44 protein-coding genes (2 of these 44 only partly in view) are annotated in these 57,671 nt (G+C 58.9%); 30 read left to right on the top strand and 14 right to left on the bottom strand.

What is annotated here, in order from left to right; translation table 11 throughout:
• A protein-coding gene (locus tag EC9_RS08365) for an aldose epimerase family protein (RefSeq protein ID WP_145344004.1) crosses the window boundary here: on the bottom strand, positions 1 to 602 show its 5' portion. The gene continues 436 nt to the left of window position 1, outside the view; only the first 602 of its 1,038 coding nucleotides appear in the window; its start codon is at positions 600 to 602; its stop codon lies beyond the left edge, outside the window.
• 237 nt (positions 603 to 839) lie between these two features.
• Entirely contained in the window at positions 840 to 1,349 is a 510-nt protein-coding gene (locus EC9_RS08360; protein WP_145344002.1) for a MarR family winged helix-turn-helix transcriptional regulator, read from the bottom strand.
• 1,753 nt (positions 1,350 to 3,102) lie between these two features.
• Between EC9_RS08360 and EC9_RS08355 the strand changes: the two genes are divergently transcribed.
• From EC9_RS08355 to EC9_RS08325, 7 genes are all read left to right on the top strand, one after another.
• Positions 3,103 to 3,549, top strand: coding sequence for a hypothetical protein (locus tag EC9_RS08355; RefSeq protein ID WP_145344000.1), 447 nt, complete (start codon positions 3,103 to 3,105; stop codon positions 3,547 to 3,549).
• Entirely contained in the window at positions 3,546 to 5,030 is a 1,485-nt protein-coding gene (locus tag EC9_RS08350; RefSeq protein WP_145343998.1) for a sodium:solute symporter family protein, read from the top strand. The genes EC9_RS08355 and EC9_RS08350 overlap by 4 nt, the downstream gene beginning before the upstream one ends.
• A 130-nt stretch (positions 5,031 to 5,160) precedes the next feature.
• Complete coding sequence (locus EC9_RS08345) at positions 5,161 to 6,237, top strand: aspartate/ornithine carbamoyltransferase family protein (protein WP_145343996.1); 1,077 nt, start codon at positions 5,161 to 5,163, stop codon at positions 6,235 to 6,237.
• A gap of 90 nt (positions 6,238 to 6,327) precedes the next feature.
• Positions 6,328 to 8,247 carry an asparagine synthase (glutamine-hydrolyzing) gene (gene asnB, locus EC9_RS08340; protein WP_145343994.1) on the top strand — a complete coding sequence of 640 codons (1,920 nt, stop codon included), beginning with the start codon at positions 6,328 to 6,330 and terminating at the stop codon, positions 8,245 to 8,247.
• A gap of 62 nt (positions 8,248 to 8,309) precedes the next feature.
• Complete coding sequence (locus EC9_RS08335) at positions 8,310 to 9,548, top strand: Zn-dependent hydrolase (RefSeq protein WP_145124089.1); 1,239 nt, start codon at positions 8,310 to 8,312, stop codon at positions 9,546 to 9,548.
• A gap of 50 nt (positions 9,549 to 9,598) precedes the next feature.
• On the top strand, positions 9,599 to 10,336 hold the full coding sequence (locus EC9_RS08330) for a cysteine hydrolase family protein (protein ID WP_145343991.1): 738 nt from the start codon (positions 9,599 to 9,601) through the stop codon (positions 10,334 to 10,336).
• Positions 10,337 to 12,033: 1,697 nt separating this feature from the next.
• Entirely contained in the window at positions 12,034 to 12,942 is a 909-nt protein-coding gene (locus EC9_RS08325) for a phosphatidylserine decarboxylase (protein ID WP_145343989.1), read from the top strand.
• Here the strand turns inward: EC9_RS08325 and EC9_RS08320 are convergent.
• Entirely contained in the window at positions 12,927 to 14,228 is a 1,302-nt protein-coding gene (locus tag EC9_RS08320; protein ID WP_145343987.1) for a hypothetical protein, read from the bottom strand. The two genes, EC9_RS08325 and EC9_RS08320, sit on opposite strands and share 16 nt — an antisense overlap.
• 536 nt (positions 14,229 to 14,764) lie before the next feature.
• On the opposite strand from EC9_RS08320, the gene EC9_RS08315 reads away from it, so the two are divergent.
• Entirely contained in the window at positions 14,765 to 17,038 is a 2,274-nt protein-coding gene (locus EC9_RS08315; RefSeq protein WP_145343985.1) for a TolC family protein, read from the top strand.
• 170 nt (positions 17,039 to 17,208) lie between these two features.
• On the opposite strand, the gene EC9_RS08310 is transcribed toward EC9_RS08315, so the two are convergent.
• The 3 genes from EC9_RS08310 to EC9_RS08300 all read right to left on the bottom strand — a co-directional run bounded on the left by EC9_RS08310 (position 17,209) and on the right by EC9_RS08300 (position 20,445).
• Complete coding sequence (locus tag EC9_RS08310) at positions 17,209 to 19,176, bottom strand: sodium:solute symporter family transporter (RefSeq protein WP_145343983.1); 1,968 nt, start codon at positions 19,174 to 19,176, stop codon at positions 17,209 to 17,211.
• Complete coding sequence (locus tag EC9_RS08305; protein ID WP_145343981.1) at positions 19,173 to 19,502, bottom strand: hypothetical protein; 330 nt, start codon at positions 19,500 to 19,502, stop codon at positions 19,173 to 19,175. Before EC9_RS08305 ends, EC9_RS08310 begins: the two co-directional genes overlap by 4 nt.
• A 373-nt stretch (positions 19,503 to 19,875) precedes the next feature.
• Positions 19,876 to 20,445, bottom strand: coding sequence for a hypothetical protein (locus EC9_RS08300; protein ID WP_145343979.1), 570 nt, complete (start codon positions 20,443 to 20,445; stop codon positions 19,876 to 19,878).
• 372 nt (positions 20,446 to 20,817) lie between these two features.
• On the opposite strand from EC9_RS08300, the gene EC9_RS08295 reads away from it, so the two are divergent.
• On the top strand, positions 20,818 to 21,261 hold the full coding sequence (locus EC9_RS08295) for a TadE/TadG family type IV pilus assembly protein (RefSeq protein WP_246106024.1): 444 nt from the start codon (positions 20,818 to 20,820) through the stop codon (positions 21,259 to 21,261).
• Between the two features lie 50 nt (positions 21,262 to 21,311).
• On the top strand, positions 21,312 to 21,782 hold the full coding sequence (locus tag EC9_RS08290; protein WP_145343975.1) for a TadE/TadG family type IV pilus assembly protein: 471 nt from the start codon (positions 21,312 to 21,314) through the stop codon (positions 21,780 to 21,782).
• Positions 21,783 to 21,901: 119 nt separating this feature from the next.
• On the opposite strand, the gene EC9_RS08285 is transcribed toward EC9_RS08290, so the two are convergent.
• Positions 21,902 to 22,138 carry a hypothetical protein gene (locus tag EC9_RS08285; RefSeq protein WP_145343973.1) on the bottom strand — a complete coding sequence of 79 codons (237 nt, stop codon included), beginning with the start codon at positions 22,136 to 22,138 and terminating at the stop codon, positions 21,902 to 21,904.
• Positions 22,139 to 22,491: 353 nt separating this feature from the next.
• Here EC9_RS08285 and EC9_RS08280 point away from each other — a divergent pair, with 353 nt between their 5' ends.
• Positions 22,492 to 23,721 carry a DUF1015 domain-containing protein gene (locus EC9_RS08280; protein ID WP_145343971.1) on the top strand — a complete coding sequence of 410 codons (1,230 nt, stop codon included), beginning with the start codon at positions 22,492 to 22,494 and terminating at the stop codon, positions 23,719 to 23,721.
• On the opposite strand, the gene EC9_RS08275 is transcribed toward EC9_RS08280, so the two are convergent.
• Positions 23,706 to 24,722, bottom strand: coding sequence for a hypothetical protein (locus EC9_RS08275; protein ID WP_145343969.1), 1,017 nt, complete (start codon positions 24,720 to 24,722; stop codon positions 23,706 to 23,708). The two genes, EC9_RS08280 and EC9_RS08275, sit on opposite strands and share 16 nt — an antisense overlap.
• A gap of 200 nt (positions 24,723 to 24,922) precedes the next feature.
• Here EC9_RS08275 and der point away from each other — a divergent pair, with 200 nt between their 5' ends.
• The 3 genes from der to EC9_RS08260 all read left to right on the top strand — a co-directional run bounded on the left by der (position 24,923) and on the right by EC9_RS08260 (position 28,072).
• The gene (gene der, locus EC9_RS08270) at positions 24,923 to 26,284 is read left to right on the top strand and encodes a ribosome biogenesis GTPase Der (RefSeq protein WP_145119445.1); all 1,362 of its coding nucleotides are present in this window, start codon (positions 24,923 to 24,925) and stop codon (positions 26,282 to 26,284) included.
• Between the two features lie 653 nt (positions 26,285 to 26,937).
• Positions 26,938 to 27,207 (top strand): hypothetical protein, encoded by a 270-nt coding sequence (locus tag EC9_RS26440; RefSeq protein WP_218934676.1) that lies wholly within the window; start codon positions 26,938 to 26,940, stop codon positions 27,205 to 27,207.
• A complete protein-coding gene (locus EC9_RS08260; protein ID WP_145343967.1) occupies positions 27,194 to 28,072 on the top strand; it encodes a hypothetical protein in 879 nt (292 codons plus the stop codon). Before EC9_RS26440 ends, EC9_RS08260 begins: the two co-directional genes overlap by 14 nt.
• Positions 28,073 to 28,162: 90 nt before the next feature.
• Here EC9_RS08260 and EC9_RS08255 read toward each other — a convergent pair whose 3' ends face one another.
• Entirely contained in the window at positions 28,163 to 28,990 is an 828-nt protein-coding gene (locus tag EC9_RS08255; RefSeq protein ID WP_145343965.1) for a phytanoyl-CoA dioxygenase family protein, read from the bottom strand.
• A 287-nt stretch (positions 28,991 to 29,277) separates the two neighbouring features.
• A complete protein-coding gene (locus EC9_RS08250) occupies positions 29,278 to 30,030 on the bottom strand; it encodes a gamma-glutamyl-gamma-aminobutyrate hydrolase family protein (protein WP_145343963.1) in 753 nt (250 codons plus the stop codon).
• A gap of 707 nt (positions 30,031 to 30,737) precedes the next feature.
• Between EC9_RS08250 and EC9_RS08245 the strand changes: the two genes are divergently transcribed.
• From EC9_RS08245 to EC9_RS08220, 6 genes are all read left to right on the top strand, one after another.
• On the top strand, positions 30,738 to 31,859 hold the full coding sequence (locus EC9_RS08245) for a 3-oxoacyl-ACP synthase III (protein ID WP_145283721.1): 1,122 nt from the start codon (positions 30,738 to 30,740) through the stop codon (positions 31,857 to 31,859).
• Between the two features lie 56 nt (positions 31,860 to 31,915).
• Positions 31,916 to 33,373 carry an anthranilate synthase component I family protein gene (locus EC9_RS08240; RefSeq protein ID WP_145343961.1) on the top strand — a complete coding sequence of 486 codons (1,458 nt, stop codon included), beginning with the start codon at positions 31,916 to 31,918 and terminating at the stop codon, positions 33,371 to 33,373.
• A gap of 41 nt (positions 33,374 to 33,414) precedes the next feature.
• Positions 33,415 to 36,039, top strand: a complete 2,625-nt coding sequence (locus EC9_RS08235; RefSeq protein WP_246106023.1) for a heavy metal translocating P-type ATPase — start codon at positions 33,415 to 33,417, stop codon at positions 36,037 to 36,039.
• A complete protein-coding gene (gene ccoS, locus EC9_RS08230; RefSeq protein WP_145343959.1) occupies positions 36,036 to 36,248 on the top strand; it encodes a cbb3-type cytochrome oxidase assembly protein CcoS in 213 nt (70 codons plus the stop codon). Before EC9_RS08235 ends, ccoS begins: the two co-directional genes overlap by 4 nt.
• An 89-nt stretch (positions 36,249 to 36,337) precedes the next feature.
• Complete coding sequence (locus tag EC9_RS08225; RefSeq protein ID WP_218934675.1) at positions 36,338 to 37,639, top strand: c-type cytochrome; 1,302 nt, start codon at positions 36,338 to 36,340, stop codon at positions 37,637 to 37,639.
• A 163-nt stretch (positions 37,640 to 37,802) separates the two neighbouring features.
• A complete protein-coding gene (locus EC9_RS08220) occupies positions 37,803 to 40,490 on the top strand; it encodes a hypothetical protein (RefSeq protein ID WP_145343955.1) in 2,688 nt (895 codons plus the stop codon).
• Between the two features lie 73 nt (positions 40,491 to 40,563).
• On the opposite strand, the gene EC9_RS08215 is transcribed toward EC9_RS08220, so the two are convergent.
• Positions 40,564 to 41,055 carry a hypothetical protein gene (locus EC9_RS08215; RefSeq protein WP_145343953.1) on the bottom strand — a complete coding sequence of 164 codons (492 nt, stop codon included), beginning with the start codon at positions 41,053 to 41,055 and terminating at the stop codon, positions 40,564 to 40,566.
• Positions 41,056 to 41,355: 300 nt separating this feature from the next.
• Here EC9_RS08215 and EC9_RS08210 point away from each other — a divergent pair, with 300 nt between their 5' ends.
• The 8 genes from EC9_RS08210 (at position 41,356) to EC9_RS08175 (ending at position 50,435) form a co-directional block, all read left to right on the top strand.
• Complete coding sequence (locus tag EC9_RS08210; protein ID WP_145343951.1) at positions 41,356 to 41,652, top strand: hypothetical protein; 297 nt, start codon at positions 41,356 to 41,358, stop codon at positions 41,650 to 41,652.
• Between the two features lie 233 nt (positions 41,653 to 41,885).
• Complete coding sequence (locus EC9_RS08205) at positions 41,886 to 43,394, top strand: hypothetical protein (RefSeq protein WP_246106022.1); 1,509 nt, start codon at positions 41,886 to 41,888, stop codon at positions 43,392 to 43,394.
• Between the two features lie 15 nt (positions 43,395 to 43,409).
• A complete protein-coding gene (locus EC9_RS08200; RefSeq protein WP_145343949.1) occupies positions 43,410 to 44,495 on the top strand; it encodes a hypothetical protein in 1,086 nt (361 codons plus the stop codon).
• Positions 44,496 to 44,651: 156 nt separating this feature from the next.
• Positions 44,652 to 45,512 (top strand): hydrogen peroxide-dependent heme synthase, encoded by an 861-nt coding sequence (hemQ, locus tag EC9_RS08195; RefSeq protein WP_197453115.1) that lies wholly within the window; start codon positions 44,652 to 44,654, stop codon positions 45,510 to 45,512.
• A gap of 85 nt (positions 45,513 to 45,597) precedes the next feature.
• Complete coding sequence (locus EC9_RS08190; RefSeq protein ID WP_246106021.1) at positions 45,598 to 46,776, top strand: phosphorylase family protein; 1,179 nt, start codon at positions 45,598 to 45,600, stop codon at positions 46,774 to 46,776.
• 203 nt (positions 46,777 to 46,979) lie between these two features.
• Positions 46,980 to 47,720, top strand: a complete 741-nt coding sequence (locus EC9_RS08185) for an EF-hand domain-containing protein (protein ID WP_145343947.1) — start codon at positions 46,980 to 46,982, stop codon at positions 47,718 to 47,720.
• 344 nt (positions 47,721 to 48,064) lie between these two features.
• Complete coding sequence (locus tag EC9_RS08180; RefSeq protein ID WP_246106020.1) at positions 48,065 to 49,669, top strand: prenyltransferase/squalene oxidase repeat-containing protein; 1,605 nt, start codon at positions 48,065 to 48,067, stop codon at positions 49,667 to 49,669.
• Positions 49,670 to 49,727: 58 nt separating this feature from the next.
• Positions 49,728 to 50,435: a hypothetical protein gene (locus tag EC9_RS08175; RefSeq protein ID WP_145343945.1), complete on the top strand. Its 708-nt coding sequence runs from the start codon at positions 49,728 to 49,730 to the stop codon at positions 50,433 to 50,435.
• Between the two features lie 124 nt (positions 50,436 to 50,559).
• Here the strand turns inward: EC9_RS08175 and EC9_RS08170 are convergent, their stop codons facing one another.
• On the bottom strand, positions 50,560 to 51,189 hold the full coding sequence (locus EC9_RS08170; protein ID WP_145343943.1) for a DUF3124 domain-containing protein: 630 nt from the start codon (positions 51,187 to 51,189) through the stop codon (positions 50,560 to 50,562).
• Positions 51,173 to 52,027, bottom strand: a complete 855-nt coding sequence (locus tag EC9_RS08165; RefSeq protein ID WP_145343941.1) for a c-type cytochrome — start codon at positions 52,025 to 52,027, stop codon at positions 51,173 to 51,175. Before EC9_RS08165 ends, EC9_RS08170 begins: the two co-directional genes overlap by 17 nt.
• Before the next feature lie 646 nt (positions 52,028 to 52,673).
• Between EC9_RS08165 and EC9_RS08160 the strand changes: the two genes are divergently transcribed.
• Together EC9_RS08160 and EC9_RS08155 are read left to right on the top strand one after the other, a co-directional pair.
• Positions 52,674 to 53,948, top strand: coding sequence for a putative sensor domain DACNV-containing protein (locus EC9_RS08160; RefSeq protein ID WP_145343939.1), 1,275 nt, complete (start codon positions 52,674 to 52,676; stop codon positions 53,946 to 53,948).
• Between the two features lie 237 nt (positions 53,949 to 54,185).
• On the top strand, positions 54,186 to 55,559 hold the full coding sequence (locus tag EC9_RS08155) for a glycerate kinase type-2 family protein (RefSeq protein WP_145343938.1): 1,374 nt from the start codon (positions 54,186 to 54,188) through the stop codon (positions 55,557 to 55,559).
• A gap of 1,641 nt (positions 55,560 to 57,200) precedes the next feature.
• Here EC9_RS08155 and EC9_RS08150 read toward each other — a convergent pair.
• Positions 57,201 to 57,671, bottom strand: partial view of a bifunctional SulP family inorganic anion transporter/carbonic anhydrase gene (locus EC9_RS08150; RefSeq protein ID WP_145343936.1) — the end only. 1,809 nt of this gene lie beyond the right edge of the window; only the last 471 of its 2,280 coding nucleotides appear in the window; the start codon falls outside the window, past its right edge; it ends in the stop codon at positions 57,201 to 57,203.

The raw sequence follows: 57,671 nt of genomic DNA, 5'->3' as shown, positions 1-57,671 counted from the left end.
GCGATGGTCAGTTGATGGTCGCGAACCGTTCCCGATCCCGCACCCGCCAGATTCCAGTAGGCGTGGTTGGTTAGGTTCAGATGCGTGGGAGCGTCGGTCTGAGCGGTGAAGGTGTATGCCAATTCGTTGTCGTCGTTCCAAGTGAATTCGACCGTCGTGTCGAGCGTGCCGGGATAGCCTTCGTCCCCGTCGGGGCTGACCAACCGCATCCGCACGCCGACTTGCCACGACGTCTGGATCGGTTCGGCCGTCCACATCAAAGCGTCGAAGGCGACCAGGCCACCATGCAGATGATGCTCTCCCAAATTCTGGGCAACCCGATACTCTTGGCCATCGATCGCAAACCGCCCGCCAGCGATCCGATTGCAGACCCGGCCAACCGTCGCTCCGAAATAAGGATGGCGTTGCAGATATCCATCCAAAGCGGCAAAACCAAGGTTCACATTGGCTCGCTTGCCATCGCGATCGGGGACGTTGACGCTGACGATCGTCGCCCCTCGATCGATCAATTCGACCGAATTGCCGTGGTTGTTGGTTAACGTAAACAGCGTCACCGCAGCGCCGTCGGGCGTGGTGCCAAAGAGGCGTTGTTCAATCTTCATCGTTCGTTTTGTCCCTGTTCCAGTTTCGGATAACGTTTCTAATTTCGTCGGTTTGCGGAGGTCGCATTCGGTCCGTCCGAGGCGATTTGGTTGTGGCGTCGCGTGTGGGGTTCCGATTTGGAGCGAGGCAGTCGCCGGGGTGACCGGGGGAGCCTCAGTTTTCAGTTTGCCTGCGATCGCATCGACATTTCGATCGGCCTCTCGCTTCGCGTCCACAATCTTCGGTTTGTTATATTGTTATGGGGTCTGAGCGGGCAGGTCGTCGATTGGGGTGGGGATATCGCCGGAGGTCAGGTGAGGTGCGGCGTCGATATGCTCGGCATCCATCAACGCGGCCACCCGCTGCAACGTCGACAAGATTTGCAACCGCTCCCAATCCTCGAGCGCCGAGAGTGAATCGCGGAAGCGGTCTTGCAACAACGAGGGGGATGCGGTCAGCAATTGTTGTCCGACGGGTGTCGTTTGGACCAGGACCGATCGCCGATCGGCAACACATTGTTCACGTTGGATCAATCCTCGTCGCTCCAATCGCTGCAGGATCCCGGTCACCGTCGCTTGACTCAAATGGACAGCTCGCGACAGAGCGCTCGGCGAGACCGGCCCCAAACGCTCCGCCTCCTGCAACACCGCCAACTGAGGCCCCGTCATGCCATGTCCGTTGACCAGTTGACGCGAATGCAGGTCGACGGCACGGATGATCTGCCGGATCGCGGCGACGATCTGATCTTCATGAGTAAGCAATGGCATTAGTTCTCTTTTGAACGAGCCCCGGCGGAGGATTAAATAACACGTGCCCCAGCGTCACGCCGGAAACATACCGCTGCCCCAGCAACGCTCCCGCCGCAACCGCTTCGAATTGTGACCGCAGCGAGCGTCGTTGGCAACGGTTCGAAAGCCCACCAAGCCTCAGTCCCCTGCACTGGCACGCCAAAAGGAAATGCGTCGATCCCACCAACACAGAGTCCTGACCAAACAAAAACTCAGCGACCTTCGTGACCACTGTGGCTAGAAATGGAAGCTGCCCGCGAATATCGCAAATCGACGCGAAATGGAGACGAGAGCACGCAGGTCAAAGGCTTCTGTACGTCATCCCAAATTTCCAAGCTTCGCGTGATCCGCTGCCAGCAAGCCCGGCGCGACGTCTTCGTCGACCGACCTGTCTTACCAAACCAAACCTCTGCGTCCTCTGCGCCTCTGCGTTTAAAAATATCTGCCCGCGAATAACACCAATCGACGCGAAAGGGCGGCTCCCGCGAATCCACCGACAACAAGTTTTTCAATTCCCAAGACTCGCGAGATCAGCGGCCCGGCGCAGCGTCTTCGACGACCAATCATTCTTAACCAAACAAAAACTCAGTGACCTCTGCGTCCTCTGTGGCTAGAAACGAAACTGCCCGAGAATAACGCCAATCGACGCAAATCATCGGCTCCCCAAACCATGGCAACAAGTTCTTCAATTTTCAAGAAGCGCAAGCTTCGCAGGAGCAACGGGCAAGAAGCCCGGCGCGACGTCTTCGTCGACCGACCTGTCTTACCAAACCAAACCTCTGCGTCCTCTGCGCCTCTGCGTTTAAAAATATCTGCCCGCGAATAACGCCAATCGACGCGCATGGGACGAGCAGGGAGCGGATCTATATTTTTAATATGTTGCGTTGTTAGCGCGCTTCACCGGCCGCTTGCTCCGTGAGCTCTGCGCCTCCGTGAGCCAAATCAGTTGCCCGCGAATAACACCAATCGACGCGAAAGAACCGTTCCCCCAAACCACGGTCACCAAGTTCTTCAATCTTCAAGCTTCGCAAGTCTCAAGTGACCTGCGGGCAAGAAACCCGGCGCAGCACCTTCGTCGACCGACCTGTCTTACCGAACAAAAACTCAGCGACCTCTGCGCCTCTGCGTTTAAAAATATCTGCCCGCCAATAGCGCGAATGGGACGGGCAGGGAGCGGATCTATATTTTTAATATGTTGCGTTGTTAGCGCGCTTCACCGGCCGCTTGCTCCGTGAGCTCTGCGCCTCCGTGAGCCGAATCAGCTGCCTGCGAATTAACAGCTGCCCGCGAATAACACTAATCAACGCGAATGAACGGATCCCCAAACCACGGGCACCAAGTTCCTCAATTTCCAAGCTTCCCGTAATCAGCAGACAAGCAGCCGGGCGCGACACCTTCGTCAGCCAATCTGTCCTACGAAAAAAACTCAGTGGCCTCCGCGTCCTCTGTGGCAAAAAAATGAAGCTGCCTACAAATCGACGCGGAGCGACGGGTTGGCGATGGATCGCGGCTCGCATTCGGCAAATTGCCAAAACCAACTTTGCCCCCACCGACCGCGTCACAATACTTTCAGCTCTAAACAATTTCTGATACGATCGAACGCTTCATCATTGGCAGCGGCGATTTCACTGGAGAAGAGCGGTAAACATCGCGTGCCCGTGGCAAAACCGTTCAGCGAAGTGCTTACAGCACAAACCATCAACACCACCACAATGAGGACGGTTGCTTGCGATTGGCTGCTGTTGCCCTAGCGTTTCTATTTTCATTTTCCCTCGCCGCCGCTGCGGAAGATCCGCTGCGATTCTCCGAAACCGAGTTTACGGCAGTTCAAGAAGGTTATCTGACGCTGCGATGGAACGAGGTCGCGGAGGCGACGGAGTACCAGGTGATCGACGACACGGGGTTGTCGCGTTATCGAGGCTTGTTTCCCGAAGCGTTTATCTCGGGACTGGCCGATGGAACCTATCGGTTTAACGTTCGCGCACTCGATAGCGACGGCAACGAATTGGCCCGGTCGACGGTCCCCGCTTCAGTCGAAGTCAAGCATTGGTCGCTGTCGTTTTCACTGATGCTACTGTCATGTGGGATGGTCGTGTTCCTTGCGATCATCGGCCTGATCGTTGTCGGAACGTGGCGGACGTCGCATGGAGAACCTCGCAGCGAAGGGAGCGGATCATGATCGATGGACCGATTTTCGCCAACACGATCCTCAGCCCCAACGCCGGTTACGCGCTGTTGATCACGTTTGGCATCCTGTGGATTGCACTTGGAATCTGGTGGGGACGGCAAGCGAAGTCGTACGACGGGTTTGCTGTCGCCGGCCGCAACGTCGGACTCGCCCTAGGAACGGCGACTGCAGTGGCGACATGGATCACATCGAACACGACGATGCTCGCGCCGCAGTTCGCACTGCAACTGGGTGTCTGGGGTGCGTTGACCTATTCGACAGCCAGTTTTGGATTGTTCGCGTTTGCGCCGATGAGTGGCCGGATTCGGCAACTGATGCCTCACGGCTACACCGCCGTCGAATTTGTTCGCCGCCGCTACGGGCAACTCGGCGCGATCCCGTTCCTGGTCATCTCGCTCTTCTACGCGATGACATGGTTGATCTCGATGGCGATGGCCGGCGGCAAATTGTTGAATGTGCTGTCGGGAATCCCCTACGAAGTCGGCATGTCAGCGGTTCTGGGGGTCTGCGTTCTGTATACTCTGTTTGGCGGAATGTACGCCGTGATCGGAACCGATTTCATCCAAAGCCTGATCATCCTGGTCGGTTTGGTCGTCGTGGCGATCGCGGTCCTATTGCACGTCGACATCGCCGACGTTCACACCCAATTGCAGACGGAGCGGCCGATGCTGCTGTCGGTCCTGTTTCCGGCAGCGCTGATGGCCGTGTTCAACAACATGTTATTCGGATTTGGCGAGATCTTTCACAGCAACGTCTGGTGGAGCCGGGCGTTTGCGATGCGCGAAGGCGTTGGCCCCAAGGCTTACGCTTTGGGCGGGCTGTTGTGGTTGCCAGTTCCAATCGTCGCCGGCTTCCTCGGCTTGGCCGCGCCGGCACTGGGGATTGGAATCAGCCAGCCCGACATCGCCGGTCCATTGGTCGCGGCGACGCTGTTGGGAACTGGCGGAGCGTTGTTTGTGTTTGTGATCGTCTTCTGCTCGTTGGCCTCCAGTATCGACAGCCTGTTGGCCGCGACCAGCGATCTGATGGTCAACGACATCTTCGAACGAGCCGCCGGAAGCGATCTGAACGATACGACCAAACGCAAATTGTCGGTGCTGAGCATTCTAATCTTGGGGCTGATCGCTTGGGCGATCGCTTGGGCGAACATCGGCACGCTAGCAACCGTCTTGTTTTTCGCAGGCCCCATGGTGGGCAGTTGTATTTGGCCGATCGTCGGCGGACTCTACTTCGGTCGCCCCAGTCCGTGGGCTGCTGGAGCCGCGATGGTCGCTGGCAGCAGCCTGGGCTTGGTTGCCTATTTTGCCATCGGATGGTTCGTCGCATCGCTGATTGGCGCGACGGTATCGGGAATCGTTTTCGCGTTGCTGACATGGCTGATTCCCGATCGCTTCGACTTCAAGCAATTGTCACAACAAAACAGGACGCCCGACCGCGATCGACGGGCGGCGGAGGAGGGATTCGAATGTTAATATTTCCGGTCTGGCTTTTGAAAGTCATCGTGCTGGGGGGACTCTTGCTGTGTACTGCCGGGGCAGTGCTGTTGATTGGGTTCTTGTTTAGTGATTTGCGAAAAAACCGCATTTGGTAGGGCATCATTTTATGAATACGGAAGAACAACGATCGCTCGCACTGCAACCCAATGCATCGAACTCCAAAGGCCAGCTGCTGGATCCGCAGCGTCTGTTGGATGTCACCGATGGCAAGATCGATCGCGAAGCGCTCGAAGCGCTCGCTGGTCAATCGATCTTAAACCCCCGCCAATTCGATCGCCGCACTGTCGTCGCGCTGGCGCAGTTGGCGGCGCTGTTGGAGACGCGGAACGTCGAGATGGAAAAGCCGCTTGACGGCAAGATCGCGATCACTGCGTTTTTCGAAGCGAGTACCCGCACGCGGCTCTCGTTTGAAAGCGCCCTGCTGCGACTCGACGGCAAAGTTCTGTCGGTCCCCGATGGGCAGGTGACCGGAATCGCCAAAGGGGAATCGCTGGCCGACATCGGCGAGATGTTCAACACGTACGGCGATATCGTGATCATGCGGCATCCCGATACAAATTCGATCGAAGAGATCCAAAAGAATCTGCAGCGTCCGTTGATCAATGCCGGCAATGGCAGCGGCCATCATCCGACTCAGGCGTTGATCGATTGGTACGCGCTGCTGAAATGGCGTCCCGAACTGTGCCGCCCCGATTGTCCGCCCGAGCGGCGGATCCATTTGGGAATCATCGGTACGCCCGGATCGATGCGTGCTGTGAAAAGCTTCCTGCGGTTGTCGTTGATGTTCGCCGGCGCGGTTTCCAAGATCACGCTGGTCTCCGAAATGGCCGATCCGGTTGGGCTCGACTTGACCGAACCGATCGAACAATCGCCGATCCCGATCGAAGTCACCAACGACGTGCAGAAGGTTCTCAAAGAGCTGGATGTCGTCTATGTCAATTCGATCGCCTTCCTCGGTGACAGCTATCGGAACCTCGATGGCCGTTACAAATTGGAACTCGCCAGCGATCTGAAGCCGGGGGCTGTGGTGATGCATCCATTGGCTCGCAACGATGAACTCTCCGAAGATCTCGACGACACCGATCACAACCTCTACTTCGCCCAAGCGGCCGGTGCGGTCTTCGTCCGCCAAGCGCTGCTGGTCTCGGTGCTCCAGCGACTCAATCGGATCAGCGATCTATAGCACCTGCCACGGCCGGAACGCGCGCGACCCGCGGCGTCGCGCCACCGCTGAAACTCACTTCGTCACGAACTGTACAAAGCGAATTTAACCATGTGTGGAATCACTGGATTCTGGAACCCATCGCGAACTAGCGAACGTCAACTGCGCACCGCGCTCGACCAAATGCTCGACGTCCTCGATCACCGCGGTCCCGACGATCGCGGCAGTCGACTGTACCCAGAGAAAGGGCTCGCCCTGGGGCACACGCGGCTCTCGATCGTCGGTTTGGATCACGGTCACCAACCGATCGAATCGCGCGACGGCGAACTGGCTGTCACGGTCAACGGCGAATTGTATGGCTACAAAAAGCTGCGGACTCAATTGGCGTGTGAAACGCTGACGACGGGGGGCAAGAGCGACAGTGCGATCACGCTGCCGCTGTACCGCAAATACGGGCTCAGCTTTGTCGAACATTTGCGAGGCGAATTTGCCGTCGTGTTGTACGACGCCCGCGAAAAACGGCTGATCCTGATCCGCGACCGTTTTGGCGTTAAACCGCTCTATTATTCCGTTAACGACAACGGCATCGCTTGGGGATCGGAGGTCAAATCGATCCTCAAACATCCCGACATCCAGCCGCGGATGTGCCCCAAAGCAGTCATACACCAGATGATGCAGGTGATGGTGCCGGGATCGACGGCGTTCGAAGACGTCCAGGCGTTGCAGCCCGGTCATATGTTGATCGTTCAAGAGCGCGACGGCCGCTTGGAAACATCGCTCAAGCGTTGGTGGGATCTCGAGTTCCCCGAATCACACGTCGAAAACGCCGATCCAGCAGAATACGTGCAAGGCGTTCAAGATCGCTTGATCGACGCGGTCGCGACGCGGTTGGAAGCCGACGTGCCGGTCGGATGTTATCTGTCGGGGGGGATCGACAGCTGTTCGATCTTGGGGCTGGCAACGACGCTGCAACAATCGCCGATCAAAGCCTTTACGATCGCGTTCGACAGCGACGAATACGACGAATCGAACATCGCCAAACTGATGGCACAGCGGACCGGGGCGGAGCAGGAACTGCTGCTGCTTACCGAAAAGGAACTCTATGGACCTGCTTTCGAACGAGCCACGTGGCACGCCGAACGGACGTTCTACAACACGCTGGCGGTTGCCAAGTGGCACATGAGCCGCCGCGTGCGAGCTTGTAATTACAAAGCGGTAATCACCGGCGAAGGGTCCGACGAACTCTTTGGCGGCTATCCGTTCTTCAAACGCGATTGGTTGGGGCGCGAGGACGATGCGGGGATCTTTGCCGGAGCGATCCTGGCCGAAGAGGATCTTCGTCACCCGGCCTGGGACGATCTGTGTGGCTTCACGCCATCGTGGATCCAGCCCTGGATGATGACGCTGGCCCGCGTCCGGCCGCTGTTGTCGTCGTCGATGCAAGATCTGATGCAGCAGTACGATCCCGTTGCCGAAGTTGCCGGAGCGATCGATCCGGATCAGGTTCGCGGCCGACATCGCTTGGACGTCTCGCAATACACCTGGTGCAAGACGATGCTCGAAGGGCAGATCTTGACTTGGGGTGGCGACCGAATGGATATGGCCAACAGCATGGAAGCCCGCCCGGCATTCCTGGACCATCACATCGCCGAATACGCTGTCACGATTCCGCCCGACGTGCGGATCCGCGATGGAATCGAAAAGTGGGTGTTGCGAGAGGCGATGGTCAACGTCTTGCCGCGAGAACTGTACGAGCGGAAGAAGTTTGCTTTCATGGCTCCGCCAGCCCACACGTCGCCGGTGATTCGGGCGGCGCTGCAGGACATGATCGACCATTGGTTGACCGACGCCCGGATCGCGGCGTTGGGCGTCTTCGACACGAAAAAGCTGCGTGATTTCATCGATCAAGCGTGGCAGGAGACCGATCACACGATCGCTCGCCGCAACGACATCATCATGAACCACGCTTTGCAGTTGCACATCTTGCACGGCCAATATGTCGAAGGGATGCCGCTGCCCGCTGTCGATTGATTCATTCACGCTTCCCCGGCAGCTTTGCCGGGGATCTTTTCTCTACAGGAACCATGATGGAAATCCGCGTCGACCTCGAACGCATCAAACGCGACATCCTGACGCTGGCCAAAATTGGCCGCCGCGAATCCGATCGTGGGATCTACCGGATGGCGTTCACCGACGCCGACATCCAGGGCAAACGCTGGCTGACACAACAGATCGAACAAGCGGACCTAATCGCGTCGACCGATGGTGCGATGAACATCTCGGGAGAGCTTTCGGGAACCACCGACGCCCCGCGCGTGCTGGTCGGTTCGCACATCGACACCGTGCCGTGTGCCGGTGCGTTAGACGGAACGCTTGGTGTCGTGGTCGGACTGGAGTGTCTGCGGACGCTGCGAGAGACCGGTTTCCAACCCGACAGGACGCTCGAACTGATCGCGTTCAGCGACGAAGAGGGCCGCTTTGGCGGAATGTTTGGTTCACAAGCCGTCTGCGGCCAACTGAATCCTCAGTCGTTGGAAACGACGACCGACATGAACGGCGTTCTGTTGCGCGACGAATTGGGGCGGCACGGTCACGATGCGTTGTCAGCTTTGGACGCAGCTCGGGTTCCCGAATCGATCGCCGCCTACATCGAACTGCACATCGAACAGGGACCGGTCTTGGATCGAACCAAGAAGGCGGTCGGAGTGGTCGACGAGATCACCGGGCTGTTCACATGGGCGGTCACGTTGCGTGGGGAAGCGAACCACGCCGGGACGACGCCGATGGAAATGCGGAACGACGCCTTCATGGGACTTGCTGATTTCGCTCATGAAATCCCGCGGATCCTGGAAGAGAACGGCAGCGATCGCAGCCGCACGACGATCGGCAAAGCCCAGATCCTGCCGGGGGCTACCAATACCGTCCCCGGTCTGGTCGAATTCTCCTTGGACGTTCGCGATACCAGCGAAGCGGTGCTCGAGGAACTCGGGACGGCTTTTCGCAAAGCGCTTTCAGCGATCGCTCGTCGCCGCAATCTGATGTTTGAGTTTGCACAGAAGAGTTATCTGCGGCCGGTTGCTTGCCACGACGCGATCGTCCAACTGTTGATGGATCAGGCCAGCAAACTGGAACTCGATCACCTACGGATGCCCAGCGGAGCCGCTCACGATGCCCAGATCATGGGTAGCATGGTTCCGGTCGGGATGATCTTTGTGCCCAGTAAAAACGGGCAGAGTCATTCGCCTGCCGAATGGACAGCTTGGTCGGACATCGAAGCGGGGGCAAATTTGATGTTACAAACCTTGGTGCAGCTGAGTTCCGCCACCAACTGAACCTCCGAATATTTCACCCGAACAAAACCCGCTGTCAGGAAAAGTTGCCGATGACCGATAACGAACACGTCGATCCGCTCAAAGAGGTCTATCACGAATCGTTTGTCGAGAACCCCGCCCACCGGGAGTTCTTGGTCGAGGGGCGGACGGCGCTATTGTGCATCGATCTGCAATACCTCGATGCCGCTCCCGGGCATGGCGTTTTTAAAGATGCGATGAACAGCGGAGTGCCTCAGGAGGCGCAGGAGTATTATTTCGATCGACTGCAGCAGACGGTGTTGCCAAACGTTCGCGGTCTGCAAGACGGCTTCCGCACTCACGGACTGGAAGTAATCCACACGCGGATCCAAGCGCTCACCCGCGACGGGCGCGACCGCAGCAAAGGGCATCGACGGCTCGGGCTATTGGCGGCGCCCGGATCGCGTGAAGCCGATTTTTTAGAGATCGTCGGCCCCGATGAGTCGCGTGACGAAATCGTGATCAACAAGACGGCTAGCGGCGTTTTTTCGTCGACCAACTTGCACTACGTGCTAAAAAACATGGGGATCGAATCGCTGTTTGTCGTCGGTGTCTACACCAATGAATGTGTGGAAACGACAGTCCGCGACGCCTGCGATCTAGGCTATCTGGTGACCGTCGTCGAAGACTGTTGTGCCACCGTCACGCCCGAGCTGCACGAAGCGTCGCTGGCGACACTCCGCGACCGCTACGCACGGATCCTAACGTTCGCCGAAGTCACCGGCATGCTCCAACCGCTGGTCCCCGCCAACTCCGCCACATCCCCGTAGCTGCTAACTCTCGCCCCCACGCGGCTCAAATCCGCTGGTAAGAACCGACGACCAGATTTTAAGCCGCCGCATCGCGGCGAGCGCCGAACCGCAAGAGGAATCTAAAGAAGCTCACCAAGGAATCTTGCAAAAACAACGGTCGGACAACATCGTCCCCTCACCGGCTTGATAAGCGTCGATTAGCGAAGATCAGTGGTTTGAAGAACGAAACACTGATCCGCCCTAATCTACGCTCATTCAGATCCAGAAATTCTCCAGCACTCAGCCACCAGACAACTTAATTTTTCAACCTGCTTGATTAGCGAGGATCAGCGAAGATCAGTGGTTTGAAGAACGAAACACTGATCCGCCCTAATCTACGCTCATTCAGATCCAGAAATTCTCCAGCACTCAGCCACCAGACAACTTAATTTATCAACCGGCTTGATTAGCGAGGATCAGCGAAGATCAGTGGTCTGAAGAACGAAACACTGATCCGCCCTAATCGACGCTCATTCAGATCTAGAAATTCTCCAGCGCTCAGCCACCAGACAACTTAATTTATCAACCGGCTTGATTGGCGTCGATTAGCGAAGATCAGTGGTTTGAAGAACGAAACACTGATCCGCCCTAGTCTACGCTCATTCAGATCTAGAAATTCTCCAGCGCTCAGCCACCAGACAACTTAATTTATCAACCGGCTTGATTAGCGAGGATCAGCGAAGATCAGTGGCCTGAAAAACGAAACACTGATCCGCCCTAATCGACGCTCATTCAGATCCAGAAGTTCTCCAGCACTCAGCCACCAGACAACTTAATTTTTCGACCTGCTTGATTAGCGTTGACTAGCGACGATCAGTGGTTTGAAGAACGAAACACTGATCCGCCCTAATCGACGCTCATTCAGATCTAGAAATTCTCCAGCGCTCAGCCACCAGACAACTTAATTTTTCGACCTGCTTGATTAGCGTTGACTAGCGACGATCAGTGGTTTGAAGAACGAAACACTGATCCGCCCTAATCGACGCTCATTCAGATCCAGAACTTCTCCAGCGCTCAGCCACCAGACAACTTAATTTTTCAACCGGCTTGATTGGCGAGGATCAGCGGAGATCAGTGGTTTAAGAAACGAAACACTAATCTTCGCTGATCCGCACTAATTGGAATCTAGAAATTCGTGAGCGTTCGTCATCCAGACCGCTCAGCTTTTTGACCGGCACGATTAGCGTCGGTCAGCGGAGATTAGTGGTCTGAAAAACGGAACGCTGATCCGCACTTATCGGCACTAATTCGGAGCCAGAAATTCTTGAGCGCTCTGCAGCCAGACCGCTCAGCTTTTTGACCGCCTCGATTAGCGTCGATCAGCGGAGATTAGTGGTCTGAGAAACGGAACACTGATCTTCGCGGATCCGGGCTTATTCGGAGCCAGAAATTCTTGAGCGTTCTACAGCCAGACCGCTCAGCCTTTTGACCGGCACGATTAGCGTCGATCAGCGGAGATTAGTGGTCTGAAAAACAGAACACTAATTCGGAGCCAGCGATTCTTGGGCGTTCAGCAAGCATAATTTGAACGTCGCGTCGCACCTATGGGCCCAACGCGTGGTTGGATTACAATTCGTTGGCGTTTGGCAACGAAAACCTGGGGACCAAACGCCCGAAAGTTGGCCTCCCTGCATCGAAACCGAAAACGACTTTGGATCGTTGGCTCGCGTGAAACCATGGACGAAATACTCTATTACGATCGATACCGCGGCGAAGTCTGTCGCGAGAAGGTGTACGGCGACAAATCGCTCCGTTGGACCTATGGAACGCCAGCGGGGAAGGTCGCGCTACATGCGTTGGTCAAGCGAGCTTTGTTCTCGCATTGGTATGGCTGGCAAATGGACCGCCCCGGAACGCGGCGCAAGATCGCCCCTTTTATCGAAGAATATGAACTCGATGCCGATGAATTTATGCGGCGGCCAGAGGAGTTCGAACATTTTAACGCCTTCTTTTATCGTCAGCTGAAACGTTCGGCACGGCCGATCGATCCCGATCCGTCCAAGGTTGTCTTCCCCGCCGACGGCCGCCATCTGTGCGTCCCCGATCTGGCAAATTGCGACGGGCTGTTCGTCAAAGGGGAAATGTTCGACCTGCCGACGCTCTTGGGAGATGCCGAATTGGCTAGCCGGTACGCGTCGGGAAGTTTGTTATTGTCTCGACTGTGTCCTGTCGATTACCACCGCTTTCACTTTCCCGCCGCAGGCCTACCTGGCCCGGCGCGGCTGATCAACGGCCCGCTGTTTTCCGTCAACCCGATCGCGTTGCGCCAGAACATCCAGATCCTGGCGACCAACAAGCGAACGATCACGGCACTGACGACCGAACGACTGGGAACGGTCTTGTTGATGGAAATCGGGGCGACATGTGTCGGCGGAATCCGCCAGACCTACGATCCCGGTTCGCCGGTCGCCAAGGGGGACGAAAAAGGTTATTTCCGGTTTGGCGGTTCATCGACGATCACGATCTTTGAACCCGGTCGGATCGTTTTCGACGACGATCTGGTCGAGCAGTCCGCAGCGCACCGCGAACTCTACGCCCGCGTCGGCGATTCGCTGGGAGCGTGCCGGCTTCATTCGGACGGGTGATCGGCAAAGAAGAGCAGCGGGTAGGTGTGGGGTAGTTCGTCGATTGCAGCGATCGCCGGTTGATCCTCCCGCCGCGGTTGCGGCAGCATGGTCGCTTCCATCCATCGGCGATCTTTATTAAGGATCTGCGTTCTTAAGACGCGAGCGAATCCGGGACTGATTCCCGTCTCTCGCGTCCCAAAGATCTCGTCGCCGATCTCGCGGACCAGCGGTTCCAGTCGCGCGTTGGCCAACTGCATCGCCTGCTGCGCTTCGGCGGTCTGCCAGTTTTTCAGCCAGACCTGCCGCAGTTCCTGGTTGTCGATGATCGCATCGCGAACGATCGAACCGGCCAACGCTTGCAATTGATCGTCGCTGGCGACCTCTTGCAAAACCTGAGTGAACTCGTCGCGAACCGCTTCGTTTTTCACGACGTCCCGCAACATCGCTTTAACAGCCCCGACGATCTGGTCGACGTGTGATTCGAAGACCGGGATCGCCTCGGTCTCCATAAAACGCTCCCATTCCTGCTGGCTGAGATCGCGCTGGGGCAGAGGCGATTTGTCGTACATGATCCGCCAGCCGAAGCGGAACAAGGACGCCCGATCCCAGATCTCTTGCCCGATCGCTGTGGCGACCGGTTCGCCGTGGGTTCGGACGATCGGCAGCACCTGTGACCGCACCAGCGGCACGACGCGTTGGTTGATCAATTCGGCTTCGAAACGCTTGCCGATCGCGTCAAATTCGGCTTGATGGGCCGTAACCGCCCGAACTAACGCCTGTTGAATCACCGGGACGCTTTCGCGGAGCGTCTGTTCGATGATCGGTTTAAAGGCGGCGGTCAGTTCGGGGCCGTGCAACCGCTGGGCTGCGGCGATCCTATTTAGGATCACCGTTCGTCGCTCGGCTGGCAGCAAGATCTCGACAGCTTCGGCTAGCGTGCCGCGATTGCGACAGTAGGTGAAACCGTAATGCGATGCCGGCTGCGAGCCGTACCAAAGGATTTCAGCCGACGGCGGCGAGCTCGATTCGTCGCTGGAGATCGCATGTCCGACTTGAGTCCACTGGCCGCTAGCATCTAAGGCAAAGATCGCGTCGCCGCGGCGGAGCGGTCCATCGGGCAGCTGGATCCGAAACCGATCGCGCGACTGCATGAAGTGAGTCGCCAATTCGGTCACTCGCGACGCTTCGGCGCGATGGGTTCGGGCAGCGATCGCGATCGCCACCAGACAGCCGCTCCAAAACAGAACGCCTAGGATCGTCGTCGATTTCCAGCGGGATGTGATTCGGGAAAGGGGAGGGGACATGGGCGATTCGCAGGCTTTGCAACAATGAACAAGTACTTCGCAGCGGGGAACGCGCGATTGGAAAGTGTTTCAGTTGATTTTAGATCTTGGTCCAGCATGACGGCCAAGCGATCGAGCGCCAATCAGTGCCGACGATCTGTGGATGCTAGCGGCTCGTCGGTTTAATCAGTCGATTGGGCGTTAGCCTCGGTTCCGCTGCCATTAACGCCCAAACGGCTAATGCAAGGAAGCTCGTTGTGATTAAACCGACAAGCCGCTAGCGTCGGTTGCCGGCGATGGGAGAGTATCGGGCGGTGGGCGGCGGATTGCTAGCTGTCGAAAAACCGAGCGTTTTTGTTGGCGTTAATCGAATCGAAAAGAAATTCTGGAATCGCCGAGTGAAATGTCAAAGTTTGCCGGTTGCGTTGACGATAACGATTGCAGCAACACGAGTACGCCCAGCTTTGGGGTCGGGGTGTTGAGGGGGGTTTCCAGGGATCGTTGCGTTATCCAGTTAGTGGAGCTGGGGCGCGACCCATCAGAGGAAACCGAGACGGATGAATCGCAAACAATATCAATACGCAGTCTACCTGCAGATCGCGCTGCTCGTCGTGGCAACGGGTTGTCGTACACCTACGCAACCGTTCTACCTGCACGAGGACGGCGATCTATCGCACTATTTGGACACCGCAACCGCGATTGAGTATCCGGATGTCGAGCTACCCAAGTTGGAGGATGTCTTGCAAGCCAAGGCTCCGCTGACGGTCGACAATCACGAATACGAGTTCTGGGATGTGACGTTGGAAGAGTGCGTTTCGATCGCGCTGAACAACAGCAAGATCCTTCGCACCGTGTCGGGTACTGCCCAACAACGTCAGAACACAGCGGCTCAGATTCTGAGCGGTTCGCCCGACGGATTGGGTTCGACCTTCGATCCAGCGATTCAATCATCGACCACTCAGTCGTTGCCATTGACCGTCGACAGCGACGGCAACCGCACGCTGCCACGTGGTGCGATCCGAGCTTCGCAGGTTGGTGGTGTCGAAGACGCTTTGTCTGAGTTTGACGCTCAGATGAGCAGCTTCTTGAGCTACGATACGACCGATCGCTCGCGAAACGTTGGTGCCGGAAACATTTTCAACCCGCAACAGTTCCGGGCCTGGGACAGCACCCAACAACTGGCGTTGTCCAAACGACTCGCCACCGGTGGTGTCGCTACGCTTCGCGAACGAGTTGTCTACTCACGCAACAATATTACGCCTGACAGCGTCGGCCGCCTGGTCGCCAGCGACTACACCGTCGTCCTGGAAGCTCAAGTACAACATCCATTGATGCGGAACCGTGGCACGCTGGTCAATCGCGTCCCCGTGGTCCTGGCCAGCTTGAACGAAGACAGCTCTCTGACCGAATTCGAATCGTTGGTCCGCAACTTGGTTGCCGACGTCGAGAACGCCTACTGGGAACTTTATTGTGCCTACCGCAACGTCGAAACAACCCAGATCGCTCGCGACAGTGCTCAAGCGACAGCTCGCTTCGCACAACTGAACTTGGAAAGCGGTTCGGGAACGGCTCAAGACGTCGCTCAAGCCGAAGAACAGTTCTTCGCCTTCAGCGCTCAATTGACGACCGCTCTGGCGGGAACCAACGTTCCTGGCAACGATCCGTATGGCGTCTATGGCCGCGAACGCGAACTCCGCAACCTGATGGGCATCGCGTCGACCGATGGACGGCTTGCACGTCCGATCGACGAACCATCGCTGGCCGCCGTCAAATTCGACTGGCACGAACTAACGACCGAAGCTTTGTATCGCAGCCCCGAACTGCGTGCTCAAAAGATCCGCATCAAACAACGTGAACTCGAATGCTTGGTCGCCAAGAACCAGATGCTTCCCGACTTGAACGTTTCGTTCTCGGCCCGCTGGGTCGGCGTCGGCGACACACTGGGGCCATCGAGCCGCGACGGAGGGAACATTCCCGGCAGCACCTTTGCCAACTCGGCTCTGGCCGATCTGACCGAAGGGGATCACACCGAAGTCGGTGCACGATTGGAATTCACTCCACCAGCAATCGGATCGCGACGCGAGAAGGCACGGGTTCGCAATGCTCAACTGCAACTGCGACGCGAAGAGGCGTTCTTGCAAGAGAAGGAATTGGCGATGGTGCATCAATTGAGCGATGCGGTCGGCAAGTTGCAGGTGCACTACGACCTGATCCACAACAGTTTCCAACGCTGGGCCGCAGCGGAGCGAGAAGTTCGCGCTCGATTGGCTGAATACGAAGGTGGCCGATCGCCGGTCAACGTGGTCCTGCAAAGTCAACAACGTCGTGCCTTGGCACAGATCGAATACTACCGCTCGCTGTGCGAATACAACAAATCGATCGCCTACGTCCATTACCTCAAGGGAACCCTGCTCGATTACAACAACATCGCCCTCAACGAAGGACCATGGGCTGACAAGGCGTATTGGGATGCGTTGGAACGAGCTCGTGAACGCGACGCCAGCTACTTCCTGAACTACGGCTACACCCGTCCAGGCGTTGTCCGCCAAGGTCCTGTTAAGACAAACGTCAACAACGTGATGATCGACAACGAGACCGTGATGGGTGACGAAGTCGGCGAGATCTACTACGAGGATGCGATGCCGATGGAAGTGCTGCCCGGAGACGTTGAATTCGACAGCATCAACCCACCGCTGAGCAACAAAGCGGTTCCAAGTCCACCGACGAGCACGTCGGCGATGGATTCGAGAACTCGATCGGCGGTCGTTCCGGCCAGCTTTGAAGCGACCGGGACCAGCGACCGCAACGTTTCGAATCCCTATCGATCATGATCGCTCCGGTCGCCTGATCGGATAAGACCACGGCACGCGAATCCCCATTCGACGCGTCGGCGGGAACGACAGGCGACCCAACAATTTCCATGGGGGTGGAGACCACAGGTCTTGAATCTGTGGAGCCCGGCGCAATCGCGCCGGGCTTTTTTCGTTTACTCATCGACGGCTTAAGCCGTTGGGGTGTGGTCCGCTGACGGCCTCGACTTGGCACCAAAAAACGTCTGCACGATGCTTCGCGGTGGCGGCGGCGATGACAAGCATCCGACCAGACTGCCGATCACCGATCCGACCACACCAACGATCATCGGATCAAACGACAGCGGTTCAAATGCCCGCAAGCTGCCGTACATCAGATACCCGATCCCGTACATCGACAGGAACGTGAAGAACCCGGTCAGCATTCCGCAGACGGCGCCGATCGAGTTATAGCGTGGCCAATAGACGCCCAGGAAAACGGGAACCAAAAACGACGACGAAAGGCCGCCGGAGGTGAAGACGACAAGATCCTGCAGGAATTTAGGCGGGCTGATCGCGACCAACATCACGATCGTGCCGACCGAAAACGTGCAGCCGTAGCTGAGCATCTTGACGGTCCGATCCGATACATCTCCCTTGACCATCGGTTGGTAGATATCGCGGACCAGCGACGAAGAGATCATCAACATAAAGCTGTCGACCGTCGACATCGCCGCGGCAAACGGGGCGGCGATCAGCAGTCCCGCCAGCCAAGGAACCTCCGCGGCAGTCGCGGCGGTCAACGAAAGCGCCGCCATGATCCGGTCGGGATCTTGATCCAAGCCAGGGACCAGAACGCGGCCGCAGACAAAGATTACCACCAACGGGAAATAGATCGCGCCGAAATAGAAGGTCAGGAAGATCATCGATCGCTTCAGCGTCCGCACCCGATCGAAACTCATCTGTCGAATCATATTGCTCGGTTGCCCCGATCCGCCGATCGACCAGAACAGGAAGAACGAAAAGGCGAGCGACAGCGGCAGGAAACCGAGTTCCGAACGGGCACTTGGGCCCGGCGCTGTCGTGTAGACGCCTTTTTTCCCCGCCCCGTAGGCATAGGGATGGAATTCGTCCAGTTCGACCGTCAACCCCGCGGGCAACGCGGGGACCGCCCCGTCCAACAAATCGCGGCGGATCCGCTGCTTCTCCTCTTCTCCCATGATCTCGACCGTCTTGATCGGGGCAGAGCGTCCCGTTTCGGGATCGATGTAAGCCGCCGCGTTGGTGCGGAACAAGCGATCCGGGCCGACTTCGAACCACGTATCCATCGCGACTCGCGTCGGTTGATCGATCGATCCATCGGTCGAAAATTCGACCATTCCCAAGTTGGGCGGCTGCATCTTAGCCAACGTTTGCGTCGCTTTGGTCAGCCCGCCGACTTGCGAGAGGACCAGGACCAACAGCCCCAGGACGCCGAACAGCATCACGATCCCCTGCAGCACATCGGTCCAGACGACAGCGCGGAAACCGCCCAAGGACGTGTAGACGATCACCATCGACGAAAAGACAAACAATCCCAACAGGTAGCCCGGATCATCGGCTTGCAAGATCGGGATGTCGGCGGTCAGTTGCTGCATGTAACCGGCAGCGGTTTGCCAAAAGACGAAATCGTGCAGCAACGACTGCAAGATCACGCCAGCCATCTTGAACTGCGGCACCAGATAAATGCTCATCAGCACCACGATCATCCCCGTCGCCAGACCGCGGACGGCGTGGCCGGGGAAACGCAAACCGATCATTTCGGGCATCGTGATCGAGCCGGTTTCTTTAGAGATCCGGTTCAGTCGTTTTCCCAACAGCCCCAGCGAAACCAACGGGACCGCCATGTAGCCGGCGATCCACAACCCCAGCACCCAACCGTGGTTGTAGACTTTGGCCGGAAAGCCGCCGAAGGAACCGGCCGAAGCGCTGGTGGCGGCAAAGGTTAGCGTGAAAGCGATCCAACCGAGATTGCGGCTGCCGAGAAAATACTCTTGCAGGAACGATCGTTTTTGCAACACGATCTGGCTGGCGACCGCCAACAGAACGACGGCGACCGAATAGAGAATGAACGTGACCAACGCGGCGATCGGCGTACCGGCTTCGGTCACCGCCAAGAGATTGAAGGAGTCGAGGTTCACGATGCGTCCTCCTTGCTTGCTGCTTCGGCTTGAGCTTGCGCTTCCTGTTCCAGAAGATCGTCATCGTCTTCGCGGAGCACAAACAGGGCAAAGCCCAACGTTGCCATCGAGGTGACGCACCAGGGAATCGCGATTCCCCAAAAGACCCACGATGGCATCCCCAAGGTGATCTCGACAGCTTCGGGATCGCTCGAATAGCCTTTCCATCCGCCGTAGATCAGCGTCCACGCCAACGCGATCGAACCGATCACGACAACAAACTTTAACTCGCGCAACGAATTCAAATACGAAGTGTCGTATTCGATTGGGCCGTCGGGAGTATCCACAGATCGCTCACTGGAAGTCACGTTCACCTCAATTGCAGTCGAAGGAATGGTGAGCGTGTCGCGAGGCTGGGGGAGGGCAGGCGACGACGCAAAGGTGGGCAGATCGAATCGATCGTCCCGGCACTTTACGCTCGCGGAGAGAAAAGCGACGGCTCACAAAAGGGAGCGTCCCTTTGGTCAAAAAGAGCATGCGTTGCGGCAGACGAGATTCGATCCAATGGTGGGTTGGCCACACGCAACAGCGATGTTTCGCATCGCATTGCTAGCAACCAGACACCATTCAACCGCTCGGCCAACGCTTTGGCAATCCTATAATTGCCAAGTTGGCCAAATGAGCCGCTCTTTTTGGGAGAAGGTGGCTTTCCGAAAAAGCCTATTCTTGCAGTGCAAGCTCGACTGCGGGGATGGTTTCCGCATCTTCGACAACGGCGATGACCGACGCATCCCCGTTATCGACAGCTAACTGTGGATCGGGCAGCATGTCACCCAGAGCAGACGGGGTGGGAGATTCGAACTCCGCGTCGACCGCCTCTACATTCGGAACGCCTACCCCCATCCTGGCATAGACGTCTTCATATACCGCCATGTGATCGTCGTACTTGAATTTCGAGGTCCGCGCCATCAGCGTTCCCAACGGCGTTTCCCGATAGGCGACGTACAAATCGTGGGTACGGAAGAACAACCCACCTCGCCAACTGTAGACTTCCACTAAGTCGGTCATGTCTTTAAATGTCCGCGAAGGCGTTTTGCCAAGCGCCTTGGAAACCATTTCGGGCGTCACCTTGTCGGTTGGGTCGGCGTTGACATGGATGTTCAACAGGACCAGCTCTTCATAGGCCTGTTCGACCTGGGGGCGAGCCACTTTGTAGTCGTACGCCAAGGCGATGATCATCAGCCCCAGGACGCCAAACAGAATGTAGCTTCGCGCGCGTGAAGGTTTCACCGAGGTGTTGTTTACTGTCGAGTCGTTCGCCATCTCTTCCCCCCTTTATTTAAAGAACCTGCCATTAAGCGGTGATTATGGACGGCTGGAACACATAAACGCAATGAGAGAAATGACCCAATCGCCAAAAAACCCACACAAACAAAGCGAAACCCGCAACCAAACGTGCTAGACGCAGTCCCCCCACCTCCTGGTGGCGGTAGTCGTCCGACCCTGACATTCGTTGCAGTACGAACTTCGCGAGCCCTGGGCGAGGGCAAGTTTGAGCGAATGCGAGCTTCGCCCATTAAATTCAAAACTATGGTTCCCAGTGAGGGATGTGTTGTTTCGCGTCCAAGGTCCATTCGCCAAAACCGATTCACTGGAATCGCCGTGAACGCAAGTCGCAGAAAAGCAAACCGCACGGGTGCCGCGGTCGTCGAGATGGCGATCTGCTTGCCCGTTCTGATCACATTGACAGTTGCCACGATCGACGTTTGTTCGGCGATGTTTCTGAAAGAGTCGCTGTCGATCGCTGCCTACGAAGGGGCACGCGTTGGAATCGCTCGCGGCGGGACAAACGCCGAAGCGACCGCGCGGGTCAAAGAAATTTTGGACGAACGCGGGATCACCTACAAAAACAACGAAGTCGTGCAGATCCAACGAACCAACAGCCCAACCAGTGGAGGGTTCGATTCCGCCGAAACGCTGGAACATTGCCGTGTCCTGGTCCAGGTTCCCGCCAGCGGCAACATCCTCTCTCCCGCCCAATTGTTTTCCAGTGGGAACATCCAAGCGTTTGTTTGGATGCGTAAAGAGTATGCCAACCTCGACTGATCCATCTTCCGATCGCCCCAATCAACACATCTGAGGCAAGTCCTGCACCGATGAACCGCTCCCCCATTCCAACCGCTCCCGCCAACCGGAGACGCCGCCGCGGCATGTGTCGCTGGCAAGATCGTCGTGGCGCGGCGGTGGTTGAATTTGCGGTCGTCGCTAACACGCTGTTTCTGGTGCTGTTCACCTGCATCGAGTTCTCGCGGCTGAACCTGATTCGCAACACAGCCCAGAATAGCGCCTATTACGGTGCCCGCGCCGCGATGGTTTCGGGGGCGGATGCGCAAGATGCCGTCGATGCGGCGGAGAATCTGTTGGACGCAATCGGCGCCAAAGGGGTCACCGTCACCGTCAACAATGGCCAACCGTTGACGTCGGCGACCGAGGAGATCGTGGTCAAGGTCGAGGTCGATTACAACAAGAATGCGTTCTTCGCCCCGCTGTTCATCCCCAACCACAAGTTTGTGGCGACGTCGAACATCAAAGCGGAACGCTACGACTTCTTCTTCGACGGCACCTGATCGGGTTCCCAAAAACCGCCCCAACCTTTGATGTTGGATCGATCGCCGTGGCAGCGAGACACGGATCAGCGGAGCCCGGTATCACAGCCCCAAGCAGGGCTGGTCCGCAAGCGACGTGATCAATTGCCGCGAAGCTTTTCTTCGGCTCGAGCGGCTCGCAACGCCGCAGCTTCGCGTGGCAGCTTGAACTCAGGTCCCGCTGGGAAATACTGAACATCGTCGTCCAGATAGTAGGGACTTGGCAGCGTTTGCCCGGCAACACTAACTTGGCAGCCAGTCGAACCGACCAAGATCGTGGCCGCCAGCGACAGGCAACCAACCAGTTCGAGCAAGTGGGATGTGTTCTTTCGAGGCATCGTTGAATCTCTAGGAAATTTTGCCGGCAGTCACCAATGCGGATCCCGCCCAAGTCTTGGCTCGTACAAATTACGCGTTAGAATCGTTATCGGCTGGACAACCCGCACAACTTGACCATTTCCCTATCCTTTCTGCACCGCGGTTTGATATCGCCGGGGCTTTGTTCGCTGCGGAAAGTCGGCTAGGCTTCGCCTTTTCCGAGCGTCCGACAAACGCCGGGCAATCCCGCGACGCCCCCTTGGTGCGTATTCGGCTTGCCCCAGGCCGGCTCCTTTCAAACAGCCGCCGCAGCGTCGGGCAATGGAATCCGCCCATCACCGACTGAATCTTCCTATTAAAGAAGTCCAACACGATGCCACGAATTAAAGCCTTCCGCGCGTTGCGTCCCCAAGCCGACAACGCAGCTAAAGTCGCCTCGGTCCCCTACGACGTGTGCGACCGCGACGAAGCGGTTGAATTGGCCGCTGGAAATCCCGATTCGTTCCTGCACATCGTTCGTCCCGACATCGATCTGCCGGCCGATACGAATCCCTACGACGACGCGATCTACGCCAAAGCATCCGACAACCTGCAGCGTTTTCTCCGCGATAACGTCCTGCAACAAGACGACGGCGACGCGATCTTCCTGTACCGCCAGGTCATGGATGGCAACAGCCAAGTCGGCGTCGTCTGCTGCTGCCACGTCGAAGATTACGAAAATAACCTGATCTTAAAGCACGAAAAAACACGCAAGGCGAAAGAGGACGACCGCACGCGCCACGTCCTCACCTTGGGCGCTCACACCGGCCCGGTCTTCTTGACCTACCGCGACGACAGCAAGACCAACGCGATGGTCGAAACCGCGATCACCGAGGCGCCGCTGTATGACTTCACCGCGGTCGACGGAGTCCAACACACGGTCTGGAAGATCGACAACGCGGGGGATTACGTTTCCGCATTGTCCGCCGTTCCTAAGTTCTATGTCGCCGACGGACATCACCGCGCCGCCAGCGCTTGGCGAGCCGGAGCCGAACGCCGCGACAACAATCCCAACCACACCGGCGACGAGGAATACAATTGGTTCCTGACGGTTCTGTTCCCCGCCAGCCAATTGAACATCTTGTCCTACAACCGCGTCCTCAAAGATCTCAACGGCCAATCGGTCGAACAGGTCCGCGAAAAACTGACTCAGCTGGGCACGTTTGAACCGATCACCGATCCCGTTCCGCCAACCGCTGGTTCGTTCTGCTTCTACCTGGGCGGATCGTGGTACCGATTGACCCTGCCCGCCGATTCGATCGATCACAACCATCCGATCGACTCACTCGACGTGGCGCTGCTGGAAAAACGCGTCCTGCAACCGATCTTCGGAATCGAAGACGTCCGCACCGATCCGCGAATCGATTTCGTCGGCGGCATCCGCGGCACCAAGGCACTGGAAACGCGAGTCGATTCGGGCGCGTGGGCCTGTGCGATTTCGATGTTCCCGACATCGATCGAGCAGTTGATGGGCGTTTCGGACGCCGATGAGATCATGCCGCCCAAGAGCACTTGGTTCGAACCGAAGCTTCGCAGCGGACTGCTGGTTCACTTGTTGGACTGATCCGCCGCTGCCTGTTCGGCCATCGTTTCCATCAGCTGCCGCGCCTGGGCAGCTGCTTCGTCGGCCAGCTCGCCGGGCTGTTTCCCCAGCTCGGCGACGCTCAACCACCACGCGAGCGCATCCTCCCCGCGACCGCTCGCTTGCAATCGATCGGCGATCGCGGCCATCGGTCCCGCCTGCACTGCGATCGGCAATTGGTCGACCTTTCGCTCCCAAGTCGCAAGCGACGCAGCGACCTCCGGCCCGGCAGCGGTTCGCCAGCGGATCGCATCGGCCAGTCGCGCCAACAGCGGATCGGTCGGATCATTGCTGGCCCGCGCCAAGACAGCATCGGCTCGCTGCCGATTTGTTCCCGTCAGCAACCAACTGGCCGCGATCACGCGAACCGCTGGATCGGCATGCTGCAGCCCCGCCACAGCCGCTTGATCGCGGGCAGCGTTGATCGGCGGACGAGTCCACGCGATCGGCAGCAGACTGTAAAAGCAAGCTGGCGGCGCCGCGGCGTGGAACCCTGCGGCGATCGCCAATGCCGCCGAATGCTTATCGACAGCCGCGGCGGCATTCATCAGGTAACCGTAAGCGATCAATTGCCGCCATCGCGGCTTGGCTCGTTTGACATATTCACCCATCGGTTTCAAACAGGCTGCGAACTGCCGGTTGTTGAAGTCTTCAAAGGCCTGCTGGACCTCGGCTCCCTCTCCCGACCAATCGACCTGAATCCAAACGATCCGGTCGTCGTCCAGCTCCCGCCGGGCGAGCCCTTCGACCGACGAGGCATCGGCGACGACGATCTGCAACTTCCCCTGCTGGAACGACTCGATCGTGCCGCTCAATTTTCGCAGCGGTTGGGGCAACCAACCGGTCTGGCCGACCGAACTGGCCGCTGGCGGAAGGTACCAAACCGCATCGGCTGCGACCGCCCAACTGCCGCTGGAAAGCAGCGCGATGGCGACGACAAACTGCAGAAAACAGCGGGAACGTGCGGAGCGTGGAGCAGCCAAAAAGATCTCCCTTTTGGGGGCTGATGACCGAGCGATCGAGGATGAGAACAGGCAGGACGTCAAATATAACCAAACCAGGGGCCAATTTTCATGCATTCGCCCACCGCCAACGCGATTTGGGATTGATTGATCGACATCGGCAGCGGATTCTAAAAGGTTGTATCGTTTTTTCTTGCGTCTCCCCTCGTTAGCTATCACCCATGTCGATGCCCAAAGTCGCGATTGTCGGACGTCCCAACGTCGGCAAGAGCAGTATTTTCAATTGGCTAGCCGGCCGCCGTATCGCTATCGTCGACGATTACGAAGGGGTGACCCGGGATCGCATGACAACGCTGATCGAACACGAAGGGAACTTCTTCGAATTGATCGATACCGGCGGGATGGGAGTCGTCGATTCGGACGACCTGACGGCCGATGTCGAAGCCCAGATCGAAGTCGCGATCGCCACAGCCGACGTGATTCTGTTTGTCGTCGATATCCGCACCGGCCTGATGCCGCTGGACTCTCTGGTCGCCGAGCGTCTGCGCAGCATCGACCGCCCGATCGTCCTGTTGGCCAACAAAGCCGACCACGAGAACCTCGACATCTCAGCCGAAGAGTTCCACAAGCTAGGGCGAGGGCATTTGATTTGCGTCAGTGCCGAACAGAAGCGGCACCGCGACGAACTGATGCAATTGATCGTCGATCGCTTGCCGCCAAGCAGTGATCGCGCCGTCGACGCGCACATGAAGTTTGCGATCGTTGGCCGCCGCAACGTCGGCAAAAGCACGTTCGTCAATTCGCTGGCTCAAGCCAAACGGATGATCGTCAGCGAAGTTGCCGGAACGACCCGCGACAGCGTCGACGTCAACTTCGAACTCGACGGCCATCAATTCACCGCGATCGATACTCCCGGTCTGCGTCGACGCCGCAGCGTCCGGACCGACCTCGATTATTACGGCATGCACCGGGCTCAACGCAGCATCCGCCGAGCCGATGTTTCGTTGATGTTCTTCGACGCCAGCGAAAAGATCAGCAAGGTCGACAAGCAATTGGTCGGCTACATCGCCGACGAATACAAACCGTGCGTGTTTGTCGTCAACAAGTGGGACCTTTACCACGACGAGATGCCAACCGAACGCTGGGTTAAATACCTGCGGTCGCAATTCCCCACGATGCAATACGCCCCGATCGCGTTTATCACCGGGCAGACCGGCAAGAACATCAAGGCCTTGCTCAACCATTCGCAAATGCTGTTCAAACAAGCTCGCGAGCGGACCAGCACCGGAAGGCTAAACCGAATCGTTCAAGCGGCGATCGAGCACCAAGAACCGCCGATGTTCCAAAACCGGCGGCCGAAGATCTATTACGCGACCCAGGTCTCGACCGAACCGCCGACGATCGTGCTGATGTGCAACGATCCCAAGGGCTTTGCTCCCGACTACCGCCGCTTTCTGCTGAGCGTATTGCGAGACAACCTGCCGTTTTCGGAAGTCCCGATCAAGATGTACCTGCAGAAACGCGAACAGCGCGACCCGACCGCCCCGCCTGAAGTCGACCAAGAAAACGAACGCGTCTCCTAGCGTTTTCTCCGAAGTCCGCGACAGAACAAGGCCAAGCAGTCATAAATATTGACTGCCCCAATCCGCACCAGTCGCAAAGCGACGGCATGTAAAAGCCTGGGACGCGAGTCCTGTCAGTTATACGCAAGTCGCAGAGAACGGCGAAAGCAAGGGGCGAAAGGGACAGGCACATTCCTGGCACGCCTGGCGCGGGCCGAAGGTCCAGCAATTTGCATAGCCCAGCCTGCAGGGCTGGGTATCAGCCGACGTCGCCCGGTTTCATTTCCCAACAGGCGAAGGGGCAACGTCCCGGGGTGGTTGGTGACAATCGACCGGGCCTACAGCCCAACCATGTCAATCATCGCCGCTAGAACCCAGGCCGATGGCCTGGGCTATGCAAACGGTCGAGCCTGCGGCCCTGACTCGGATGAATGCGATGTGGAACGGTCTGCGACGAACGAAAGACTTCCCACTGGCCTGGCAAGCGTTCGGTCGCGATAACTCACCATGACTTACGTATAACTGACAGGACGCGAGTCCCAGGAATCTTCGTGCCCGCAATCTCGCGAGTCGCGAAGCGACGACACGAGAGACGCTTCATCGGGACAGGCTTCTCGCATTCGCGAACGCATCCGTCTTAATCAGCTCTCCGCCGGACGCGCTAGGTTGGACCAGTGTCCCGATGGATCGGTGCCGCGGACTTGGACTCCCTTTTGGTTCCAGTCGAGAGCCGCATGGACGTCGGCGCTGCCGACGCTGCAGCCCTCGACTTTTATCGCAAGCTCGAATCGGGACGTCCCCAACCGCTGTTTACCCACAAACAAACGGGTATCCTGGGGCCAACTCCCCATGGACATCACGTCGACCGAAAACTGACGTATTTGGAAATCATCGCCAACGGCGGACTCGAACTACTGGAGGATTATCGAAATGACAAATTCTGATCCCTCCGGCTTTGCACCGCGTTGGTATCGAAACGCCGATCAGCAAACACGAGCCGCGCTGGCGGAAACGAGCCTACTGGGCGTCCCCGCGCCCCAGTCGCCGCAAATCATCACACGTCTGCTGCCCAACGCCGGTGGACAGACGCTTGCTGCATCCGCCGTCGCAAAAGTCATCGAACTGACGCAACGCTTGGCCCACTACGCAGCGCAAGACCTCGTCGTCGGAATCAATCCCAACTTCGCCGACATGCGTTCGATTTCCGCCGAAGTCCAAGCGTTCAGCCGACTTGCAATCGAACCGTTCGAGGAGGGCAGTTTCGTCATTCCCGCGCAGCTCGAATCCCAGGACTTCGAAACCGAATCGGGCGATCAGATCGCGACCGAACAGATCGCCCAACGTTTCAGCGACATCCTGCTCACGATTTCCAGCGGCCAGCGAGCCACCGAGATCAGCATCGGTGCGTTGCAAACCGTCCGCCAACTCAATGCGACGATCAACACCGCTGCCAGCGTGGTCGAATACCAAACCATCGACCGGTTCCAACAAGCGACAGCAGCGATGCGAGTCGACGCCGAATTCATGGGACGGGTCCGGAAAATCATCGACGGCCGCCAGCCTTCCGCCGAAAGACTCGACAGACTCACTGGGACCGTCACGGCGATCGATATCCTCCGCGGCCAAATACAATTGACTGTCGACGACCGGAAGCAACGGATCAAAGGCAGCTTCCACAAGATGTTGCAACCGACAATGCTCGAATCGCTCGGACGCGTTGTCAAACTTTACGGTGCGATCAGCTACAAACACGACCAACCGGTTGAGATCAGTATCCAAGAAGCCGAATTGATCGACGAGGATCAATAACGCGATCCCCGGCTTGCCAGCCAATCGATTTGCCTGGATCGGCCTTCCGGATTTGGCCACGCTTCAGCAAGTTGGCCTCCACCGTCTTAATCAGCTCTCCGCTGGGCGCGTCAGGTTGGACCAGTGTCCCGATGGATCGGTTCCGCGGACTTGGACTCCCTTTTGGTTCCAGTCGAGAGCTGCATGGACGTCGGCGCTGCAGTAGCGGAGCGTCAGGGCGCAGCGGCGGCGATCCGAATCGTTCGCCTTGGACCCGTGCAACAGCAGATCGCTGTGGATCGATGCGCTACCAGCCGGCAGCGGATTGTAGACGACCGAACCGTATTGCTCCGGGTTGTCGATCGTCTGGTTCAGCACGTTGTGCTCCGCCGAATCGCTGGGGCGATAGGTCAGGTGGCCGACGTGATGCGAACCGGCGATAAAACGCATGCAAGCGTTCTCTTCATCCGCGTCGTCGATCGCCAACCAAACGGTGACAGCTTTGGAGGGAGACAACGGCCAGTAGCTGGCGTCTTGATGCCAGGCGACCGATTTGCCGTCGTGGGGCATCTTGCAGAAGAAGTGCGATCCCCAACCGATCACGTTTTCGCCCAACAGATCGCTGACACAGTCGACGATCCGCGGATCCTTCAGGATGTCGTAAACGGGACCGTACTTCAGATGCGCCGAACTGATCGAATAACTGTTGCCTCCCGCCGCGGTGACGCGAGCCAACAGGTCGTCGAAGTAGCTGCGAATGCCGGAGATCTCCGCGTCGCCGAAGATTGGCAGCGGCGCGACGTAGCCATCGCGATTGAATCGATCGATCTGATCGCCGGTTAAAACCGTCGGAGCGTCGTTGTTGACGCTGTAGAAACGCAAGTCGCGGGGGACCGAAGCGAGTTCGTCGTCGCTTGGAACAATACTGAAGTTCTTCACGTGGGGAGGCCCTTCAACAGAAAAAGGATCGAGCGGTCGTCTAGTCCATCATCGTACCGCGTTCGATCCGCTGCGTGTCAATCGGACAAACGGCAACCCAGCAAAGCATCCATGCCCCGGGAGGTCAGCCGATGTCTAAATCAATCTCTTCGCAGTCGCCCGGTCCACCATGACGCAGCCTCCTTGCCGCGTAGCACGCCAAGCGTGCCAACCATGGTGACCTGCCGAACAATCCTTGTCCGGTGGGCAAATTCCGTTATTGGGTAAAAACCCCTTCGTCTTCCTTATTAAGCAACCAGTCGCAGGTCGCCCGTCTGACGCTCTTTCACGCCATCGACAAACTCTTCAAAAATCCGGATATCAAGCGCCGATGCCGCTTCGCATTCGGGATGGAATTGGGTGCCGACGGCGAACCAGTCCATCATCTCGCTCTCGATCGCTTCGATCACGCCATCGGGGCAGCGAGCGGTGACGCGGAAACCGGGAGCAACTTCGTCGATCGCCATGTGATGGCGACTGGCAACGCGGATCTCGCCGTCGCCATAAACGCGACCGACCAACGAATCCGATTCGACAACCAGACTGTGGCGGTGCAATGGGTCTTGGTGATCGCGGTGTGGAACCGCGTTCGGTAGGTCTTCTGCGATGTCGTAGAACAGGTTGCCCCCTTGAACAATGTTCAACAACTGCATCCCGGCTCCGATGCCCAGCACAGGCATGCGACGTTCGGTGATTTCGTTGACGACGATTCGGTCGAATGTCTCGCGGTTCGAATGCATCAGTTTCATGCTGTGGTGCAACATATAACCGTCGTTGCGTGGGTCCAAATCTTGACCACCGATCAAGACAAATCCATCCAGGCGATCCATCGCAGCATGAATGGCATCGACGTCGTTGCTAGGTGGCAGGATTACCGGAATGCCGCCCGCAGCTTGAATGTTTTCGTAGTAACCAGCCGCCAAGTAGACGTAGGCAGGGGTGCGTTGTTGTGCAGGGCGAAAGTCGGTGTTGATGCCGATAAGTGGTCGAGTAGACGTCATCTGAAAATCCTCTCCAGAGTGAACGTTAATGAATTTCTTCGCGTCTTCCAAAACGTTTTTCGTAATTGCTTGCAGCTTGCTCTTGCAGCGACGGTGATGATTTAAATACTCTGGGTCTTCAGCAGCATTTGCCGCTAGCGTCGATCGATCGGCGTCGGGAAGCGTGGTTCGGCGTCATCCGAATTCTTTCGCTACCCTCTTTCCAATCGATCGCTGGATCATCACATCAACGGTTGTTGGTCCAACCGTGTCGCCGCGTTTGCGGCTGGTGTCTCAATCGCGAATCGAAAGTTCCATCTCTGGATAGAGCGAAGGGTCTTGCGACGTGTCACGGGCGACACGTCATCTGACGGGAGGAACTGTATCGGGCATTTTCGCTATGGCAAGCAGTTTCTACATTTGACGCCCGCCCCGATTTGCTGCTACTACCCGTTGTGCTAGCAAACCCGTTGCTAGCATTGCTTGCCTGGTCCGCAGAGCCGTTCGGGCGTTTTGTCGCCCCCTCGCTCCTGGGCGTTTCGCAGCTTTACCAACGCCTGCCATATGCGGTATCTTAGATTCCTTCACGGACGGATCTGTCGCCGTGCGCTTCGTTTGAGCGTCGGGATTACAGTTCTAATTCATCGTGAGACCAGCTTTTTCCGGGACCGATCCAGTTCGCCCCGGGCCTGATTCCGCCGCAACCCCCCCGCTCTACGAGGCTTCCATTGCAATTTGAAAACGTCTGCATCGAATCGCTGGGAGTCCATTTGCCCGAAGAAGTTTGGACTAGCGACGAGATCGAACGCCGCCTGGAACCGCTCTACAGCCGGCTGCGTCTGCCCGAAGGCCGCCTGGAATTGATGAGTTCGATCGCCCAGCGCCGCGTTTGGCCCGCCGGCACTCTGCCCAGCGGTCCGAGTATCGAGAGCTGCAAGTCGGCGATCTCCGCCGCCGGAATCGATCCAGCCCGCGTCGGATGCCTGATCCACGCCAGCGTCTGCCGCGACTTCCTCGAACCCGCCACGGCGTCGCGCGTCCATCACGGCGCTGGCCTTTCGCCAAACTGCTGGGTCTATGACGTCTCCAACGCCTGCCTCGGTCTGCTCAACGGGATCGTGCAGATCGCGACGCTGATCGAACAGGGTGCGATCGAAGCCGGTATCGTTGTCGGGACCGAGAACAGCCGCCCGCTGTTGGAAGCGACGATCAACAACCTGAACGCCGATGAATCGATCACGCGCAAGACGGTCAAACCGGCTTTCGCTTCGCTGACGATCGGCTCGGGCAGCTGTGCCGTGCTGCTGACCCACCGCCGGATCAGCCAATCGGGCTCGCGACTGGAGCACGCGGTTTCGCATGCCGCCACCGACGGACATAACCTCTGCCGCAGCGACACCGATTCAGCCGGTGCGAACATGGCGCCGTTGATGGATACCGATTCGGAACGTCTGTTGGCCGCGGGAGTTGCCGCCGGAGCCGCCGGGTTCGAGAAACTGCTTGCCGATGCCAAATGGGATCGCGCCGACATCGATCGAACGATCTGCCATCAAGTGGGCGGACGCCATCGCGCGCTGATGTTGGAAACGCTGAGTCTGCCCCCGGAAAATGACACCGCCGTCTTCCCATGGTTGGGCAACACCGGTTCGGTCGCGTTGCCGCTGGCGCTGGCCGCGGCTGGTCAATACCAACATGTTCAACCCGACCAACGAATTGGTCTGCTCGGCATCGGCTCGGGAATCAATTGTGTGATGCTGGGGTGCAAGTGGCAGGAGACGCGGGTCGCTGGCAATCTGCCAGCGGTTGAACCCGTGATGGGGCAAGAATCGTTGACTGCTGTCGAAGCTTGATTTCCCACCGCCAGCGAACGCCCGCGTCGCTGGTTCTCCCTACCGACTTGCTGTAGATGGTGATCCCCACGCCCGCCGACCTGCACCCCGCCACGCCCGACTTCACGTCGGCGGGGGATTGCCCGTTGGTCGCGCCTCTGCCGCCGCAAACCGATCTCCGCGAGGTCTTCCTGCGGCTGTGCCATCTGCCCCATTGCCTCTGGTTGGACAGCGCCAAACCGATGCCCGATCTGGGCCGGTATTCGTTCCTCACCGCCGATCCGATCGAAATCGTATCGGCCACCGACGACGACGCCGATCCGCTGGCCAAGCTGCAAAAATTCATCCCCTTGCTCAGCCAAGCTGCCGCGCCGGGGCTGCCTCCCTTCCAAGGAGGCCTCGCCGGCGTCCTGGGCTACGAACTGGGCCGATCGCTCGAACCGATCCCCGCACCGCGGTTCAACGACTTGCCGACACCGCCGCTCTGCGTGGGCCTTTACGATTGGACGATCGCCGTCGATCACCAACAGAACCGCGGCTGGATCATCAGCCAAGGCTGGCCCGAAACCGATCCCGATCGGCGACGCGTCGCCGCCGCGCGACGGATGCAGCAGATCCAATGGTGGTTGGGGTGCACGCCGACGGCGATGCCTCGACCGCCGCGATCCGCTCCGCGGGCACACGACGCGCTGGCGCCGCAGTTCCGCACGCCGATCGACCCTTCGCTGACCAGCAACTTCGCCCCCGGTGAATTTCGCACCGCAGTCGGCGACGTGATCGATTACATCCGCCGCGGCGATGCCTTCCAAGTCAACCTCGCCCAGCGATTGTTGTATCCCGACCAACACGGAGCGGTTGCCGCTTACCTGCGGATGCGATCGCGGAACGCCGCTCCGTTTGCCGGCTATTTTGACGGCGGTGATTGGCAAGTTGTCAGCGCTTCGCCGGAGCGGTTCCTGCAAATCGATGACCGCTTCGTCGAGACTCGACCGATCAAGGGAACCTGCCCGCGGACCGGCGACGCCGCGGTCGATCAACAGCTTGGGGCGCAACTGCTATCCAGTCTCAAGGACCGCGCCGAAAACGTGATGATTGTCGATCTGATGCGAAACGATCTGTCGCGAGTCTGCAACGACGATTCGATCGACGTCGCTGGGCTCTGCGAACTGGAACAATATGAATGCGTCCAGCACCTGGTCTCGCGCGTCCACGGCAGGCTGCGCGACGATGTCGACGTGGTCGATCTGTTGAGAGCCAGCTTTCCCGGCGGATCGATCACCGGAGCTCCGAAGGTCCGCGCGATGCAGATCATCGCCGAACTGGAACCGACAGCTCGCGGTCCCTATTGCGGATCGCTCGGCTACCTTTCGACCGGCGGCCGCGGCGACCTGAACATCTTGATCCGCACCGTCACCTGCCGCGACGGCTGGCTTCAGATGCCCGTCGGTGGCGGGATCACATCGCGCAGCAAACCGGAGCAAGAGGAACAGGAGACGTGGGACAAGGCCGAGGGGATGTTGCGGGCTGTCCTCTAATGAACGCGGATCTGCATAGTGAAAGGGATAAGGAAAAGGCGTTGAATACCAAAGCGTTCTCCAATTCGAACGCAGCTGAATTGCCAGCCGATTCGGCCGCCAGTGCCGACGAATCCGCTTGCCCGGCGATCGTCGAACTTCCCTGCGTCCATTGCGGACTGCCGACGCGAGTCCGCGCCGATGCCGATCCGCAGCGGATCTTCTGCTGCAACGGTTGCCACGGCGCGTACGACCTGATCAACGGCTGGGGCCTTTCCGATTTCTACGCCCTTCGCGATCAGATGACCTCCGCCGCGGCTCAAGGCGTCCCCGGCCAGCGGTCGCGATACGACGTCTTCGACCAGCCGGAATTCTTAGGCGATTCGGCTCCGAAGCCGCAATCGGGCGGTCTGCTTTCGACCGATCTAGCGCTCCACGGACTGCACTGCGGCGCATGTGCTTGGCTGATCGAAAACGCGGCGGCGCGGATCGACGGCTGGCAATTGGCCCGCGTCAAAATGAGCGATCATACGATCCGCATCGTCTTCGATCCGCAGCGGGTTCCGTTGAGCGAGATCGCTCGCACGATGGACCGCTTGGGCTACCAAGTCGCTCCGCTCACCAAACAGCTCGACGATCACTTCGCTCGCGAAAACCGGCGACTGCTGATCCAGATCGCGATCGCCGGCTTCTGTGCCGCCAACGCGATGTGGATCGCGATCGGTCTGTACGCCGGGGAAGCCTCGGGCGTCGCTGCCGATCATCGAATGTTTTTGAGAACGATCGGAACGGGATTGGGCCTTCTGGCAGTCGCGGTGCCCGGACGAACCTTCTTCCGCGGCGCGATGGCGTCGCTGCGAACACGCACACCTCATATGGATCTACCGGTCGCGCTAGGCCTCTCGGTCGGTTCGGTCGCCGGGCTGATCAACGCGATCACCGGCCGCGGCGACGTCTACTTCGACTCGCTGGCCGTGTTGGTTTTCTTTTTGTTGATCGGCCGCTGGATCCAGTTCCGCCAGCAGCATCGCGCCGCGCGCTCGGTCGATCTGCTGCTGCGGATCACGCCACGCCACGCCAGCCGGATCCTGGACGATGGCGAGACGCAGGCGGTCCTGGCCGACAACTTGCAGGCGGGCGACCGGATTCGCGTCGCCGCGGGTGAAAGCTTTCCAGCTGACGGAGAGATCATTGCTGGAGAGACGACGATCGACAGGTCGTTGTTGACGGGGGAGAGCCAGCCGATTCGCGCCGCGGTGGGCGAGACGGTCCTTGCCGGCACGGTGAACGTCACGCGTTCGATCGATGTCTGCGTCGAAGCGAGCGGCGATGCGAGCCGGATCGGGCGGGTGATGCAAGCCGTCGAAGCGGCCGCGGCCCGCAAGACGCCGATCGTTCAATTGGCCGATCGGATCGGCGGGATCTTTGTGATCGTGGTGACCACGTTGGCGCTCGTCGCGTTTGCGCTCAGTGCGCGCGACAATTGGCAACAGGGAGCGGCCAATGCCACGGCGCTGTTGATCGTCGCCTGTCCCTGCGCCTTGGCGTTGGCAACGCCACTGGCGATCGCGGTCTCGCTGGGCCGAGCCGCTCGGCGGAAGATCTTGATCCGCGACGGTAGCTCGCTGCAACAGCTGGCCGGAACCGGAACGATCTGGTTCGACAAAACCGGGACGCTGACCGAAGGACGATCGCGGGTCGTCGAAGTGATCGGTGATCGCGAGGGCTTAACAAGCGCCGCGGCGATCGAACGCGATGTCTGCCATCCGATCGCCGATGCGATCCTAGCGGCCGCCGATCTGCCCGACGACTTCGAAGGGGTGGCGGCAGCTGTCGAAGACAACTCGACCGCAGGAACTGACTCTTCCGATGAAGCAACCGCGCGAACGCAGATCGCGATCGGCGGCGTCTTGGGGGAACATCGCGGTGCCGCGATCGCGGCCGGAAGTCTGAAATTCATTCAGTCCCAGGGGATCGAAATCCCGGCTAAATTGTCGCAGGCAGCCGAGCGGTTGACCGCTCAAGGGACCACGGCGATCGTGGTCGCTCGCGACGCGATCGCGATCACCGTGCTGGGGATCGACGATCCGTTGAGAGCTGGCGCCGACGTGGCGATCGCGGAACTCAAGCGGGCCGGATGGCGAGTCGGCATCCTGTCGGGAGACCATCCCGGCGTCGTCCGCAGCGTTGCCGATCGCGTGGGTGTGCCGCAATCGCTGGCGATCGGCGGGCTTTCTCCCGAAAACAAACTGGACATTGTGTCGCATCACGGCCCGACCGATTCTGGCTCGGCGGATCATGCTCTCCCCGAACCAGCCCCGGGATTGCAGGTGATGATCGGCGATGGAGCCAACGACGCGGCAGCTTTGGCCGCGGCGGATGTCGGGATTGCGGTCCGTGGCGGAGCGGAAGTTAGTTTGCAAGCGGCGCCAATTTTCATCGCATCGGGTAGACTGGGAAGTGTTGTCGAACTGGTCCGCGGCGCCCGCCGAACCGCTCGGCTGATTCACATCACCTTTGCCGTTTCGCTAGGATACAACGTGATCGCTGTCGGCCTGGCGATGGCCGGACGGATCAGCCCGCTGGTCGCTGCGGTGTTGATGCCGTTGAGCAGTGTGAGCGTGTTGTCGTTGACGCTCGCTTCGCGCAGCTTCCGCGAACGAGATGAACCCGAGAGGACAAAATGAGCGTGTTGTTTGTCGCCTTGCCGCTGGCGCTTGCCCTGGGCGCAGCTGGCATGATCGCCTGCGTGTACTGCATCCGCGGCGGACAATACGACGACTTAGAAACCCCGGCGGTACGGATCTTGATCGACGACCGCGACACGCGCCCCCAGCCGACGAAGGCCGCGGAAAGCGATCTCGATCGACGCGGTTCCGCCGATCCCGATGGCTGATCCGGCGGCCACCAATGCCGACCTCCCCAAGACGAATCGGCATGGCAAACGATACAATACAACAGACCACCACATTACATAGGATCACCATGAAAACGACTACCTACGCATTGCTGCTGATCGGTTTGGCTGCTTTGACTGGCTGCGAAAAGCCTTATGTTGCGGAATTCGAACCGAACATGGTCTTGGCCGAACTGGTGTCGATGTCGGTCGAAGAGCCGATGGATCAAGCGTTGGCGGAAACGCAGACCGCGCTTACGCGATTGTTCGGGACTCCCGACGATCCGAAACTGCCCGACTTCCTTCTCGAGGATCCTGATCTCGGAACGCTGGTCAGCATGGATAATTTGGTCGCCGCATCGGGTTCGCCCAGCGAACAGGGCCGCGGGCTGTATCGCCAACATTGCTCGACCTGCCACGGCATCACCGGCAACGGTCGCGGCACGACCGCCGCACTGCTTGATCCCTATCCTCGCGACTATCGGATGGGGAAATACAAATTTAAGAGCACCCGCCGCGGTTCGAAGCCGCTGCGTGAAGATCTCCATTTTGCGATCACCCACGGACTCGACGGGACCGCGATGGTGGCGATCCCCGAACTGAATAAGAATCCCGAAGATGTCGAAGCGTTGATCGATTACGTGATGTATCTGACATGGCGTGGCGAAGTCGAACGGGCGCTGTTGGAAGAGGCGGAATTGATCGACTTTGCCGCTGGCGAAACGCTGTTCGACAACGCGATGGTCGACAAATATCTGCAGAAATACAAAGACGACTTCGATCCCGAAACGCTCACCGATGAAGCTCAAATCGAAGAGTACGAGATGTTCGCCGAGCAGTGGGAATTCATCCAGGACCTCACCTTTGGCGCCGTCGAGGGTTGGTTGGACGCCGAGGATGCAGTCGTCGAAGTCCCCGAACCCGAAGACGTTCCCGTACCGGCAACGATCGACGAGGTCGTGGCCGCGGCGAAGGCGCCGGGCGATTCGCCCTTGAAGCAATCGATCCAACGCGGCAAAGAGCTGTTCATCACCGAACGCGCTGCATGTGCCAAGTGCCACGGCCCCAAGGGCTGGGGCGACGGAACCAACAAAGACTACGACGACTGGACCAAAGACTGGACGTTGCAACGCGGTATCGATCCGACCGACGAAGCGGCTCAGATCCCATTGATCGCTCGCGGCGTCCTGCCACCACGACTGATCAAGGCTCGCGATTTCCGCCAGGGCTTGTACCGCGGCGGTGCCGATCCGGAGCTATTGTATCTGCGGATCGCCGCAGGCATCGACGGCACGCCAATGCCCGCTGCCAGTTTGGAACCGAACCAGATCTGGGACTTGGTCAACTACATCCGCTCGCTGCGTGAAGACGCGCCGATGTCGATCCAGTAGTCGCAGGCGTTGCGCTCCAGCGTAACGTCCCTGGGAATGCAAAACCGGACCGCGTGATCGCGTCCGGTTCGATGGGGCGCGTCGCACAACGCAAACAACCAATTTGCCGCGACGCGAAAACGGATTGTCCTGCTTCTCTCTTCGTCATGGAAAATTGAACGCGATGCATCATGCCAAGCTGTTTCTGTATCTCGTGGGGCTCTCGTATTGCCTGTCGAACCCTTGGTTCCCAACAACCGCAGTGGGGCAGGAAGTGATTGCGATCGCCGGCGAGACCTATGGCGTTGGATACGCTCGCGTTCAGTGGCCTCAGCCGGTCGAGGGGCTCTCGCGAGTCCTGGTCACTTCGCCACAAGGCCGTGTCCTTTATCCGACTGCCGAACCGGTAACCGTTACGGTACGCGATCCGATGCGGCTCGATCCCGCCCCGCGCGAACTGAAGTTCGGCCGCGGTAAGATCCTCGAACGACTGGGCCAAGTCGTCAAAGCGGCGGTCACCGCCGACGAAAGAGAACAGGTCACCGGCTACGAAATCTGGTTCCTGTTCCAAGGGGACAGCCCGTTTGAATTGCAGATCTCCGGCCCCGCAGTCGCCACGATTCCGATCGTCCCGGTCGCCGCCAGCCCCGAGGACCAACGGGCGGCGATGCTGCAGTGGTGGCAGACCTACCAAGACCAAGCCGAAGGGCAGATCGCCGCGGCTCCCTTCCTCCCCGTCGCCGACGCCTACCTGCTCTCCTATCTCTCCCGCCGACTCGACCTGCCAGCACCGGCGTCGCTGTCGCGGATGCGTTTGGAAAAACCACCCGCTGCGATCGCGATGATGGCCGATTCGGCTGTCCTGCAGCGAATCGCGCTGGCCAATGTTCTGCGCGGCAACTCGACCGAAGAGTCCGAAGTCCTCACCGATCTGCCGGCCGCTGCCGCCCCGCCGGAGATCGATCCGCTGGACGACGACGATGTCCCGGCGGAGATCGAACCAATCGCGCGGATGGTTCCGCCGGAGTGCTTTTATCTGCGGTTCGGCAGCTTTTCGAATTTCCTGTGGTTTCAAAAGCTGGCTCAAGAACATGACGGCGACATCAAGAACATGGTCGCTCGGCCGATCCTGGATCGCCGCAGCAGCCAGCGAATCGAAGAGCTATTAAATGTCCGCTACAACCAGCTGGCCGATCTGTTTGGCGACGCCCTGATCGGCGACGTCGCCGTCATCGGCAACGACCTGTTAATAGACGATGGACCTTCGATCGGCGTGCTGCTGCAAGCGAAGAACGCCTTCCTGTTGTCGACGTTTCTGGAAAAAGACCGCCGCGCGACCGAGGCGCAGTTCGACGATTGCACGCTGGAAACGAAAACGATCGAAGGGATCGAGGTCTCGTTGCTGTCGACTCCCGACAATCGAGTCCGTTCGTTTTGGGTCTCCAACGGGAACTGGATGTTCGTGACCAGCAGCGAGCATTTGGCGGGGCGGTTCATCGCCGCCCGCAAATCGCGAACGACGCTCGCCGCAACCGATGAGTTCCAACAGTTCCGCAAACAGTATCCCAACGCCAAAACCGCCCCGATCACGTTTTATCTGTCGGGGCGATTCTTGAGTCGCCTCTACACGCCACAGTTTCAAATCGAACTGCAGCGTCGCAGCCACGCTGCCGCCGAGATGGCGGTGCTGGTCGCCGCCCGCGCGACTGCCGCAAACGAAGGCAAAACGCTGGAGTTGCCTGAAGATCTGATCGCCGCGGGCTACCTTCCGGAGGGCTTTGGCCGGCGAGCCGATCGCAGCGGATTGATCCTGACGCCCGACGGGATGCTCGATTCGCGACGCGGCGGTCGGCAGACGCTGCTGCCGATCGACGACACCACGATCGACAAGATCACTCCGGCCGAGCGCGTCTGGCAAGACCAGATCAACCGCTCACGAACCGATCAACCGGGGCTGTTGGAACCGGTCTTCATCCAGATCGCGCGGGCAACTGCCGATTCAAAATCACCGGGGCAAGAGCGATTGCAGATCGCACTGGACATCTCGCCAGGACTGTTGGGCAAACAGGCTTGGCTAGTCGATCAACTGGGGCCAGCGACCGATATCGGCGTCCAGTTTTCGAAGTCCGATCTGGTTTCCTTCTACGCCAACGTGCACAGCGACAAATTGAACGGATCGATTCCGCCTCATTATCTGTTTGGTGGAATCAAGGATTGCCGGCCGGCACCGCTGGAGAAGTTCGAATCGCCGATCGATCGCATCTTTGCATTCTCGACGATCCGCGGCTACCTGGCCGCTTGGCCCGATCCCGGCCTGATCGACCGCTTGCCGCTGGGACTCGGACGCGGCAGCCCCGTCGGCCCCAACATGACGCGGCTTGTCGGTGGCGCGTACCGTTATCAATCCGAACGCGTCAGCCTGTTGTCGTTCAACCGCGAGGTGCTGGTCGAGAGCATTCCCGATCTGGCGGTGCTCGACAAACAACCGCTGCGACGAGCCCAACTGACAATCGCCGACCTCTCGCAGACCGATCTTGGCCAATGGGTCAGCGAGACGCTGCTGGAATCCGAACAAAAGAAATCGCAAGCCGGCTGCGACCTGCTGTCGCGACTCACCGAGCAACTGGGAATCGACGCCACGTCGACGCTACCGTTCGCCGAGGAACTGCTTGGGGCGGCGATGCAGTGTCCGCTGCACGGCGAATACCACTGCCGCGACGATGGACACTGGTGCTCCTCGGCGACCGAAGCCGACGCGCCGCAAACCGCCGCTGTGATGAACTGGTTCCGCGGGTTGGAAGCTTCGGTCGACGTCGTCGATGAACGCTTGCTGATCGATCTGGAAGTCGACGTCAAACGAGCGGCAAAATAAGAGACGCCCGCTGACTCGATCGGATATTGCCGACGCGAATCGCAGCGGCTTAAATTTTGCTCGTCCAGCCGCTTTATTCGGCTACCGCTGTGGGAGCTTGCGCCGCCGCGGGTGGTTGCGGGCCGCGAACTTTGACGAAGCCGGAAATCGTGACGACGATCAACGCACAGATCAGCAGGACCTTCAGCCAAAGTGTTCGCTTGCGGCGGATCGGTTCCAGTTTCGCAGAGCGTCCGACCAAGGCGGCGGCGATAAAAAAGATCACCAGCGCGATCAACATCTTCGTCCCCAACAGGGCATGATACAGCCCGTCCCCTTTGTGCGACGGGATCGCGCGGTAGTAATTGTACAGGCCGCTGATCAAAAACAGCGTCACCCCGATGTGGACAAACCGCTTCCAACGCGCGATCAGCCCCGTTCGCAGACGGGCGTGCTCTTCGTCGGACAGATTCTGCGCGGCTGGGATCAGGACCAGCAGCATAAAAGCGCTGCCGCCGACCAACGTGATCGCCGTGGCAACGTGGATCACGCGGGAGAGGGTGTCGATCAAAAGTTGAGTGTCCATCGAGCAAATCGTTTCGTTGAGTGTTTCAAATAACGTTTAAACCGCTTCGGCGGGGGCGGCATGGTTCGGATGTTTCGTAGGCATCTTATTCACTATCGCAATTCGCAGCGGCTTGGTAACTTCAAGGCATCCAAGTTATTAAACCTTTCCGGTTATCCGCCAATGGGGCGTTGACTCCGCTCCATTCCTCCGGAGTTCGAGACTGCCGTTCCGCCACAAGCTTCCCATTTTAACGGTTCGGCAACGAACCACGGGAACCTTCTCTTGCGGCTAGACGACAAAAAATAAGAGGCTGTACCGATGTCGATCGCAATCCAATGCCGATCTTGCAAAAATCAATTGCAAGTGACGCTCAAACAGGCGGGCAAACGCGTCCGCTGTCCCGGTTGTCAAGAAACCGTCAACGTCCCCTACGAGGCGGATCTGGAAGAGATCCAGCGAGCTGCCGAGGCGGCGATTGCGGGATCGACCGAGAAGATCAAAATTCGCTGCCCCGGCTGTAAGAAGGTCTTGCAGATCTCCGCAGCCAGCGCCGGTAAAGCTGTCAAATGCCCGGGCTGCACCAAGATCTTTAAAGTCCCTGCCGCCAAGGCGTAAAAGATCGACCTGATCGTCCGTGCTGCCTACGACCGGCACCAAAATGTATAAAGTCCCCGCCGCCAAGGCGTAGCATTTGGCAGCGTCGTCGTGCGACGCGGGCTCTTGTCCACGCAACGCCTCGCCCCGCGGAACCATTGACCACCGGAGAAATTTGCTCGACAGCGGCCGCTGGATCGGACAAACTGTGGATCTCTTGCCTTTCCTATCCCACCTCCGCTCAAGGCCCGCCAATGTTTCGACATCTTGCCCTCTGCTGCCTGTTCTCTTTCACCCTGACGATTTACTCCGCCGCCGAGCTTCGAGCGGCGGAACTGACCGCGGGAGTTGCCAAGGTCGACATCACCGACATGCAGGCTGGGCCGGTCAACGATCGGTCGTATGTACGAGCGTTGGTGATCAGCGACGGGACAACGACCGCCGCGATCGTGACAGTCGATGCCGTGGCGATCGGCGAGATTGGCCGGATCGACAACGAATATCTCGGCAAGGTCCGCGGCGAGGTCGAAAAGACGCTTGGCATTTCTCCGGCCAACGTGATGATCAACGCCAGCCATTGCCACAGCGTTGTCCGGACCGACGTCGACGAATTGACGGTCCAGGCGATTTCGCAAGCTGCTGCCAAGATGGTCCCGGTCCAAGTCGGCGTTGGCGTCGGCCACGAGGATCGGATCATGGAGAACCGTCGGCTGCAGTTGGCCGATGGCCGGCAGATCGATGTCCGCCACGCCTACTCCTTGCCGCCCGATGAAGCGGTTGCCGCTGTCGGCCCGATCGATCCGCAGATCGGTGTGCTGCGAGTCGACACGACCGAAGGGGATACGTTGGCGATCGTCTACAACTTTGCTTGCCATCCGATCCAAGGCGTCCCCGGCGGCGCGAACACCGCCGACATGACCGGCTATGCGTCCGATGTGATCGAACAAAACATGAGCGACGGAACGGTCGCGTTGTTTGTCCAAGGCTGCGCCGGCGACATCAATCCGATCGACTACAAAGATGTCGATCATCCGCGACACGCCCAAACGCTCGGCAATCTGCTGGGACTCAGCACGCTGCAGGCGGCTCGCAAGATCGAAACGAGCCCCGACGCCACGCTGCGCGTTGTCAATGAAACGCTGCCGTTGCCGCGAGCCGATCTGGCGCAGCGGATCATCGAAATGGAAGCCGAACGCGAGAAATTGGTCAATTCGCTGACCGGTACCAGTCTGAACCTGAAGACGTTTTTGCCGCTGGTCGTGAAGTATCGACTGTCCGAAGAATTCCCCTCCTATTATTCGCATCGCTATCTGCACGACAAATCGCTCGGTCGCAGCGACCTACGCCATTTGGACATCGAGAACCGCAAGAACATGGCTCGCTACATCGACAACATCCACACGATGGAACAGATCACCCGAGTCAACACAAACATTCGTCTGCTGCGGAAACATCAGGCCGATCTAGTCGACGGCGGCAAGCGGATGATCGATGTCGAACTGGTCGGGCTGCGCGTCGGCGATTTTGTGCTGACGACGTTCCCCGGCGAACTGACCGTTCAGATCGGCAAGAACATCAAACAAGCTTCGCCGCACGAGCACACCTTTGTCGCCGGGTACACCAACGGCTACATTTATTACGCCCCCACCGCCGACCAATTGCGGAACGTGGGGAATGCGCAAGAGGACAGCGATTGCGTGTTGGCTCCCGCGTGGCAAGCGATCTACGAAGCCAAAGCGGCGCAGATTCTCAGCAAACTGTAACAGGACGATCGATCGATGCATCTGGATACCAACCGTTCGCTGCTGGGCGACTTGCACTTGGCGCCACCGCCAACAGGTCCGCGGTCGACAAGCGATCGCGAGGTGCCGGCATCGGAAGTCCGTCGCGCTCACGGCCCGGCGATCCCGCTGCGGTGTCCGCTGTTTGCTTACGATCTTCCCTGGGCGCTTTTGCCACCGACGACCTGTGCTCTGTTGGCTCGCGAGCTGACCGAAAGCGCTGTAGTGACCAGCCTGTTGGATCTGGATGTCGATGAAGATCGGCCGGCCGATCTGGTGATGTGCCCCTATCGTCCCGAACGTTATGGCGTCACGATCGACGATCTGTCGCGAGCCGCGTTTGTCGATTTGCGTTTGAACAGCGAGGTCGGCGATGGCAGCGTCTATACGATGGATCAATTGCGGCGGTGGGATCACCGCGCCGATTCGCTGCCCGATTCAACAGTCATCACCGGATCGCGTTGGCCCGCCGACGTCGCCAGCCCCGACAAGCTGGGCCGCAAAATTGAACAACTGAGGGCACTCGCGCCGCAGGCGGCGATCTTCGTCGCGATCAGCCCATTCCATCTGCAGCAAGACCTGCCCAACCTGCTGGCCGCTCGCCCCGACGGGATCGTGCTGCGGTTCGATCTCGATCCGACATCCCCCAGCGTCGGCAACCTGATCGCCGCGCAAACCGCTGCCTGTCGACGGATGATCGACGCCAGCGAAGCCGCCGGGATCGCACTCTGGGTTTCCGCACCGACCACGTCGCCGCTGGACCTTGTCAAACTGTTGGCCCTGGGGGCTTCGGCGGTCAGCATCGATTATCTCGTATTGCACAACTGGCCCGCCGCCGATCCGGCACCGGCAGCCGGCGCCCCTCACGCCAGTTATGCCCACGCGTCGGCGCTCGGGCATCCGTCGGCTGGCACGGCGACCGCAACGCGGATGATCTCGCCAATCATCGACACGCTGCTAAACGAAGCGCTGACCTACGTCCACGGTTTGGGCGTGGCTCATTATTCTCAACTCAGGCCACACATGTTGGCCTGCATCGATCCGACGCTCGCCAAGCGAACCGGAGCGATGTTGGTCGAATAAATCGTCGGCGAGCGACAGGACGAATCGCGATCCGCCACGCGACCAGCCGCTTTGCCGCAAACCGCCTCCGCCGGTATACTCAGCGGTAGACTCTGGGTCAGCCGGCGACGGCTCATCTGCCCACCACGCCTTTCCATCCACCACCAGACGAAGCTCATGAACCAACCTGCTGGACGTCCCCACGCCGCCTCGCAAAGCCTGCCCGAACCAAGTCGCACGCCATCCGAAGGGCTCCACTGCTCGCACTTCATGTATCGCTTCCGACGCGATGTTTTGGCCGGTCTGTCGGCGCGACGGCTCCGCGACGGCATGCGTCAATTCCTGGCGGCTGTCGATCCAGCCGAAGCGACGCGGCCAGAGAAGCTGCAGCGATATATCATCAGCGGTCACAAAGCCGACTTTGCCTTGATGATGATGGACGCCGATCCGCTCAAGATCGACGCGGTTCACCAAGCGGTCGTGTCGGGCCCGTTGGGAGCTGCGGTCGAGGCGACTTGGTCGTTTGTTTCGATGAGCGAGATCTCCGAATACGTCCCCTCGGTCCCGCAGTATCGCGAGAAATTGATCCGCGAAGGGAACGCCCCCGATTCGCCCGAACTGGCCGCCAAGGTCGCCGCGTACGAGCGTCGTCTGCCGATGATGAATCAACAGCGGCTGTCACCCGATATCCCCGATTGGCCCGCCGCCTGTTTCTATCCGATGAACAAATCCCGCGTGCCGGGAGCGAACTGGTTTATGGAATCGTCGTCGCTGCGGCAGACACTGATGGCCGAACACGCTCAGAGCGGGATGGCGTTCGCCGGCCGCGTGTCGCAATTGATCACCGTTGGCGTCGGCCTGGACGACTGGGAATGGATGGTCACGCTGTGGGGCCGCAATCCCGAACATCTCAAAGAGATCGTCTACCGCATGCGGTTCGATCAAGCGAGTGCCAAGTACGGCGAGTTTGGCCCGTTTTACGTCGGCTATTCCGCCACCGGTGAAGAGATCCTCGACCACTGTCGAATCAACGTTTGATCGACGCCCGCCTCGCCAGCGGATCGAATCGCCGATCGGCAGCACCCAATGATTCGTCGCCGATTAAGGGCCCTGGAGAATCGTCGTGTCCGAGACCATGCAAATTTTGCCCGGCCAGTCGCAGGCCGATCTGGATCATCAGATCGAAGCCGCCTGTGCGTTGATGGAGCGGCATTATGCGTCGGGAGTCTATTCGAAGCTCACCGTCGTCCGCAGTTGGTCGAAGCACAATCCTACGATCTCCGGTTCGATCGCGCGGCCTTCCGCCTTTCGCTGGTATCTGCGCCGCGAACTGACCAAGCTGGCGCAGCGCGGGGCACAACTGCACGTCGCACCGTCACGGGCAAGAGTCGACTTGAACGCGCCCAAGCTGCTGCAATTGATCGACGAGAGCGACTTTGACCACACGCGGAAGAAGGTCTTCCTGTTTGGGCCCGAGCGAGCCGAACTGTCGATCCAACGGCTGGAACATTACACCGGCACGCAGGTCGAAGACTTTCAACGCTATGTGCTGTTGACCAATTACCAAATGCATATGAATGCATTTATCGAAGCCTATCCCGATTGCATCCGTCCGCAGCGTACCGATGTGCAGATGCCGGCGCTGCATCAACGGACTGTCAACAACGACGGCGTTACAATCATCAACATCGGCGTTGGACCTAGCAACGCGAAGAACCTGACCGACCATATCGCCGTGCTGCGGCCCGACGCGATGCTGATGGTCGGCCATTGCGCGGGGATCCGAAATCACCAAGAGATCGGCGACTTTGTGCTCGGTTCGGGTTACATGCGAGCCGATCGGTTGTTGGACCAGACGCTGCCGACCAGCGTCCCGCTGTCGCCCAACTTTGTCTTGAATCGCAACCTAGCCCGCGTCCTCGACGAACGCAAGCTTCCCTACCGATTTGGCGTCGTCTACACGACGATCGATCGCAACTGGGAACTGACGCTGCGAGGGACGTTAGCCGATCTGCGAGCCAGTCGCAGCATCGCGGTCGATATGGAATCAGCCACCGTCGCCGCCAACGGCTTCCGCTATCGAATACCCTCGGCGACGCTGCTGTGCGTTTCCGATAAACCGCTGCACGGCAAACCGAAACTGGCCGCCGAAGCGCTCGAATTCTACAAGAAGACGAAGAGTCAGCATCTGGCGGTCGCAATCGCCGCGATCGAGCTGGCCAAACAAGAATTCCCCGGCGGATTTCCCAACAGCGACATCCGCGCGATGGACGAACCGCTGCTGGGCGGCCCCGAAACGTAGACCGCACCGCGTCGGAACCCGATCTCGTGACGAAGCGTTTCCGAGGGCGGAAGCTGGAAATTCAATCGCCAAAATTTTTGCGAAACGTTCGCCTCCCTCTGGGGTTATATTCAGAGTACTGAGGACGGGTCGATCGCCGATCGCCTGAAAACTGCTCGGTACTCGAAAGATCTCTTCTTGAAATTCAGCCCCGAGTCAAAAAAATGCGTTACCGTCATTTCGCCGCCACCGCGGCGCTACTGGTCTCTGTAGGTGTTTCCGCTGGCATCGCTGTTGCCCAGGATGGGCCAGGCGATGGCGATCGTCCGCGTCCCCGCGATGGCGGACCTCGCGATGGTGGTCCGCGAGACAGAGGCCCACGCGACGGAGCTCCACGCCTGCCGCCGATCCCCATCCTGGAAGCGCTCGATAGCAACGGCGATGGCATGCTCGACGCGACCGAGATCGAACAGGCAGCGAAAGCGCTCAAGTCGCTCGATCACGACAACGACGGTGTGCTGTCGTTTCAAGAAATGATGCCCGCGCCGCGTGGCGATCGCGGTCCCGGTGGCCCTCAAGGTCGTGGCGATCGTCCTGAAATGCGCGACGGACAAGGTCGTCCCGATGGCGAAGGGCGTCCGCGACGCCCCGATGGTGAGGGAAGGCGGCCTCGCCCTGAAGGAGAAGGCAATCGCCGCGGCGGGAATCCCGAACAGTTTGTCGAGCGGATCATGAAGCTGGACAAAGATGGCGACGGAAAACTGAGTGGCGAAGAGCTGCCAGAACGGATGCGGGCGATGCTGAGTCGCGCCGATGTCGACGGCGACGATGCTTTGAGCAAAGAGGAACTGATGAAGATGGCTGAGCGTCGCGGTCGCCAAGGTGGCGGTGAAGGCCGCCGTCGTCCCGATGGGGAGAAGCCAACCGAAGGAGGCGAACGTCCTCGCCGTCCGCCAGCGGAATAGCCTCTTCTTGCCGCCGCCCCTGCGGTGGAGATTTCGTTCACCTCGCCAATGCCCGCGGTTGTTCCAATCGCGGGCATTTTGCGTTTCGCATCCATCCACCCGCACGGAAATCCATCCGCAACCGCGTGAAGGGGAAGAAGGCGAAGTGCGTTTCCCAATCACGCGCTGCGGTTAAAAAAACTTGTCGAATCGGGGGACGGTTTTGCTTCGATTCGGTGTTTTTTCGCTCGGCAGGCTAAAATTGCATGCGTTGGAAGTGACATTCCTCAGTGAAAATCGCACTTGTAGGTTAGAGAGTCGATGCCCAGACCGATGCAAGGCGATGAAAGCCGAAGGGAAAACTAATGTCAGCGCCACTGCGTCCTTCCTTTACGACAGCGGGCATTCCGCCAAGCGTCGTTCCACCGCCACGCGATCGCTGGCGGACCGAACCGAACGAGCCGGCGGCCGACGTCGCTGTGCCGACATCGGTCTTCCGGCGGCTGTTCGATAAGATCCGCGACCTGCGGAAATTCGACTGGCGCACGATCGACTGGCGGTTGGAGAATACGCCCCCTTGGCTGATTAGCATGGTGCTGCACCTGAGCTTGCTGTTGGCGTTGGCTTTCATAACGCTAGCCGCCAGCGGCGGTGATCGCGCTCTGCTGACGTTGCGGCAAGGAGAATGGGAACCGCAAGCGGAGCTGGCTGAATTTGTGATCGAGCCGATCGCGCCGCTAGAATTGCCAATCGAAGCGGTCGCGGAGATTCAGCACGAACCCGACTTCGATTTCCACTCATTGCAAGTCGACCAGCCGACTGTCGAGACCGTCGCCATGGCCTCCAGCTCGCCGATGTTGGACCAATTGATCGCCAAAACGACTCCATCGGCTGACCTCACCACGCCGATCCGCACCGCGCACCCGGCGATGTTTGCAGGTCGCAGCGGACCGCTGAAAGCCGAACTGCTGAAGAAATACGGCGGAACCAAAGTAACAGAAGATGCTGTCGCTCTCGGATTGGCGTGGCTCAAACGCCAGCAATTACCTGGCGGTAACTGGAGCATGCGCGGACCTTATACGACGGGCAGTTTCAGCGAAAACGAAACTGCTGCGACGGCGATGGCGATGCTTGCATTCATGGGAGCAGGGAGCACGCATCGCAGCGGCCCTTACGAAAAGGAAGTCCTTCGCGCCGTCCACTGGCTGGTCAAGCAACAGGACCGCAGCGGGTTCATGGCCCACCGCGCCAACTCGCATGAGAAGATGTACGCCCAATCCCAAGCGATGATCGCTCTGTGCGAACTCTACGCGATGACCAAGGATTCATGGCTGCGTCCCTACGCGCAAGCCGCCTGCGATTTCGCCAAGGACTCGCAATCGCCCGCCGGCGGTTGGCGGTACCAACCGCGGACCGATTCGGACACTTCGGTGACCGGTTGGTTTCTGATGGGACTCAAAAGTGGCCAAACGGCGGGACTGGAGGTCGATCCGGACGTGTTGCTTCGCGTCGGCAAGTTCCTCGATACGGTCGGCGGCGGATACGACGAAGGGTATGCCTACATGCAGGGCGAGCGATCGTCGCCGACGATGACTGCCGTCGGTCTACTCTGCCGACAATACCTTGGCTGGCAGCGGAATCATCCAGCGATGTCGCGCGGCCTGATCACGTTGGAGGCGAATTATCCGATCGATCCGGGCCAACCCGATGTTTATTACTGGTATTATGCAACCCAGGCGATGCATCACTATGGCGGCCCACTGTGGGACGATTGGAACGCAAAACTGCGGGTCGATCTGCCGGCGATGCAAGACAAACAAGGGGCCGAACGTGGCAGTTGGCCACCGCAACGCGATGCCTGGGGACGGCTGGGCGGCCGTCTCTACACCACCTGTTTTGCGTTGTACAATCTCGAAGTCTACTACCGACACATGCCGCTCTATTCCCAGGACCAAACCGACGTCTGGTAAGCTGCCAGATGATCCGGTCGTTCCACTATTCACGCTTCTCTCATCTGCGGGACCTCTCATGTCGCATCAGCAACATCGTTGGATTTGCGCTGCGTTTGCCATCCTGGTTTCCGCCGCAGCGTCCCCGGCGATCGCCCAATCGGGAACGATTCCGCTTTCCGAATTGCCACCGCCCCCCGCACTGATCGCTGATCTGATCGATCGCGGCAACGTTCGCTTCGTCTACGGATGGGATACTCGCCCCGATGCGAAACTGCCCGATGTCGGCCGCCCTTTGGACGGGCTGACCGTCTACGAATTGAGCTACCAGTTTGAACATCATACGAGCATGAGAAACCGTAGATCGAATCCGCATGCTGTGACGCGGATCCGCTTAGGCGAATCGGGACTCCGCTGCAAACATACAGTTTGGTTCCGGGAAGCTCCCCAAATCGAAACGTTTTGGAGCAACCAACTGGTGCTGCACGAACTCGATCACGTCCTGATCTCCAGCGATCCACGACTCGCCTCACTCTTTCTGACTCAAGTGCAAGACCAGCCTTTGATCACACCGATCGAAGCTTCCAGCTATTCTTCCGCCGTTGCTGCGGAAGTGAATCGAGTCGCCAAGGAACATGTCGCGACGATCTATCGCAGCATCCTGTCGCTAGTCGACATTCGATACAGAGAACTCGATCGAGTAACCAATCACGGGGCAAGACCTATCCCCGCAGAACTGCAACTCCGTCTCAGCAACTCGCACCCCACCGCCCCGCAAGGTCAGTGAGAAGTGGAACGGTGACTCCGCCGCAGGTTCTTAGTCGCAGTTGCTTAATCAAGCTGTCGACATGCAAACTCAGAGAAGAGACTTTGTGAAGGAGTCACAAAGCCAGAGCCAAAACCTCCTCTTCCTACGACTCAGGCTGCTCCGACTCAGAGTTGCCGTTGTCGGGGCGTGTCTCTTCCAAAACCGTGGCTGACCGGACAAACGAGATCCCTTGAGCGTTGTTGGTGTCGATCATTACACTCTCGACCACAGGATGTGTGACGGGCTTGCCCGCTTTCCATTCCAAGATGAAACTCGCCCCGCTCCCGCCCGATTTATCTTTCTGCTCGATCACAAACTCGGTCGACGCCAGCGGAGCCAGACGCAGCGGCTTTTCTACCAGCGACCGCAACTCGTTTCCCGCGGTGTCGTAATATCGAACCGATGTGATCACGATCTCATGCGTCTGATCGGTGTTGCGTGCGGAGAGCGTCACGGTCAGCAACCGCGGATCGCCACCTTGTTGGTAGATATGCGAGTAGGCAGGAACGTAGAGGGTCTGGCCTTGGATCGGCGACCACGGCAGCGAATCCAAATCCATCCGCGCCTCGTCGCGCGCTCCCGGCTCGCGGAAGTGCAGATCGTCTTTGATCGAAGCAAACCGCAGCTCGACAAATATCGCCAACGCCACGATCGGCAGCACGACCGTCAAAAACACGATCAACTTGATTTGCCGGACCATTTTCCCCGCAGCTTTTTCAGTGATGTCCTTCATCGCTAACTCCGTTGTATTCGCCCCGCGCGTCAGCGGCGGGAAGATGTTTGCTTAATTCAAAGTGGGGACGCCGATGGCTGTTCACAAACGCTGCGATGTCAAATGACTCCGCCGCCGACAGGTAGGGATCGTCCAACGGCATCGCGACCTTCAACCATGCCGCCAACTTCGGCACACGGCTCAGACCCGCTCCATCATTGTACGAATCATCGCCCCAGACCGGAGGCCCGTCGTCCGAACCGAGCCCATTGTCGGCATGGCACGACGCACAATGATCGGCATACAAAACGGCGCCTCGCGATACGCTTGGCTGTTGTTCGTGGGCGTCCAATGCGGGAACGTGACGCGGCCCCAACGGCTTGTTTGGGTTCTGGCGGATCGGTTGATCGGTCGACAACCACGTGATGTAAGCGGTGATCGCCACCGAAACCTCGCTCCCCAACGGCGGCCGCGTTCCATTCTGGCTCCGCATAAAACAATTTAGAGACCGATCCTGCAACGTCACCACCCGCTGCTCGCGCGGCGACCAAGCGGGATAGGCGGTGGCGATCCCCAAAAAGCTAGCGGCTGTTGGATGCTGCCCCCCATCTAAATGACACGATGTGCAGTTCAAGGCGTTGCCGACGTAGGGCTTCGACAGCGGATGTTCGCTCGTATTAAAAACGATCTCGCGGCCCAGCTCGATCACGCGTCCCAATTCCCCAGGGGGCAACTGGCGCGGTCCGCTAGCATGTTCCGGCGCATCCCCCGAAGGATTTGCACTCCGATCCCCCACCTCATCACCACTGGCTATCGAAACGACCATCATCGCCACACACATCCAACCGAGCCATCGCATCGCAGGCAAACCCTTATTCCGTGTCGTGTATTGTCTCACCCAAGTCGCGTGCTGCGAATCACCCAAACGTTTTTGATCTTCGTTGCACGCTCTCTATTTTGACCGCTGTTTGAGCAGGGCAACAGCCTAGGCAACGCAATCGCAGCCGCCATTCAGTGTTTCAACTTGAGGTATCAGCCGCCACGCGATAGCGTCCGGTTCATGTGGACAACCCCGCGCTAACGCGTGCCGGCGAATTCGCCTAAACACAAACATAGATTGGCCCTACACGCGATCCCCGCCACCAATCTTCGGGTGCGAGAATTGCCGATGCAAGCATTCCGCCGCCGGAACTTTGCCAGCGGTTTGGTGTTCAGTCGGGACAAACGTCCGCGACAACGCAAGCCAAGGGCGAATCAGTGTTTTCAACTCGAGGTATCAGCCGGCACGCGTTAGCGCGGCGTTGTCCAGGCGAACCAGACGCTAACGCGTGCCGGCTAATTCGCCGAAACACAACAACTGAATAGCCCTGAACGCAAGCCCCCTGCTGAAGGGCGATCGACGTTTGATACGATTGAAGGAACGGATTGCCACTCGACGTTTTGGTCCGCCGCGCCCCGCGCCGGCGATCGACACGTCGCCTATTCAAACAGCATCTGAGGAATTGATGACTTCGCTTGCGTCTTATCCCGCAGAGATCGCCGCGGCACTGCAACAGCGATGGACGGCAATGGAACTGCCAACCGACGCGCTCCCCGCCCCCGACGCTGTCGCTCAATTGGTCGACACGATGTACCAAGCGAGTCTGTTGCGAGAAGAGGGGAGTGGTGTGCGGTGCCGAATCATCGTCGCGCCGCCAGACGAATTTGCGGCGGAACTTTCCAGTGGTGCTAGCCAGCTGCATGTGCTGCGGTTTACCGAGCGCCGCGACTTCACGCCGCACCAATTGCGCAAACTTGCCGCCGCCGCCGGTTACTACCGCGCCCTGTTAGCTGTCGACCAGAACGCCGACGGCCAGCTTTCGATCTGGGGAATGGTGATCACAGGAACCGACTGGATCAACCGTGTCGAAGGGGAGCGTGTGCGCGAACTTTGGCTGCCCACGCGTCCGGTGATTCATTGTGTTGGACCCGGTCATCTGATCGTCGCCGCAGGTTACTCTCGAATCCTCGAATCCTCCGGCGGCAAACTGCTGACCGATGGGTTCGATCCGTTTCGATCCAGTTGGTTGTCGCATCAATTTCGTCAGGTGAGAACTTCGTTGATCGAAGAACTCTCCGCACTCGAAACCGATAGCACCAAGACGCGGATGTGCGATACGTTTGTCAAAGACATAGCGCAGAGTGTTGTCCGGCGGGTGCTGCATCTGGTTCGCACCCGCGGCCACGGCGGGATGCTCGTCTTTCTGCCCAACGGCTTGGACAATAACCCGTTGGTCGATCGCTGGTTCCGCTTTCGCGTTCGCTTCGAAGGGGACGATTCGACGCTGCGGTTCCGGCGTTTGATCCTGAACTTGATGCAACAGGGGCGGCAAGCGGGAGAAGCGCGAGGGCTGGAACAGGTGACGTGGGATGATTATCTGCAGATGCGACATGCCGAACTGGCGCAACTCGACGCCGCGCTGCTCGAATTTGGCCACTTCCTCGCCGATCTGATGAGTGCCGACGGATCGTTGGTCGTCGACCGCAGCTTCCGCCTTGTCGGCTTTGGAGCCGAGATCCTCGGCGACTCTCACGTCACCACGATCCACCGCGCGTTCGACCTGGAAGCGATCAACGCCGTCCCCGAACCAGCCGATTCGTCGGGCACGCGGCACCGATCGGCGTACCGATTGGTCAGCGGACTCCGCGAGGCGATCGCGGTTGTCGTCTCCCAAGATGGCGACGTCCGCTTCGTCGCTCACCACAAAGACAAACTCACCTACTGGCCCTACCTCCCCTAAGCGACGGCTGAACGAATCAGTTCCCCGATCGCACGATTCCGCCATCCCGCGTTTTAGAATGAGCCGCCCCGTGCGATGCAATCGCCGACGCTGGCGTCGGCAAAATAATCTGACCTATCTACGGGGTGAGACAACCGCAACGCGGCACACGCGGCTCTCGATCCGATACCATTGCCAATCGATAGCTTGCGATCAGCAGCCGGGACGAAACAGCAGACGAGATTGCAGAGGACTTTGATGACGACAGTTTCGGATTCATGGAAAACTTCCGCCGGCCAGGCGTACCAAATTTGGCAAGCGGGTGTCGACGCGGTGCTCGCCGATCGATTGGTTGCCGAAACAGTTTCCGTCGACGCGCAACAGCTAGTCTTCGACGACGAACCTTTCGACCTGAACGCCATCGGACGGATCGCGGTGGTGGGAGCTGGCAAAGCGGCCGCGGCGATGGCTGCCGGATTGGAGGCCGCGCTGGGCGATCAGCTCTGCCAAAGCAAGCAACTGCATGGCTGGATCAACATCCCCGACGGCACCCAGCGACCGCTGAAATCGATCCACGCCCATGTCGCCCGCCCGGCAGGAATCAACGAACCGACGCAGGCGGCAGCCGACGGGACCGCCAAGATCTTGCAGATCGTTGGCGATCTGAAGCCGAACGATTTATGTATCGCCCTGATCTCCGGCGGTGGATCGGCGCTGTTGACCGCTCCGCGCGCCGGGATCACGCTCGACGAAAAGATTTCCGTCACGCGGTGGCTCAGCGGTGCCGGAGCCAACATCGAACAAATGAACACCGTCCGCAAACAATTGAGCGACGTCAAAGGAGGCCGTTTACTGCGCGCATGCAAGGCGGCGAATCTGGTCACCCTGGTGATCAGCGACGTCTTAGGCGATCCGCTGGATACGATCGCCTCGGGACCAACCGTTGCCAATTCTTCGGCCGTGGCCGACGCCTTGGCCGTGCTGCAGCAATTTGATCCGCAGCAGCAATTGCCCGCATCGATCTACCGCGTGCTTTCGCAACCACGCCTCGTCCAAGAGGCTTCGTCGGGTTGCATGAACCATCTGCAGGTCATCGGCAACAATGCAGCCGCCGTAGACGGAGCGGGCATCCGCGCCGAACAGCTGGGATATTCGCACGCGATGCAATCGGCCAGGCAAAGCGAAGGGCAAGCCGAACAAGTCGGAGAGCATTTAGCCAAGATGGCCCTTTCGATGTTGCGGCAGCCCGGCCCCGATTGTCTGATCTCAGGCGGCGAACCGGTCGTCCAATTGGCTCCCCAAGCCGAGCGCGGTCGCGGCGGACGAAACCAACAACTTGTATTAGCTGCACTCGGCTGGTTGATCCAGCACGGGGAACTTACCCCAGCGGAGCGTGCTCGCCTAACGATCCTCTCCGGCGGGACCGATGGCGAAGACGGTCCAACCGATGCCGCCGGCGCCTTTTTTAACGCCGAGGTCTGGAACCGCGCCGAAGCCCAACAACTCGACTGGCAAGACCACCTCCGCCGCAACGACGCCTACACCTTCTTCAAAGCCTGCGGCGGCCTAATCCTCACCGGCCCAACCAACACCAACGTCTGCGACGTCCGCGTCGTCACGATCGCCAAGTAAAAGCTGGCACCCAACCGCGCCGCCGTCGCCCCACACAGTAGTTTAACCGCATGGGCAACGCCCCGCGCGTCCAACCAACCGCTAAGCCCCCCCTAGCATTCCGCAACACAAAAGAGCCCTGAAACCAACCTCCACCGCGCGGCCCGCTGGGCACGCGGTTAAACGAATTGTGGGATGACACACGATCGTTCTACGCACTGCCCATACTAGCACGAAGCGCAAGCGAGTGATTCGAATCGACGGTGCCCGCAATTTCACTCGCTTGCGCTTCGTGCTAGTAAAAGCACACAGCATTGGTCCCGACACCGTTTTACCTTCGCGGCTGTTCCCATATCGTCAATGCTCCGTGCCTCCGTGAGAGTTTTCCGGTTCCCAGCACGAGGTCTCTCACGGAGGCACGAAGGCACAGAGGGGCCGAAGAGGTCTCCATCCCAAACATTCATTCGATTGGCAACGCGCCGCTCGTCCAGGGCTCCAGCGCGGCCCGCTGGGCACGCGGTTAAACGAAATTGCGGATAACGCTGGATCGTTCTACGCGCTGCCCATACTAGCACGAAGCGCAAGCGAGTGATTCGAATCGACGTTCATGATTTCACTCGCTTGCGCGTCGTGCTAGTAAAAGCACACAGCATTGTTCCTGAGACCGTTTTAGCTTCGGGGCTGTTCCCAGCCCGTCTAATCTCCGTGACTTCGTGCCTCCGTGAGAGTCCTTCGGGTCCCAGTACGAGGCCTCTCACGGAGGCACGAAGACACAGAGGGACAGAATGAGGCACCTCTCCCAAAAACTCATTCGATTGGTAACGCGCCGCTCGTCCAGGGCTCCAGCGCGGCCCGCTGGGCACGCGGTTAAACGAAATTGTGGGATGACACACGATCGTTCTACGCGCTGCCCATACTAGCACGAAGCGCAAGCGAGTGATTCGAATCGACGCTCATGATTTCACTCGCTTGCGCGTCGTGCTAGTAGAAGCACACAGCATTGGTCCCGACACCGTTTTACCTTCGCGGCTGTTCACATATCGTCAATGCTCCGTGCCTTCGTGCCTCCGTGAGAGCCTTTCGGGTCCCAGTACGAGGCCTCTCACGGAGGCACGAAGACACAGAGGGGCCGAAGAGGTCTCCATCCCAAACATTCATTCGATTGGCAACGCGCCGCTCGTCCAGGGCTCTACCGCGCGGCCCGCTGGGCACGCGGTTAAACGAATTGTGGGATGACACTCAATCGTTCCAGTGCGGCGGAAATACTAGCACGAAGCGCAAGCGAGTGATTCGAATCGACGCTCATGATTTCACTCGCTCGCGCTTCGTGCTAGTAAAAGCACACAGCATTGGTCCTGACACCGTTTTACCTTCGCGGCTGTTCAAATATCGCCAAGCTCCGTGCCTTCGTGCCTCCGTGAGAGTCCACCATCAGGCCCCTCACGGAGGCTTGAAGGGGCAGGGCTGAATGGCACGTAGTTAGGCGTAACCAGTTGTGGCAAGACGATTTTGGTGCGGGTTTCTTGGAGTCCGCATGAGTTCAAACGACTTGGGCCTCATCTTGACCACTCTCTTTTATTGCCGTACCGACCGCCATCCTACGAGCTAATCGCGGCGTTTTTTCGGGACCAACGCTCAGTGCTGTCTGACGGTTTAGGGTTTCTACGTGGGGCTGGTCGAGACCGTGTCGGCGGTCAAAAACGAAACGACGCCCGTTTTCACATCGTACATCGCGCCGACGACTATTAGGTCGCCAGCATCGACGGCGCTGCGGATCGCGTGGCTGCGAGTCACGATTTCGCGAACCGTCCGCTCGACATTCTTCTTGGCAATCCGATCGACAAAATCATCCTTGGCTGCGGGTTGCATCGTCGCGACGCCTCGACATTCATCCCCTTCCACCGACTCTTGGATTTCAGAGACGATCGCATGCAGGTGCGGACGGCCGTTATCCTGGTCGGCATCTTTTTGTGCTTCCAAGAGGTTCACCGACGACGCGACGGCGCCGCATCGCGTGTGCCCCATGACGAGAATCAACTTGGCCCCCGCAACGGTAGCGGCGTATTCGAGACTACCCAGCGAATTGGTGCCGATGACATTTCCGGCCACACGGACGCTGAAGATGTCGCAGAC

This window comes from Rosistilla ulvae, assembly GCF_007741475.1.
GTDB classification, from domain to species: domain Bacteria; phylum Planctomycetota; class Planctomycetia; order Pirellulales; family Pirellulaceae; genus Rosistilla; species Rosistilla ulvae.
Note: the sequence above shows the minus strand (reverse complement) of the source record. Positions and strands in the feature narration are given on the sequence as shown.

Bases quoted from the DNA above. Each gene is read 5' to 3' on its own strand.
- EC9_RS08360 (WP_145344002.1), bottom strand. From the start codon at position 1,349: ATGCCATTGCTTACTCATGAAGATCAGATCGTCGCCGCGATCCGGCAG.
- EC9_RS08350 (WP_145343998.1), top strand. From the start codon at position 3,546: ATGATCGATGGACCGATTTTCGCCAACACGATCCTCAGCCCCAACGCC.
- EC9_RS08345 (WP_145343996.1), top strand. From the start codon at position 5,161: ATGAATACGGAAGAACAACGATCGCTCGCACTGCAACCCAATGCATCG.
- asnB (WP_145343994.1), top strand. From the start codon at position 6,328: ATGTGTGGAATCACTGGATTCTGGAACCCATCGCGAACTAGCGAACGT.
- EC9_RS08330 (WP_145343991.1), top strand. From the start codon at position 9,599: ATGACCGATAACGAACACGTCGATCCGCTCAAAGAGGTCTATCACGAA.
- EC9_RS08325 (WP_145343989.1), top strand. From the start codon at position 12,034: ATGGACGAAATACTCTATTACGATCGATACCGCGGCGAAGTCTGTCGC.
- EC9_RS08320 (WP_145343987.1), bottom strand. From the start codon at position 14,228: ATGTCCCCTCCCCTTTCCCGAATCACATCCCGCTGGAAATCGACGACG.
- EC9_RS08315 (WP_145343985.1), top strand. From the start codon at position 14,765: ATGAATCGCAAACAATATCAATACGCAGTCTACCTGCAGATCGCGCTG.
- EC9_RS08290 (WP_145343975.1), top strand. From the start codon at position 21,312: ATGAACCGCTCCCCCATTCCAACCGCTCCCGCCAACCGGAGACGCCGC.
- EC9_RS08285 (WP_145343973.1), bottom strand. From the start codon at position 22,138: ATGCCTCGAAAGAACACATCCCACTTGCTCGAACTGGTTGGTTGCCTG.
- EC9_RS08280 (WP_145343971.1), top strand. From the start codon at position 22,492: ATGCCACGAATTAAAGCCTTCCGCGCGTTGCGTCCCCAAGCCGACAAC.
- der (WP_145119445.1), top strand. From the start codon at position 24,923: ATGTCGATGCCCAAAGTCGCGATTGTCGGACGTCCCAACGTCGGCAAG.
- EC9_RS08260 (WP_145343967.1), top strand. From the start codon at position 27,194: ATGACAAATTCTGATCCCTCCGGCTTTGCACCGCGTTGGTATCGAAAC.
- EC9_RS08250 (WP_145343963.1), bottom strand. From the start codon at position 30,030: ATGACGTCTACTCGACCACTTATCGGCATCAACACCGACTTTCGCCCT.
- EC9_RS08240 (WP_145343961.1), top strand. From the start codon at position 31,916: ATGGTGATCCCCACGCCCGCCGACCTGCACCCCGCCACGCCCGACTTC.
- ccoS (WP_145343959.1), top strand. From the start codon at position 36,036: ATGAGCGTGTTGTTTGTCGCCTTGCCGCTGGCGCTTGCCCTGGGCGCA.
- EC9_RS08225 (WP_218934675.1), top strand. From the start codon at position 36,338: ATGAAAACGACTACCTACGCATTGCTGCTGATCGGTTTGGCTGCTTTG.
- EC9_RS08220 (WP_145343955.1), top strand. From the start codon at position 37,803: ATGCATCATGCCAAGCTGTTTCTGTATCTCGTGGGGCTCTCGTATTGC.
- EC9_RS08215 (WP_145343953.1), bottom strand. From the start codon at position 41,055: ATGGACACTCAACTTTTGATCGACACCCTCTCCCGCGTGATCCACGTT.
- EC9_RS08210 (WP_145343951.1), top strand. From the start codon at position 41,356: ATGTCGATCGCAATCCAATGCCGATCTTGCAAAAATCAATTGCAAGTG.
- EC9_RS08205 (WP_246106022.1), top strand. From the start codon at position 41,886: ATGTTTCGACATCTTGCCCTCTGCTGCCTGTTCTCTTTCACCCTGACG.
- EC9_RS08200 (WP_145343949.1), top strand. From the start codon at position 43,410: ATGCATCTGGATACCAACCGTTCGCTGCTGGGCGACTTGCACTTGGCG.
- hemQ (WP_197453115.1), top strand. From the start codon at position 44,652: ATGAACCAACCTGCTGGACGTCCCCACGCCGCCTCGCAAAGCCTGCCC.
- EC9_RS08185 (WP_145343947.1), top strand. From the start codon at position 46,980: ATGCGTTACCGTCATTTCGCCGCCACCGCGGCGCTACTGGTCTCTGTA.
- EC9_RS08180 (WP_246106020.1), top strand. From the start codon at position 48,065: ATGTCAGCGCCACTGCGTCCTTCCTTTACGACAGCGGGCATTCCGCCA.
- EC9_RS08175 (WP_145343945.1), top strand. From the start codon at position 49,728: ATGTCGCATCAGCAACATCGTTGGATTTGCGCTGCGTTTGCCATCCTG.
- EC9_RS08170 (WP_145343943.1), bottom strand. From the start codon at position 51,189: ATGAAGGACATCACTGAAAAAGCTGCGGGGAAAATGGTCCGGCAAATC.
- EC9_RS08165 (WP_145343941.1), bottom strand. From the start codon at position 52,027: ATGCGATGGCTCGGTTGGATGTGTGTGGCGATGATGGTCGTTTCGATA.
- EC9_RS08160 (WP_145343939.1), top strand. From the start codon at position 52,674: ATGACTTCGCTTGCGTCTTATCCCGCAGAGATCGCCGCGGCACTGCAA.
- EC9_RS08155 (WP_145343938.1), top strand. From the start codon at position 54,186: ATGACGACAGTTTCGGATTCATGGAAAACTTCCGCCGGCCAGGCGTAC.